Here is a 51,180-nt window from a genome sequence, read left to right on the forward strand (position 1 = left end):
GTCGGTGCCGGGGTGGGGTGTCGTCCTGGACTGTGTGATTTAGGCGCCCTGGGTTGGGTTGCTCTGTCGGGCGGTGGTCACGCGCCACACATCCCACTTCTACGTCCCGGCCAACACCCCACCCCGCCCCCGCCCCCGACCAACAGTCCGACCCCGGTGAGTGAATCCAGACTTGCCGGCCGGTCCGGCCATTCCAGCCTCGCCGGCGTTCGAGGCGCGGGGTACGGGGCGGAGCCCCGAAAGCACGGCGGAGCCGGGGGCGCTTCGCGCGACGGTGGCGCGGGCCTCCGTCCATCTCAGCCCCGCCGGCGTTTGAGGCGCCGGGCCCGGTGGTGGGGTCGTGGCGGCCGCGTTGCGAGGGCGTGAAATCCGGCCATGGTTTTCGGCCGGGGCCCGGGGTGGGTCGGGGGGTTCCCGGTGGGGGGAACCGGCAGGTCAGGGCCGCTGGGCGGGGTTTCCGCGGCGGGTGGGGGCGGGGGTTCCGGTGGGGGTTGACCCCGGCCGGGGGCGCTGACAGGCTCCGAGCCATGTCCGCGATCGAGCACCTCGCCCCGCGGCTCCACACCCCCGGCCGCTGTACCGCGCCGGGCGAGTGTCAGGGCCGCTTCCCGGCCCCGCGCCGCGCCTGAGCGCCGCTCCGGGGTCCTGTGACCCCTCGGTCCGCTGAGGCCGCTTCCGCCCCGCCCCGTCCCGTGTGCGTGCCGTTGCCGCGCATCACGACCCGTTCGCGTAACGGCATTTCTTCCCCTGCGGAAATAGATCTCTGACCCGGGAGTTCCCATGACCACTGTCACCGCTGTCTCCGTCGACAAGATCGGCGGCCGCATCGGCGCCGAGATCGGCGGCGTCCGCCTCGGCGGCGACCTGCCCGCCGAGACCGTCGCCGAGATCCGTGCCGCCCTCCTCGCCCACAAGGTCGTCTTCTTCCGCGGCCAAGACCACCTCGACGAGGCCGGACACGAGGCGTTCGCCCAGCTGCTCGGCGCGCCGGTCGCCCACCCGACCGTGCCCTCCGCCGACGGCCGGTACGCCCTCGGCATCGACTCCGACCACGGCGCCCGCGCCAACCAGTGGCACACCGACGTCACCTTCGTCCCCGCCTACCCCGCCTTCTCCATCCTCCGCGCCGTCACCATCCCCCCGTACGGCGGCAACACGCTGTGGGCCAACACCGCCACCGCTTATGCGGGCCTCCCGGAGCCGCTGCGGGTCCTGGCCGACGGCCTGCGCGCCGTGCACTCCAACGAGTACGACTACGCGGCCCTTCGGCCCGACGCGCTCCCCGAGGCCCTGGCCCAGTACCGCGAGGTGTTCACCTCCACCACGTTCCTCACCGAGCACCCGGTGGTCCGCGTCCACCCCGAGACCGGCGAACGGACCCTGCTGCTCGGCAACTTCGTGCAGCGGATCACCGGCCTCACCGGCCGGGACTCCCGCGTCCTCCAGGACCTGTTCCAGGCGCACATCGAGAGCCCCGAGAACACCGTCCGTTGGCAGTGGCGCGCCGGCGACGTCGCGATCTGGGACAACCGCGCCACCCAGCACTACGGCGTGGACGACTCCGACGACCACGAGCGCACCCTGCGCCGCGTCACCGTCGATGGCGACGTGCCCGTCGGCCCCGACGGACGCCCGTCCCGCCTGATCAGCCCGGAGGCCGTGCCCGACCCGGAGTTCGGCATCGCCTCCGGCGCCTCCTCCGCCTCCGCCTGAGCCGACCCCGCCGCACAAGGAGAGCCACCGTGCCCAAGCTGCTCGCCATCACCGGCAGCCCCTCTGTCCACTCCCGTACCGCCGTGGTCGTCGACCAGGTGCTGCGCCGCCTGTCCCACTCCGGGTACGAGACCGCGCATCTCGCCGTGCGGGAACTGCCCGCCGCCGACCTGCTCTCCGCCCGCCGGGGTGAGCCCGAGATCCGCCGCGCGGTGGAGGCCGTGGCCGAGGCGGACGGCCTGATCATCGCCACGCCGATCTACAAGGCCTCGTACACCGGCCTGCTCAAGGCCTTCCTCGACCTGCTCCCGCAGGACGGCCTGGCCGGCAAGACGGTCCTGCCGATCGCCACCGGCGGCAGCCTCGCCCACGTCCTGACCATCGACTACGCCCTGCGCCCGGTCCTCTCCGCGCTCGGCGCCCGGCACGTCACCGCCGGCCGCTTCGTCCTGGACTCCGCCGTCGAGCGCGGAGACGGCCCGGACCGGCTCCGGCCCGAGGCGGAGCTGGACTTGTACCAGGCCGTCGACGAGTTCGCCGACGCGCTGCGCATCGCCCCCGCGGGCGCCCTCACCACCGCTCACTGACCCCGTACGCACCGACAAGGATCCGTCATGCCCGCAGCCTTCGCCCCGTCCTCCACCTCCCGACGCCAGTTCCTCACCCTGCTCGGCATCTCGGCGGCCGCGGTGAGCTGCGGCACGGCCACCGCCACCGGCGGCTCCGGCAAGCAGGTCACGTCCCTCAAGTACCAGGGCTCGGTGGGCGCGGTCACGCTCCCCGAACTGGCCGCCGATCTCGGATACCTGGGGAACCTCACCCTGGACTGGGTCGGCAACACCATCAGCGGCCCCCAGGACATCCAGTCCGCGGCCACCGGCCAGACCCACTTCGGCGGCGCCTTCAACGGCGCGATCGTCAAACTCGCCGCGAGCAAGGCGCAGATCCAGGCCGTCATCTCCTACTACGGCTCCGACAAGGACACCTACCTCGGCTACTGCGTCCTGGAGGACAGCCCGATCCGGTCGGCCCGCGACCTGATCGGCAAGAAGGTCGGCATGAACACCCTGGGCGCCCACGCCCAGGCCCTGCTCCACATCTACCTGGAGCGCAACGGCCTCTCCAAGGCCGACGCAGGCAAGGTCGAGTCCCTCGTCGTCCCGCCCGTCAACACCGAACAGGCCCTGCGCCAGAAGCAGATCGAGGTCGGCGTCCTCAGCGGGGTGCTGCGCGACAAGGCCCTCGCGGCCGGCGGGATACGCCCGCTGTTCAAGGACTTCGAGCTGCTGGGGGCGTTCAGCGCCGGCAGTTACGTGATGACCCGGCGCTTCATCAAGGAGAACCCCGACACCGTCAAGACGTTCACCACCGGCGTCGGCAAGGCCATCGAGTGGTCGCGCACCACCCCGCGCGAGCAGGTCATCGCGCGGCTGACCGACATCGTGAAGAAGCGCGGCCGCAACGAGGACACCTCGACCCTGCGCTACTGGCGCTCGTACGGGGTCGCCGAACCGGGCGGCCGGATCGCCGACAAGGAGTTCCAGCTCTGGATCGACTGGCTCGGCGAGCGCGGCGAGATCAAGAAAGGGCAGCTCAAGGCCGCCGACCTCTACACCAACGAGTTCAACGGGAACGGGAAGGGCTGACCGACTGCCATGGCGAAGATCGTGTTCGACTCCGTGACGAAGACCTTCCCGACGAAGGACAGGAAGAACAGGAGGAACAAGCAGGAGTTCACCGCCCTCGACGGCATCGACCTGGAGATCGAGGCGGGCGAGTTCGTGGTCGTCGTCGGCCCCAGCGGTTGCGGCAAGTCCACCCTGCTCGACCTCCTCGGCGGCCTGACCCGCCCCACCTCCGGCCGGATCCTGCTCGACGGCGAACCCGTCACCGGCCCCGGGCTCGACCGGGGCATCGTCTTCCAGCAGTACGCGCTGCTGCCCTGGCGCACCGCACTGGGCAACATCGAGTTCGGCCTGGAGGCGACCGGCGTCCCGCGCCGCCAACGGACCGCGAGAGCAAGGGAGTTCTTGGACCTCGTCGGGCTCACCGGCTTCGAGGACCGGCACCCCCACGAACTGTCCGGGGGCATGCGCCAGCGCGTCGCCATCGCCCGCTCGCTCGCCTACGACCCCGACGTGCTGCTGATGGACGAGCCGTTCGCGGCCCTGGACGCGCAGACCCGCGAATCCCTCCAGGACGAACTGCGGCGCATCTGGCAGCGCACCGGCAAGACGATCGTGTTCATCACCCACGGCATCGAAGAGGCCGTGTACCTGGGGCAGAAGGTCGCCGTGATCACCTCGCGCCCCGGCCGCGTCAAGGAGGTCGTCCGGGTCGACCTCGGCGACCGTGCCACCGGCGCCACGGGCGAGGACCTGCGCTCCAGCCCGGAGTTCGCCCGTCATCGCCACGAGATCTGGACCCTGCTCCACGACGAGGTGGCCCGCGCTCAGCAACTGGAGAAGGAGGAGGCCGCCGTATGACCACCGGAACCGACATCACCGCCGCAGCCCTGGCCGGCCTGGCACCCCCGCCGGAGACCGAGGACCCGGCCCGGCCCGCGGGAGCGCCGACCACCGGGGCGCCCGCGCAGCCTGCGCCGCCCGCCGACGCGCCGGCCCCCGGGACCGCCGGGACGCCCGCCGCCGATACGGAGCCGGTCGCGGCGAAGGTCCCCGTACGGAGTCCGGGGCGCGGCCTGTTCGCCGCCGTCGGGCGCGGGCTGGGGGCGGCCGTGCTGCGCTCGGCCGCCATCCTCGCCCTGCTCGCCCTGTGGGAGACGGCGCCCCGGCTCGGCCTGGTCGACGCCACGTTCCTGCCGCCGGTCAGCGAGGTCGCCACGGCCTGGTGGGAGCTGCTGGGGGACGGGCAGCTCGCCGAACACACCGGGGCCAGCCTGGTCCGCTCCTTCGGCGGCTTCGGCATCGCGGCCGTGGTCGCGGTACCGCTCGGCCTGCTCATCGGCTGGTACCGGCCGGTCGCGGCGCTGCTCGGGCCGCTGCTGGAGGTCTTCCGCAACACGGCGGCGCTGGCGCTGCTGCCGGTGTTCGTGCTGCTGCTGGGCATCGGGGAGACCTCGAAGGTGTCCATCGTGGTCTACGCGTGCGTCTGGCCGATCCTGCTCAACACGATCAGCGCGGTCGGCAACGCCGATCCGACCCTGGTGAAGCTGGCCCGCTCGATGGACCTGTCCACGCCGAGACTCTTCCAGAAGGTGATCCTGCCGTCGTCGGTGCCGGCGATCTTCACCGGGATCCGGCTGGCGGGAGCGGTGTCGATCCTCGTGCTCGTGGCCGCCGAGATGATCGGCGCCAAGGCGGGACTGGGCTACCTGATCAACGCCTCGCAGTTCAACTTCGCGATCCCCCAGATGTACGCGGGCATCGTCACCATCTCCGCGATCGGGCTGGCGTTCAACCAGCTGCTCGTCACGATCGAACGCCGCCTCAGCCTCTGGCGCGTACCCGCCTGACACCGGCGCCCCGCGGAGCCGCCCGGGGCCGCCGCCCCGCGCGGCCCGCACGCCCTTCCCACCCGGCGGTGCCCCGCGCGCGCCGACCCGAACCGAGGAACCGACATGACCGCTCCCCGCACCCTGCACCTCAACGCCTTCCTCATGAACGCCGGGCACCACGACGCCGCCTGGCGCCACCCGGACAGCAGCCCCGAACGGGTCACCGACCTGCGCTACTTCCAGGAGCTGGCGCGCACCGCCGAACGCGGACGGCTCGACTCGATCTTCTTCGCCGACGGCCTGGCCCTGTGGGGCAAGGCCCGCTACAACGCCCTCGGCGGCTTCGAGCCACTGACCCTGCTCTCGGCCATCGCCGCCGTCACCGAGCACATCGGGCTCATCGCGACCGTCTCCACGACCTTCAACGAGCCGTTCCACACGGCCCGCAAGTTCGCGTCGCTCGACCACATCAGCAACGGTCGCGCCGGCTGGAACATCGTCACCTCCGGCACTGTCGACGAGGCCCGCAACTTCAACCAGGACGAGCACCTGGCCCACAACCTGCGCTACGAGCGGGCCCGCGAGTTCCTGGACGTCGCCGGCAAGCTCTGGGACAGCTGGGAGGACGACGCGATCGTCCTCGACAAGGAGCGCGGCGTCTACGCGGACACCGACAAGCTGCACCCGGCCGCCCACCGGGGCGAGTACTTCGGTGTCGCCGGCCCGCTCAACGTGCCCCGCTCACCGCAGGGACACCCGCTCCTCGTGCAGGCGGGTTCCTCCGAGGACGGCAAGGAGTTCGCCGCGCAGTACGCCGAGGCGGTCTTCACCGCGCAGCAGACCCTCGCCGACGGCCAGACCTTCTACAAGGACCTCAAGTCCCGACTGGCCCGTTACGGCCGCGCCGAGAGCGACCTGCTCGTCCTGCCCGGCATCGCCCCCGTCATCGGCTCCACCGAAGCCGAGGCCAAGGCGCTGGAACAGCAGCTCACCGACCTTCAGGTCCCCGAGTACGGGCTGGCCCAGCTCTCCGGGATGCTCGGCGTCGACCTCTCCGACCACCCCCTCGACGGCCCGCTGCCCGAGCTGCCCGAGGAGCGGGACATCAACGGCAACAAGAGCCGGTTCACGCTCGTCGCCGAACTCGCCCGGCGGGACGGGCTGACGGTGCGCCAGTTGATCGCCCGGCTCGGCGCGGGACGCGGCCACCGGGTCTACGCCGGCACGCCCGAGCAGATCGCCGACCAGCTCCAGGAGTGGTTCACGCAGGGCGCCGCGGACGGCTTCAACATCATGGCGCCGGTGCTGCCGACGGGCCTGACCGCGTTCGTGGACCACGTCGTGCCGATCCTCCAGAAGCGCGGTCTCTTCCGTACCGAGTACACCGGCACCACCCTCCGCGAGAACTACGGCCTCGCCCGCCCGGCCAACCGTCACCTCGCGCCGACGGCCTGAGCAGGCACGCCGCCCGGGTCCGACGGCCCGGGCGGCGTGAGCGGCCGGCGTCAGACGGTCAGGACGATCTTGCCCCGGGTCTTGCCGGAGGCGCTCAGTTCCGAGGCTCGGGCGGCCTCGGCCGGCGGCAGGGCGTGGGCCACGTCGACGGCCGGCGGCTCAGGCGGGCAGGGTGTTGCGGTGGGAGCGCCGCCGGGCCCCGCTGAGCAGGGCCTGGATCTGCGCCCCCGACTGTTCGACGTCGTCCAAGGGGGAGGGGAAGGGCAGCCGCGCGTCACGGTGACCGTTCGCCTCCTCCAGCCGCAGGGTGATGCCGTACCGGTCCAGGGCCAGCGGCAGCGCGCGCACCACGGCGGCCGCGGGCGCCGGGCGGACCAGCCGCAGCAGCAGGGTGACCAGTTCGGGGTGGTCGTCGAGCAGGTGGGTGAGCATGCCGGCCTCGTACGGGGCGAGCGGGTCGGGCCAGGCCTGGTCCAGCTCCTCCAGCCCGATGTACGAGGTCCCCTCGGCCGTCTCCAGGATCGCCTGGCCGTACTCCACGCAGGTGCTCTCGGCGCTGTTCTCGGTGTACGGGGTGAGCAGGTGCCCGATGACGGTGACCCGGGCGCGCACCCGGTCCCGTACCGGGGTCGGGGCGATGTCGGTGAACTCCAGCCGGATGACCGGCCGGTCCTCGCCGAGGGCGGCGGCCCCCTGGCCGGCGGCGGGCGCGGCGGGGTGCAGGTGCAGCCGACCGAGCAGGTCTTCGCCCTCCATCTGGTGGACCTCGCTGCGCAGTCCGTCCGTCACCACGGTCATGGAGTGGGCGGCGGCCAGGATCGACCGGACCCGCTCGGCGTCGGTGGGCGCGGCGGCGGGCGTGGCAGGGGCACCGGGCATGCGCATGCGGATCTCTCCATCGTCCGAAAGTTAGGTATGCCTAACCTAACCCATCCCTCTCCCGAGGAGTACCTCACGCCCCGGTCGACCCGGAGGCTCGGCGATTTGTTCGGGTGAAGATTCGGGTCCCGCGACGGCGCGACCCGACGCCCGCCGTGTCGGTGTTGGGCTGAACGGGTGAAACGCGAGAGGATGGCCCGATGCACATGAAGCGCACGGCCGAGGCGGCCCGGTGAGCAGGTACGACGTCACGGACGAACAGTGGGAGGGACTCGCGCAGGTGGTCCCCCTGCGCAGTCGCAACGAGTGGCCCTCCCGCGTGGACCACCGCACGATTCCCACGGCTCCCGGGGCGTCGGCGGCGGAACAGCGGCGCTTCGTCGTGATCCGGGTCCAGATCTTCGCGGACGCGCGGGAGGTGGCGGAGTATCTGATCGCGCAGATCCCGGTGCTGTTGGACCTCACGGGCGCGGACACCGAGGTGGCCAAGCGGATCCTCGACTTCAGCAGCGGCGTCGTCTTCGGACTCGGCAGCGGAATGCACCGGGTCGACCGGAACGTCTTCCTGCTCGCGCCGGTCGGCACCGAGGTCGAGGGCATCGCCGCGGCGGCCGTCCCCCGATCGTAGGAAGGTCCGCGCGACGGAACGGTTCGCCGGGACCGAGGGGTTCCCGGCGGCCGTACCGTCCCGCGCATGGAAGCCACTGCGGGCACGAGGTTGGCCGAAGCCCCTGCCGTCGACGCCTTCGTCACCGACGCCCCCGTCGCCGGGGCCCTCGCCCGGGACAGCCCCGGGGTTCCCGCCCCCGCGCGGCCTGTCGCGCACCAGCGGCCCGCCGTCACCGAGTTGCGGCTGTCCGCCTTCGGCCCGCACCGCGCGGCCGTCTTCCCGCTCGGCCCCGTCACCCTGTTCGCCGGACCCAGCGGCAGCGGCAAGTCCCAGGCACTGGACGCCTATGAGGCGCTGGCCGCCCTCGCCTCCGGGGCGACCCTGGAATCCGTGTTCCCGGACCCTTCCGCCCGGGTGCCCGAACGGGCCGTGCCCGACGCGCAACGCCGACGCGGATTCCGCATCGGCTGCACCGTCGACGGACCCGCCGGACCGGTCCGGCTCGACCTCGCCGTCCAGGCCGAACCCACGCTCCGCGTCGTCGGCGAACGGCTCGCGCAGGACGGACAGATCCTGCTCGGCACCGCCCTGCGCGACCCCGGCCGACACACCGTGCAGGCGAGTTGGCTGACCGGCGGCTCCGTCGGCATGACCCGCGCCCCATTGCCGGACGACCGCCTCGGAACCGCCCTGCTGCCGCTGCGCGTCGCCGGATCCACCGCCGGGCAGCGGCGCGTCCTGGCCGCCGCCGAACAGGTGGTGGTCGCGCTGCGCTCGGTGTTCCCCTGCGACCCGCGCCCGGAGCGGATGCGGGCCGCCGTCCCGCCCGGCGCCGGGCGGCTCGCCGGCGACTGCGCGAACCTGGCCGACGTCCTGCGCCGCACCCGTCACGAATGCGGCACCCGCCACGCCCTCCTGACCGAGGCGGCGCGCACCGGCTGCGCGGGTCCGGTGGCCGGGCTGACCGTACGGGACCTGCCGGACGGCTCCGTCGCCGCGCTGCTGGACCGGGGTCCCGATCGGCCCGGTACCGGCCTCGACCGCCTCGGCTCGGGCGAACTGCGCTTCCTCGCCCTGGCGCTCGTCCTGCTGACCGGACCCGGGGTACTGGCCATGGACCCGGCCGCCGAACTCTTGTCCGCGCGGCAGGCCCTGACCGTGCTCGCCGACGACCTCGACCGCGGCATGGACCGGCGGCAGGGCGCCGAACTGCTGCGGCTCGCCCAGCTCTGCTGCGCGCGCGGCCAGGTCAGGCTGGTGGCCTCCGTCGGGGAGGGGTGCGCGGGAACCGCGCGCGGACTCCCCGGCGTCTCGGTGGTAGACCTGGTCCCATGAGTGACACGCAACCCCGGGACGAGCGCCTGTACCTGCTCCAGCGACGGCTCGCCGAGTTCGCGGCGGCCCGGGACTGGGCCCCCTACCACACGCCCAAGAACCTGGCCGTGGCCTTGAGCGTGGAGGCGTCCGAACTGGTCGAGATCTTCCAGTGGTTGACGCCGGAGCAGTCGGCGAGGGTCATGGAGAAGCCGGAAAGCGCGCACCGTGTGGCCGATGAGGTGGCCGACGTGCTCGCGTATCTGCTGCAATTCTGTGAGGTCCTCGGGGTGGATGTGCTGGACGCGCTCGCGGCGAAGATCGAGAGGAACGAGCTCCGTTTCCCGGCACCGGGCGGTTCGAGCCACAATCGTCACTCTTCGGAGTGATGGCGTCGTCCACAACCATGTTTGTGTCCATAGATTTCCGAATACCCCTGGCTTTACTGGCTCGTTGCCTTCACTCTGGGTAGTGGAGAACGGTGGGATGTCGTGCGGACGGGGGACGGCATATGGATGCGGTACGGCTCATCGCGGCCGGCCGGCACGCGCTGGCACAGAGTGGGGCTGCGTGGGACATCGTGGGCGAGGCCTGGCAGGCCCAGGCGCTCGCCCAGGGGATAGGGAGCTGGCTGGCGGTCACCGGGCCGCCGGAGCTCAGAGCGGAGTCACGGGGACTGGGAGAAGCGGGTGGCAGAGGCTGCGGAGTGCTCGACCGCGCGGCACTGCGGGGCGAGGGCAGCACGCCCGAGCTGCCGCCGAGAGCGGCGCAACTGGCCGGGGTGGCGGATGTCCGGCAGGCGCTCCTGGGGCTCCAGGCGCTGCTCGGCGAAGTCGGCATAGCACTGGTCGGGGTGGCCTGCGGCACGGACGACGAGGGCCTGTACTGGCAGTGCATCGAGTCCATCGACGCGGCCGACGAGTCGAGCGACCGGGTGCGGGCGATACTGCGCAAGATGTCCGTCCGGGAGCGGGGCTCCGCCTCGGGCGTGTCCTGAGCGACGACCCTCCGACGGCGGTGAGCCGGCGGGGTGCCGGGCGGGGTGCCGGCGGTGCTCCCCGGGCGGATGGCCGGTCGGCGGGGCTGGTCGGTGCGCCGGTGTGAGCGGTGTGGGGCGCCGTCGTGCGTCGGGACCCGCTCGGGCGCTATGACCGGTACGAGGCGCCGGCGCGCGGGCCGGGCGGTCCGGGTGGTCCGGCTCCGTCCGGGCCAACGATCCCCGTACGGGCCGGTCACTGGCGGGGTCGGGGTGGACCGTCCGGTTGACGGAGATTCACCCGGGCGGCGCGGGAGGGGCAGGATAGGAGCATGGACCTCCGCATTTTCACCGAGCCCCAGCAGGGCGCGAGCTACGACACCCTGCTGACCGTCGCCAAGGCCACCGAGGACCTCGGCTTCGACGCGTTCTTCCGTTCCGACCACTATCTGCGGATGGGGTCGGCCGACGGTCTGCCCGGTCCCACCGACGCCTGGATCACCCTCGCCGGCCTGGCCCGGGAGACCCGGCGGATCCGGCTGGGCACCCTCATGACGGCCGGGACCTTCCGGCTGCCCGGGGTCCTCGCCATCCAGGTGGCCCAGGTCGACCAGATGTCCGGCGGCCGGGTCGAACTCGGCCTGGGGGCGGGCTGGTTCGAGGACGAGCACAAGGCGTACGGAATCCCCTTCCCGGCCGAGCGGATGGCCCGGCTGGAGGAACAGCTGGCCATCGTCACCGGCCTGTGGGCCACCAAGCCCGGCGCCACCTTCGACTACCGGGGGACCCACTACCAGGTGGAGAACTCCCCGGCACTGCCCAAGCCGGCCCAGGCCAAGGTGCCCGTCCTCATCGGCGGCCACGGGGCAAAGCGCACGCCGCGTCTCGCGGCCCGGTACGCGGACGAGTTCAACATGCCGTTCGCGTCGATCGCCGACAGCGAGCGGCAGTTCGGTCGGGTCCGGGACGCCGCCGAGCAGGCGGGCCGCGCCCCCGGGGAACTCGTCTACTCCAACGCCCTCGTGGTCTGCGTGGGCAAGGACGACGCCGAGGTGGCCCGCCGGGCCGCGGCGATCGGCCGCGAGGTGGACGAGCTGAAGGCCAACGGGCTGGCCGGTTCCCCGGCCGAGGTCGTCGAGAAGATCGGCACGTACGGGGCCATCGGCGCCTCCCGGATCTACCTCCAGCTGCTGGACCTCGACGACCTGGACCACCTGGAGCTGATCTCCGCCCAGGTGCTGTCCCAGCTCGGCTGAGGGGGAGGAACCGATGCCCCGCGCCCGCGGCCCGCTCGCCGAAGCCCTGGCCCGCGCCACCGTGCTCCTGGACGGCGGGCTGAGCAACCAGCTCGCCGCCCAGGGCTGCGACCTGTCCGGCGGCCTCTGGACGGGCCGGGTGCTCGCCGAGCGGCCGGACCTGATCGAGGCCGCCCACACGGCCTACGCGCGGGCCGGCGCCGAGGTGCTGATCACCGCGAGCTACCAGGTCGGGTACGAGGCCTTCGCCGCCCGGGGGTACGGGCGGGACCGGACCACGGAGCTGCTGGGGCGCAGCGTGCGGCTGGCCGCGGCCGCCGCCGAAGCCGCCGAGCAGGACGTCTGGGTGGCCGCGAGCGTCGGCCCGTACGGTGCGGTGCTCGCGGACGGCTCCGAGTACCGGGGCCGCTACGGCCTGGGGGTGCGCGAACTGGTCGACTTCCACCGGCCGCGCATCGAGGCGCTGTTGGCGGCGGAACCGGACGTGCTCGCCCTGGAGACCGTCCCGGACGCCGTCGAGGCCGAGGCGCTGCTCACGGTCGTGGCGGAGACGGGCGCCCCCGCCTGGCTGAGCTACACGCCGGCCGACGGCCGGACCCGGGCCGGGCAGCCGCTCGCCGAGGCCTTCGCCCTGGCCGCCGGGACACCCGGGATCATCGCCGTCGGGGTCAACTGCTGCGACCCGCGGGACGTCCTTCCGTCCCTGCGGGCCGCGGCGGAGGCCACCGGGAAACCCCTCGTGGCCTACCCGAACGACGGCTCCGTGTGGCAGGCCGACACCGACACCTGGCAGGCGCCGGCCACGCCGTCCCCCTGGCCCGTGGAGGACTGGCGCGCCGCCGGCGCCCGACTCGTCGGAGGCTGCTGCCGCATCGGCCCGGCCGGGATCGCGACCCTGGCCGGGCGCCTGCGGGAGGGGTAGGACGCAACAGACCCGGAGGGCCCCCGCCCGGAGGGCTACTCGCAGGCGATGCCGTCGCCGTCGCGGTCGAGGTGACGGCCGTAGCCGGGGTCGCCCCGCCGGATGGGGTCGGCGCCGGCGGCCCGCACGGCGGTGCAGTTGCGGTAGTAGACGTCTTCACCGCCGGTCGAGGAGCCGCCATCGGTCGAGGAGCCGCCGCCGGTCGAGGAGCCGCCGCCGGTCGAGGAGCCGCCGGTCGTGGTCGACGATCCGCCACCCGTCGAGGAGGAGCCGCCGCCGGTCGAGGAGCCCGAACTCGACGCGGAGCCCGTGTCGTTCGAGTCGTCGGCGGGCTGAGTGGGGGTTGGCTTGGGCTTCGGCTTCGGGTGGAGCACGGCGCCGACCGACGCCGGGCAGGCGGTTCCCGGGGCGACGAGGTGGACGTCGGTACCGGGCGTGTTCGCGGCGAGTCGCGTGCCCGCCCCCAGGCCCTGGAAGCAGACGAGCCAGGTGGTGTGGTCCGCCGGGAGGGGGACGTCCGCGTAGGCGCTCCGGGCGGTCAACTCGCCCTTGATCAGGGCCTCGACTGCCTTCTCCGCCGTGGCGAACGGCTTGCCGACGACCGCCGGCATCACGGGCTCCGCGCTCGGGGTGGGCGTGGGGCTCGGGCTCGCCGAGGGGGTGGCGGCGGGGGAGGTCGTGGCGACGGCGGCGGCCTTCGGCTTCGCGTCGTCGACGGGCTCCTTCGGCGGGTCCGACAGCAGGATGATCAGGAACCACACACCGGACAGGACGGTGGCGACGATCTTCTGTGTTCGGTTCCAGCGGCTCGTCCAGGCGAGGACGATGCCCGCCGGGGGCAGCAGGACCAGGGCGCCGATGATCAGCGCGGGGTGCTGCCACCACCGTCTGACGGGGTGGGCGGGCGCGTAGGCGTGGGGTGGCGGGTACACGGGTCTCCCGGGATGCACGAGGTGGAATGGCGTTCAAAGAAGTGACAATGCCAAAACCTGCCGCCCGGTGGAGGGGGAATGCGGCGGAAGGCGGACGGAGCAGGGAGAGGGGGGCTTCCCCTGACCGGAATTCCGTTGTCCGGGAAGCCGCGATCCGCACATACTCGAGCGCATGTTCCTGACGATCTCCACGACCGGCACCGCCGCACGTCCCGCCACCGACCTGGGCTTTCTGCTGCACAAGCATCCCGGGAAGGCGCAGGCGTTCTCGACCTCCCACGGCACCGCGCACGTCTTCTACCCCGTGGCGTCGGACGAGGAGTGCACGGCGGCGCTGCTGCTGGAAGTGGACCCCGTCGCGCTCGTGCGCCGCGGGCAGGGCAAGGGCCGGGGCGGAGCACCGGACGCGGCCCTCGCGCAGTACGTCAACGACCGTCCGTACGCGGCGTCTTCGCTGCTGGCCGTCGCACTCAGCGGGGTTTTCCGCAGCGCCCTCAAGGGACAGTGCTTCGTCCGCCCGGAGCTGCCGGAGCAGACCCGACCGCTGCGGATCGAGATCCCGGCGCTGCCCGCCCGCGGCGGGGAGGAGCTGGTGCGCCGGCTGTTCGGCCCGCTGGGGTGGGAGTCCGTCGGCGTGACGCGCGTACCGCTCGACGAACGGTTCCCCGAGTGGGGCGACTCCCGGTACGTACGACTCGTGCTGGAAGGCGAGTTGCGGCTGTCCGACGCGTTGCGTCAGCTGTACGTCCTGCTGCCCGTGCTCGACGACGCCAAGCACTACTGGGTGGCGCCGGACGAGGTGGACAAGCTGCTGCGCGCCGGTGACGGCTGGCTCGCCGGCCACCCCGAGAACGGACTCATCACCGCCCGCTACCTCGCCCGCCACAAGCGGCTCACCCAGGACGCCCTCGAACGCCTGGAGCTGGTCCGCCTCGCCGAGGTGGACGGCAGCGAGGTCGAGGAGATCGACAACGCCGTGGACGAGACGAAGGACACCGAGGAGCGTCCGGTGCCGCTCGCGGTGCGACGCCGCGAGGCGATCCTCGGCGCGCTGCGCGTCGCCGGCGCGGCCCGCGTCCTCGACCTGGGCTGCGGCCAGGGGCAGTTGCTGCAGGCCCTGCTCAAGGACGTGTCCTTCACGGAGGTCGTCGGCGTGGACGTGTCCATGCGGGCGCTCGGCACCGCCGTCAAGCGGCTGCGACCGGAGCGGATGGGGGAGCGGCAGGGTTCCCGCCTCACCCTCCTCCAGGGTTCCCTGGCGTACACCGACAAGCGGTTGGCGGGCTACGACGCGGCCGTCCTCAGCGAGGTCATCGAGCACGTGGACCTGCCCCGGCTGTCCGCGCTGGAGTACACGGTCTTCGGGGCGGCCCGCCCGCGCACGGTCCTGGTGACCACTCCGAACGTCGAGTACAACGTCCGCTGGGAGTCCCTGCCCGCCGGGCACGTCCGGCACGGCGACCACCGCTTCGAATGGACCCGGGAGGAGTTCCGCGCCTGGGCGGACCGGGTCGCCGCACGACACGGCTACTCCGTCACCCACGCGCCCGTCGGGGACGAGGACCCGGAGGTCGGGCCGCCGACCCAGATGGCCGTCTTCAGCCGCGCGGACGCCGCCGCGGCCGACGCGCCGCACACCCACACCCACACCCACACCCACACCGGCACCCCGAAGGAGGGCGAGGCAGCATGACCACCGAGGACGGCACCACCACCGCCGGCGAAGACGACACCACCGAAGACCACGACACCACCGACCGGGGGCGCGTGCTCCCCGTCACCGACCTGTCCCTCGTCGTGCTCATCGGCGCCACCGGATCGGGCAAGTCCACCTTCGCCCGCAGGCACTTCAAGTCGACCGAGGTGATCTCCTCCGACTTCTGCCGGGGCCTGGTCGCCGACGACGAGAACGACCAGAGCGCGAGCAAGGACGCCTTCGACGTCCTGCACCACATCGCCGGCAAGCGGCTCGCCGCCGGCCGTCTCACCGTCGTCGACGCGACCAGCGTGCAGCAGGAGTCCCGCCGACAGCTGGTCAGACTGGCCCGCGAGCACGACGTGCTGCCCATCGCCATCGTCCTCGACCTGCCCGAGGAGGTCTGCGCGGCACGCAACGCCACCCGGCCCGACCGGGCCGGGATGCCGCGCCAGGTCATCCAGCGGCACCGGCGCGAACTGCGCCGTTCGCTGCGCGGACTGGAGCGCGAGGGGTTCCGCAAGGTCCACGTCCTGCGCACCGTCGAGGAGGTCGAGACGGCCGAGGTGGTGCTGGAGAAGCGCTTCAACGACCTCACCCACCTCAGCGGCCCCTTCGACATCATCGGCGATGTCCACGGCTGCGCCTCGGAGCTGGAGACCCTGCTCGCCACGCTCGGCTACGAGGACGGGGTCCACCCCGAGGGCCGCACCGCCGTCTTCGTCGGCGACCTCGTCGACCGGGGCCCGGACAGCCCCGGCGTCCTGCGCCGCGTGATGGGCATGGTCGGCTCGGGCAACGCCCTGTGCGTGCCGGGGAACCACGAGAACAAGCTGGGCCGCCACCTCAGGGGATCCGACGTCCGGCGGACCCACGGCCTGGCCGAGACCATCGAACAGCTCGCCCGCGAGCCGGAGGAGTTCGTCCGGGAGGTACGGACGTTCATCGACGGTCTCGTCAGCCACTACGTGCTCGACGGCGGCAGGCTGGTGGTCTGCCACGCCGGGCTGCCGGAGAAGTACCACGGCCGCACCTCCGGCCGGGTCCGTTCGCACGCCCTGTACGGCGAGACCACCGGCGAGACCGACGAGTTCGGCCTGCCCGTGCGCTACCCGTGGGCGGAGGACTACCGGGGCAAGGCCGTCGTGGTCTACGGCCACACCCCGGTCCCCAACACGTCCTGGATCAACAACACCATCTGTCTCGACACCGGCGCGGTCTTCGGCGGGAAGATGACCGCCCTGCGCTGGCCCGAGCGCGAACTGGTCGACGTACCGGCCGAGAAGGTCTGGTACGAGCCGGTCAAGCCGCTCGTCGCCGAGACCCCGGGCGGACACGACGGACGTCCGCTCGACCTGAACGACGTCATCGGCCGCCGGATCGTCGAGACCCGGCACCTGGGCAACGTCAACGTCCGCGAGGAGAACGCGGCGGCGGCCCTGGAGGTCATGAGCCGCTTCGCGGTGGACCCGCGGCTGCTCCCGTACCTACCGCCCACGATGGCGCCCACGGCCACCTCGCGGCAGGAGGGCTACCTGGAACACCCCGCCGAGGCCTTCGCGCAGTACCGCGAGGACGGCATCGAGCGGGTGGTGTGCGAGGAGAAACACATGGGCTCCCGCGCCACCGTCCTGGTGTGCCGGGACGCCGAAACCGCCCGCGAGCGGTTCGGGGTGGACGGCCCCACGGGCTCCGTCCACACCCGCACCGGGCGCCCCTTCTTCCACGACCCGGAGGTCACCGAGGAGGTGCTCACCCGGATCCGCCGGGCGCTCACCGACGCCGGGACGTGGGAGGAGCTGGACACCGACTGGCTGCTCCTCGACGGGGAACTGCTGCCCTGGTCGCTGAAGTCCACCGGCCTGCTGCGCAACCAGTACGCCGCCGTGGGCGCCGCCTCCAGCGCCGTGTTCCCCGACGCCCTCGCCGCCCTGGAGGCGGCCGGGGCCCGGGGCGTGGACACCGCCGCGTTGACCGCCCGCCAGCGCGAACGGGCCGGCGACGCGGCCCTGTTCACCGACGCCTACCGGCGCTACTGCTGGAGCACCGACGGGCTGGACGGCGTACGGTTCGCGCCGTTCCAGATCCTGGCGGCCGCCGGGCGCTCGCTGGCCGCGGTGCCGCACGACGAGCAGCTGGCCCTCCTGGACCGGCTCGTCGCCGCCGACGAGGCGGCCGGCACCGGGCTGTTGCGCCGCACGGGCCGGATCGTGGTCGACACCGGCGACCAGGCCTCCGTGCGGGCGGGCACCGACTGGTGGCTGGAACTCACCGCCGCCGGCGGCGAGGGGATGGTCGTCAAACCGCTCGTGGCGTACGCCAGGGACGGCAAGGGGCGCCTGGTCCAGCCGGGGGTGAAGGTGCGCGGGCGCGAGTACCTGCGGATCATCTACGGTCCGGAGTACACGCGGCCGGACAACCTGGAGCGGCTGCGCGGGCGGTTCCTCGGCCACAAGCGCTCGCTCGCCCTGCGCGAGTACGCCCTGGGACTGGAGGCGTTGGACCGGCTGGCGGCCGGTGAGCCGTTGTGGCGGGTGCACGAGGCGGTGTTCTCCGTCCTCGCGTTGGAGTCGGAGCCGGTCGACCCGCGGCTGTGACCCCGCGCGGGCCGAGCCACCCGCACGGCGCGTAAAGCAAGGGCCCCCGTACGGCCTCGAATTAGGTCGTATGGGGGAACTTTCGCGGAGAACTCCGGGAAAACCACCGGCGGGATCGTTCATCCAGGGCAGCGGAACGTCCGCGACCCCGAAAGGACGGAACCCCTCCTATGAAGATGACCGCGCGCGGAAGCATTGCGGCGCTCATGACCTGTATGGCGGCGGCCGGCGCGGCCACCCCGGCCCTGGCCGACGCGGTACCCGTCGCCGTCCCGCTTGAGGCCGTCGAGACCACGCTGGGCGTGGACACCCCGCGTGTGGCCACCGGTGTTCCGGTGCCGGTCGTCGGCGCCCCCGAGGCCCCGCGCCACCACACGGGAGACCTGCTTCCGACCCCACTGCTCCCGGTGGTCCCGATCGGCACCGACCTCGGTCACACCCTCGTCACCTCCCCGGTGCCGAACCTGGCGGGCAGTCCCGAGACCGACGGCGAGGGTTCGGTGGAGGCCCCCTCGACGACCCTGCTCGCCAAGAGCCCCGGCGCGGTGATCGGCGCCCCGCTGGGCATGCCGGACGGGAGCAACTACGGGATCCCGCGCCTCACCACCCCGAAGCTGGGCCTGACCGCCCCCGAGCTCACCGGTGCCCCGGCGGCGCTTCTCGGCCTGCGCTGAGGGCTTCTCGGCCTGCGCCGAGGCCGCTGAGCCGACGCCAGGTCAAAAAGCGGCCCGGTCTGGGAATGTGTACGGCATGGGATTCCATGTCGACTCCGAGACCGGGCGGCTTCGCCGCGTCATCCTCCACCGGCCCGACCTGGAGCTGAAGAGGCTCACACCAAGCAACAAGGACGCCCTGCTCTTCGACGACGTCCTGTGGGTGCGGCGCGCCCGCCAGGAACACGACGGCTTCGCGGACGTGTTGCGCGACCGGGGCGTCGCGGTCCACCTCTTCGGCGACCTGCTCCGGGAGGCCCTCGACATCCCGGAGGCGAGACACCTCGTCCTCGACCGGGTCTTCGACGAGAAGGAGTACGGGCCGCTGGCCACCGACCACCTGCGGTCGGTCTTCGACGGGCTCTCCGCGCACGCGCTCGCCGAGGCGCTGGTCGGCGGGATGACCAAGCGGGAGTTCCTGGACGCGCACGCCGAGCCGGTGTCGGTCCGCTTCCACGCGATGGAGCTGGACGACTTCCTGCTGGGACCGCTGCCCAACCACCTGTTCACCCGCGACACCTCCGCCTGGATCTACGACGGGGTGTCCATCAACGCCATGCGCTGGCCGGCCCGGCAGCGCGAGACCGTCCACTTCGAGGCGATCTACAAGCACCACCCGCTCTTCACCTCCTCCGGCGCGTTCCACTACTGGTCGCAGGGGCAGGCCGACTATCCGTCGACGATCGAGGGCGGCGACGTCCTGGTCATCGGCAACGGCGCCGTGCTGATCGGGATGAGCGAGCGCACCACCCCGCAGGCCGTGGAGATGCTGGCGCGCGGACTGTTCGCCGCCGGGTCGGCGACCACCATCGTGGCGCTGGACATGCCCAAGCGGCGGGCCTTCATGCACCTGGACACGGTGATGACGATGGTGGCCGCAGATACGTTCACTCAGTACGCGGGACTGGGCATGCTGCGCTCCTACACGATCGAGCCGGGATCCGAGGCGAGCGAACTCAAGGTGACCGACCACCCGCCGGAGCACATGCACCGGGCCATCGCGGCGGCGCTCGGACTGGACTCGATCAAGGTGCTGACCGCCACCCAGGACGTGCACTCGGCGGAGCGGGAGCAGTGGGACGACGGCTGCAACGTGCTGGCGGTGGAGCCGGGGGTCGTGGTCGCGTACGAGCGCAACGTCACCACCAACACCCATCTGCGTCGGGAGGGCATCGAGGTGATCGAGATCCCGGGCAGTGAACTCGGGCGGGGCCGGGGCGGCCCGCGCTGCATGAGCTGTCCGGTGGAGCGGGACCCGGTCTGACGTCGGCCGGAGGGCGCCGGCGGGCGGTGACCGAACCGGGAACGGGGGCTGTATATCAATGCGGAGGATCGTATAGACTTCCAGCATCCCCTGTCAGTGTCACCCTGGAGCGTCCCCATGGCCACCGATCTCGTCGGCCGCAGTTTCCTCAAGGAGCTCGACTTCACCGCCGCCGAGTTCCGCGGCCTGATCGAGCTCGCCGCCGCCCTCAAGGCCGCCAAGCGGGCCGGGACCGAGCAGCGCCTGCTCCAGGGGCGCAACATCGCGCTGATCTTCGAGAAGACCTCCACCCGCACCCGCTGCGCCTTCGAGGTCGCCGCCGCCGACCAGGGCGCCCACACCACCTACCTGGACCCCACCGGATCCCAGATGGGGCACAAGGAGTCCGTCAAGGACACCGCCCGGGTGCTGGGTCGGATGTTCGACGGCATCGAGTACCGGGGCGACAGCCAGGAGATCGTCGAGGAGCTCGCCGCGTACTCCGGCGTGCCCGTCTTCAACGGTCTCACCGACGACTGGCACCCCACCCAGATGCTGGCCGACGTGCTCACCATGACCGAGCACTGCGCCAAGCCGCCGGAGCGGATCACCTTCGCCTACCTCGGCGACGCCCGCTTCAACATGGGCAACTCCTACCTGGTGACCGGCGCGCTGCTGGGCATGGACGTGCGGATCGTCGCGCCCCGCGCCTACTGGCCCGCCGAGTCCGTGGTGGCCGCGGCCCGCGACCTCGCGGAGCGCAGCGGGGCCCGGATCACCCTCACCGAGGAGATCGCCGAGGGCGTGGCGCAGGCCGATTTCGTCGTGACCGACATCTGGGTGTCCATGGGCGAGCCCAAGGAGGTCTGGGACGAGCGGATCGCGGCCCTGTCCCCGTACGCCGTGACCATGGACGTGCTGCGCGCCACCGGCAACCCGGACGTGCGGTTCCTGCACTGCCTGCCGGCCTTCCACGACCTCGGGACGGCGGTGGCGCGGGAGATCCACGAGCGGCACGGGCTGGAGTACCTGGAGGTGACGGACGAGGTGTTCGAGTCCGAGCACTCGCTGGTCTTCGACGAGGCCGAGAATCGGCTGCACACCATCAAGGCCGTGCTGGTCGCGACGCTGGCCGACCCCGGAGCGGTTCTCTCCGCATAGTCATGCGGGTCGCGGGTCGCGGGTCGCCGGTCTCGGGGCCCGAGGCGCGCGGCTCCGGTCGGGTACCTCCAAGGCGGCCGCGCCGCCTCGTCACGCGTGCCGGCGCGCGGGCAGCGTGAACCACACCGCCTTGCCGTGCTCGGTGGGCCGGTGGCCGCAGGCGGAACTCAGCGTCCGGATCAAGAGCAGGCCCCGGCCGTGCTCCTGCCAGGGGTCGGGGTGCGCGTCGTCCCGGCGGGTCGCGAGATCGCCCGGCGGCCGGGGGTCGCCGTCGTGCACCTCGACCTGGCAGCCGTTCGCCAGCAGCTCCACGACCAGTTCGATGGGGGCCCGGCCCGCGGTGTGCTCGACGGCGTTGGCGACCAGTTCGGCGGTCAGCAGTTCCGCGGTGTCGCTGTCGGCGGCCGGTTCGATGTCGGCCAGGGCGGTACGGACCAGGGCGCGCGCGATGGGCACGGCGGCGGCCGTGTGCGGCAGGGCGATCCGCCAGGCGGATGGGTCGGGCAAGGCGGGGCCGTCCTTATCCAGGGGGAGGCGGGCCGGGGGTGGGTAACTCCCGGTTTCAACGATACGAACCCGAAGTGTGGCCCTGTAGGGCACCCCGCCCGAAACGTGGGGGACCAGCGCCCCGGGCGGCGGGGACCTTCGGCGCGGGGGGTGTCGACACACGCGCGTCGGGTGTCGCGTTTCTGTGACGGGAGTCACGGACCGGTGATACCGTCGGTCGGGTGAGCCCCTTCCTCGGTTCCACCTCAGCGACCGAACGGTGGCGCCACCTCCGGGTGACCCGGCAGGACGGCGTGGCCACCGTCACCCTCGACCGACCGGACAAGCTGAACGCGCTCACCTTCGGCGCCTACGCCGACCTGCGCGATCTGCTCGCCGAACTGTCCCGTGAGCGCTCCGTGCGCGCCCTCGTGCTGGGCGGCGAGGGGCGCGGCTTCTGCTCCGGCGGAGACGTGGACGAGATCATCGGCGCCACCCTCGCCATGGACACCGCCCAGCTCCTCGACTTCAACCGGATGACCGGCCAGGTGGTCCGGGCCCTGCGCGAATGTCCGTTCCCGGTGATCGCCGCCGTCCACGGGGTGGCCGCCGGGGCGGGGGCCGTCCTCGCGCTCGCCTCCGACTTCCGCATCGCCGACCCCACCGCCCGCTTCGCCTTCCTCTTCACCCGCGTCGGCCTCTCCGGCGGCGACATGGGCGCCGCCTACCTGCTGCCCCGGGTCGTGGGCCTCGGGCACGCCACCCGGCTGCTGATGCTCGGAGAGCCCGTACGGGCCCCCGAGGCCGAGCGGATCGGCCTGCTCAGCGAGATGACCGAGGAGGGCAAGGCCCACACCCGGGCCGCCGAACTCGCCGCCCACCTCGCGGCCGGACCGGCCCTGGCCTACGCCCAGACCAAGGCGCTGCTGACCGCCGAACTCGACATGCCGCTGGCCGCCTCGGTCGAGCTGGACGCCAACACCCAGGCACTCCTGATGAACGGCGAGGACTACGCGGAGTTCCACGCCGCCTTCACCGGCAGGCGCCCCCCGCAGTGGAAGGGCAGGTAGCCCCATGGCCGTCGAGAAGACCCTGCGGGTCGCCGTCGTGGGCGGGGGACCGGGCGGGCTGTACGCGGCGGCGCTGCTGGCCCGACAGGGCCACGCCGTGGAGCTGTGGGAGCGCAATGCCCCCGACGACACCTTCGGCTTCGGCGTGGTGCTCTCCGACGAGACCCTGGGCGGCATCGAACGGGCCGACGCGGTCGTCCACGCCGCCCTCAGCGCGGAGTTCGTCCGCTGGGACGACGTGGACGTCGTCCACCGCGGGCGCCTGCTGACCTCCGGCGGCCACGGCTTCGCCGCCCTCGGACGGCGCCGGCTGCTGGAGATCCTGCACGAGCGCTGCGCCGGCCTCGGGGTCCGGCTCCGCTTCCGGGCCGAGGCACCGGACGCCCGGCAACTCGCAGCCTCCCACGACCTGGTGATCGCGGCCGACGGGGTGCACAGCGCCACCCGGGAGAGCGGCGCCGGGCACTACGGTCCCAGCGTCACCCCCGGCCGCTGCCGGTACGTCTGGCTGGCCGCCGACTTCGCCTTCGAGTCCTTCCGCTTCGAGATCGCGGAGACCGAACACGGGGTCATGCAACTGCACGCCTACCCCTACGCCGCCGACGCCTCCACCGTGATCGTCGAGATGCGGGAGGAGGTGTGGCGGGCAGCCGGCCTCGACCTCGCCGACGAGGACGAGTCGGTGGCCCGCTGCGCCAAGATCTTCAGCGAGGCGCTGCGCGGCCGGCCCCTGCGCGGGAACCGCTCGACCTGGACCCGCTTCCACACCGTCGTCAGCGCGCGCTGGTCCCAGGGCAACGTGGCCCTCCTCGGCGACGCGGCGCACACCGCGCACTTCTCCATCGGATCCGGCACCAAACTCGCGGTCGAGGACGCGCTGGCCCTCGCGGAGGCCGTGGCGGCCGAACCGGACGTACCGGCCGCGCTGGCCGCGTACGAGGCGGCCCGGCGGCCCGCGGTGGCCAGCACCCAACGGGCGGCGGCCGCCAGCATGCGCTGGTTCGAGGAGATCGCCGGTTACGTCGACCAGCCCGCCCGGCAGTTCGCCTTCAACCTGCTCACCCGCAGCCGGCGGGTGACCCACGACAACCTGCGGCTGCGCGACGAGCGGTTCACCGGCGCCGTGGAACGGGACTTCGGCTGCCCGGACGCGCACACCCCGCCGATGTTCACCCCGTTCACCCTGCGCGGACTCACCCTGCGCAACCGGGTCGTGGTCTCACCGATGGACATGTACTCGGCGCCCGACGGGACCGGCGTGCCCGGCGACTTCCACCTGGTGCACCTCGGCTCCCGCGCCCTGGGCGGCGCCGGGCTGGTCATGACCGAGATGGTGTGCGTGAACGCCGAGGGCCGCATCACCCCCGGATGCACCGGCCTGTACACCGCCGAACAGGCCGCCGGCTGGCGGCGGATCGCGGACTTCGTCCACACCGGCGCGCCCGGCGTCGCCCTCGGCGTCCAACTCGGCCACTCCGGCCGCAAGGGATCGACGCGCCTGATGTGGGAGGGCATGGACGACCCCCTCCCCGAGGGCAACTGGCCCCTGGTCGCGGCCTCCGCCCTGCCCTACCGGCCGGGGATCTCCGCTGTACCGCGCGCCCTGGACGCCGAGGACCTGTCGGCGATCCGCTCGGACTTCGCGGCGGCCGCCGTCCGGGCCGCCGACTGCGGCTTCGACCTGCTGGAACTGCACTGCGCGCACGGCTACCTGCTCTCCGGGTTCCTCTCCCCGCTCACCAACCACCGCACCGACGCGTACGGCGGGCCGCTGGAGAACCGGCTCCGCTTCCCGCTGGAGGTGTTCGACGCGGTCCGCGCGGTCTGGCCCGACGACCGCCCCATGACGGTCCGGCTCTCCGCCACCGACTGGGCCCCCGGAGGCACCACGCCCGAGGACGCCGAACGGATCGCCGCCGCCTTCGTCGCCCGCGGGGCGGACGCCATCGACGTCTCGACCGGCCAGGTCGTGGCGGACGAGGCCCCGGAGTACGGGCGCTCCTACCAGACCCCGTACGCCGACCGGATCCGCAACGCCCTCGGGGTCCCCGTCATCGCCGTCGGCGCGATCTCCTCCTGGGACGACGTCAACTCGCTGCTCCTCGCGGGCCGCGCCGACCTCTGCGCGGTCGGCCGCCCCCACCTGTACGACCCGCACTGGACCCTGCACGCGGCCGCCGACCAGGCGTACCAGGGCCCGGCCGCGCCCTGGCCGGCCCCGTACCGCGCCGGCAGCCGCACACCCCCGACGGGTCGCGGCTGACCCGAGGCCCGCGGCCCCCCGCCCGCCGTCAGGGGGCGGGCGGGGTCGCGGGCGCCCGGTTCAGCGGGCGAGGGCCACGGCCCGGTCCTCGACCGGGACGTACCCGATCCGGAGGTAGACCCCGTTGCTCGTGGGGTTGGCGAGGTCGGTGAACAGCAGGACCTCCGAGGCGCCGGACGCGTACGCCGCCCCGCTCGCGGCGTACGTCACCGCGGCGGCGTACCCCCGTCCGCGCGCGCCCGGCGGGGTGTACACCGGCCCCACCCGCACGGTCCCGCTCGCCGGGCGGGTGAAGCCCGCCAGGGAGACCGGGTCCCCGGCGTCCTCCCACAGCAGGAGACCCTCGTGGGTGAGCCGGTCGCGCACCCAGGCCTCGGAGACGGACCCGGGCGGATCCACCTCCACGTGGAACGCCTCCAGCCAGGCCGACAGCAGCGGGATGTCCGCCGCGACGGCGGCCCGGACCCGCCCCGAAGGTCGCGGCGAGGGCGCCACGAGGGCGTCGAGCCGGTACAGGCGCTGATGCTCGGTCACGACGGGGCGCCCCCACGCCGCCGTCAGCGCCGCCACGTCCCGCCGGCGGCCGTTGAAGCCCCTGATGCCCCGCAGCGCCGGCTCCGTCCCCAGGGCCGAGGCGAGGTCCCGCACCGCCTCCGGGGGCAGCGCGCCCGTCAGCAGGGGCCGCGGCGGCGTGCACAGCAGGGCCCCGGCGACGGTCCCGTCGGGGCCGGTCCACCAGCCGTAGAACGGGTCCTCCTCGCCGAAGGCGTGGGGGCCGCGCCGTTCCAGGGCCTCGGACACGGTCAGCAGCAGGGTGTTGGCTACGGGCCGCGCGGCCACGGCGGGGCGCGCGGCGGCCAGGAACGCCGTCAGGTCGGAGCCGAAGGTCCACGTCATGGCCCATGGTGGCGCGGCCCGACGTCGCCCCGCAGCCGGTTTTCCGCCGGGGAGGGCCCGCGACCTACGCTTCCACGAAGCCCGCGCCGACGTCCCGCAGCCGGGCGTGCAGCTCGGCGAAGACCGCCGCCGCCCGGTCCCCGGGCCAGTCCGCCGGGAGCAGCTCCCGGGGCAGCCCCGGGTCGGCGTACGGGAGCCGCCGCCAGGTGTCCAGCGCGAGCAGATAGCCCCGGTAGGCCTGCTCGGGGGTCGGGGCGGGACCCGACTGGAGGGACCGCAGGACCGGCTCGTGCAGGTCCAGGAACTCCTCGTGCTGCTTGGCGAGGGCGGCCAGGTCCCACCACCGGGCCACGGCCTCGGAGGTTGGGGCGAAACCCAGGTGCGCGCCGCGGAACAGTTCCACGTACGTCGTCAGGTGCAGCCGCTCCAGCGTCCGCCCGGTCTCCCCGTGCAGGTGCGCGGGCGCGATCCACACGCCCGGCGCGACCGAGCCGAAGCCCAGCCGGGCCAGTCGCGAACGCAGCAGGTGACGGTTGTGCCGCTCCTGCTCCGGTACGGAGAACACCGCGACCAGCCACTCCTGCGACAGGCGCGGGGAGCCGTAGATGCGCCGGTCGCCGTCCTCCAGGAGCAGGCGGGCCTCCGAGGACAGCTCGTAGCCGGCCGACCCGTCGGCGGCGCGCGCGGGCAGCAGGAAGCCGCGCCGCTTCAGCCGGGACACCGACGAGCGGACGGACGGCGCGTCCACGCCGGCCGCGCCCAACAGGCGGATCAGCGCGGACACCGGGACGGCGCCCTCGAAGGCCCGCCCGTAGGCGCCGTAGAACGTGACGATCAGGGATCGCGGAGTGTGCTGCTCGACCACGGGTTCACTCTAGATCGCGCAGCCGGAACCGCTGAAGTTTTCCGGTCGCGGTCCGCGGGAGGGCGGGCAGGAAGACGAACGAGCGCGGGCACTTGTGCGGGGCCAGTTCCTCGCGCATGAAGGCCCGCAGCGCGTCCTCGGTGAGGACCGCGCCGTCCCGGGGGACGGTGTACGCCACGACGATCTGACCGCGCCGGTCGTCCGGTCGGCCGACCACGGCCGCCTCCGCCACGTCGGGGTGGCGCAGCAGGGCCTCCTCGACCTCCGGTCCGGCGATGTTGTAGCCCGAGGAGATGATCATGTCGTCGGCGCGGGCGACGTACCGGAAGTACCCCTCCGCGTCGCGTACGTAAGTGTCGCCGGTCAGGTTCCAGCCGTCCCGTACGTAGTCCCGCTGCCGGGGGTCCGCCAGGTACCGGCAGCCCACCGGGCCGCGGACGGCCAGCAGCCCCGGCACGTCGTCCGGCACCGGCCGGCCGGCCGCGTCCACCACCCGGGCCTGCCAGCCGGGCACCACCCGGCCGGTCGCACCGGGCCGGATGTCCTCGTCGGCGGCCGAGACGAAGATGTGCAGCAGCTCCGTGGCGCCGATCCCGTTGATGATGCGCAGCCCGGTCCGCTCGTGCCAGGCCCGCCAGGTGGCGGCGGGCAGGTTCTCGCCCGCGGAGACGCAGCGGCGCAGCGCGGAGAGGTCGTACGCGCCGGTGTCGTACGGGCCCAGGGTGTCCAGCATCGACCGGTAGGCGGTGGGCGCGGTGAACAGGACGGTGACCCGGTGCTCGGCCAGCGCGGGCAGCAGGGCGCGCGGGGCCGCCTGCTCCAGCAGCAGCGCGCTGGCCCCGGCACGCAGCGGGAACACCACCAGGCCGCCGAGGCCGAAGGTGAAACCGAGCGGCGGACTGCCCGCGAACACGTCGTCGGGGCGGGGGCGCAGCACATGGCGGGAGAAGGTGTCCGCCACGGCGAGCAGGTCCCGGTGGAAGTGCATACAGCCCTTGGGACGCCCGGTGGTGCCGGAGGTGAAAGCGATCAGGGCCACGTCGTCCGCGGAGGTCTCCACGGGCGGGAAGGGCTCGGGACGTCCCTCGACGAGCCGCAGCAGGTCGTCGGGGGCCTCGCCGCCGTAAGGGGTCACGCGCAGCCCTGGCACCTCGGCCTTCACCAGGTCGTCCAGCGCGTCCACGTGGCACAGCGCGTGGCCCACCCGGGCCATCGCGCAGACCGTGGCCAGTTCCTGGGACCGCTGCCCGGCCAGCACGGTCACGGCCACCGCGCCCGCCCGCATCACCGCCAGCCAGCAGGCGGCGAGCCACGGCCCGGTGGGTCCGCGCAGCAGCACCCGGTTGCCGGGGACCACACCCAGATCGATGGTGAGGACGTGGGCGATCCGCTCGACGCGCTCGCGCAGCTCCCCGTACGACCACACCGCGCCGGCGCCGTCGCGGAAGGCCGGACGGTCGGGCCCGAACCGGGCGATGGTGGCGTCGAGCAGTTCGGCGCCGCAGTTCAGGCGGTCCGGGTAGGCCAGCTCGGGCAACTCGAAGAGCAGGTGCGGCCAGGCGTCCGCGGGTGGCAGATGGTCACGGGCAAAGGTGTCGACGTGAGCGGAAGGCATGAGCTCCAAGGCGGGTTCGCCCCCTTGCGACGGTCCGGCCCCGGTGTGGGGGGCCGGCCCCTGCTGTATGGAACCGAATGTATGGAACCGAACGGGGTGGAGCTGTCCGTGCGTGGGCAACACGAGCGTATCGTGATGGTGACGGCAGTCAACAGGACGCGATAGATGCGGGGACATTCGGATGACCGGATTCGCGCTCGAAGCGGAAGACGAGCAATGGTGCGGGCGGTTGCGCGCACTGTCGACCGAGCGGCTGAGGCCGCTGGCCGAGAAGGGGGAGGCGGGCCGGGTGAACCGCCCGCTGCTCGCGGCACTGGGTGAAGAGGGCCTGCTGGAGCGGGTGTTCACCTCCGGCGCCCTGCACCTGTGCCTGCTGCGGGAATCCCTCGCCTACGGCTGCACGGAGGCGGAGACGGCGCTCGCCCTCCAGGGGTTGGGCGCCCACCCGGTACTGAGCGCCGGCAGCCCGGCCCAGCGGGAGCGCTGGCTGCCCGGCGTGCGGGAGGGCCGGCTCGTGGCGGCGTTCGCGCTGAGCGAGCCGGGGGCCGGCTCGGACGCGGCCGCACTGACCCTGGCCGCCGAGCGGGACGGCGAGGGATGGCTGCTGCGCGGCGAGAAGCGCTGGATCTCCAACGCCCCCGAGGCGGACTTCTACACCGTCTTCGCCCGAACGGGTGAGGGCTCGGGTTCCCGGGGGATCACGGCCTTCCTGGTGCCCGCCGACCGGCCCGGCCTGACGGGCGAGGCCCTGGAGATGCTGTCCCCGCACCCGATCGGCGCGCTGACCTTCGACGGGGTGCCGGTTGGGCCGCAGGACGTGCTGGGGGAGCCGGGGCGCGGCTTCAGGGTCGCGATGGACACCCTCAACCGGTTCCGGCCCAGCGTCGGCGCCTTCGCCGTCGGCATGGCGCGGGCGGCCCTCGACGCGACGCTGGCGCACACGGCGGGCCGGACCGCCTTCGGCGGGGTCCTCGCCGACCTCCAGGCGGTCGCGCACCGGGTGGCGGAGATGGCGACCCGCGTGGAGGCGGCCCGCCTGCTGGTCTACGCGGCCGCCGGCGCCTACGACAGCGGCTCGCCCGAGGTCCCGCGCCGGGCGGCCATGGCGAAGCTGCTGGCCACCGAGACCGCCCAGTACGTGGTGGACCACGCGGTCCAACTGCACGGGGCCGTCGCCCTCCAGCGGGGGCACCTGCTGGAACACCTGTACCGGGAGGTGCGGGCGCCGCGGATCTACGAGGGGGCCAGCGAGGTGCAGCGCACGATCATCGCGAAGGAGCTCTACCGGGAGGTGGCGGGATGAGCCTGGAACGCCACAACCCGCATGAGCTCTCCCCGGCGACCGGCTTCTCGCACGCCGTGGCCATGACGGGCGGCCGGCTCGTCTTCCTGGCGGGCCAGACCGCGCTGGACGGTTCCGGCAAGATCGTGGGAGAGAGCCTGCCGGAACAGTTCGAGCGGGCGCTCTCCAACCTGCTGGCGGCCCTGGCGGCGACCGGCGGTACCCCCGGGGGGTTGGCCCGGGTCACCGTCTACGCGGTGGACGTGGCCTCGTACCGGGAGCATGCCGGTGAACTGGGCCGCATCTGGCGCCGGTTGGCGGGGCGGGACTATCCGGCGATGGCCGTCGTCGGGGTGGTCCGACTCTGGGACGAGGAGGCGCTGGTCGAGCTCGACGGCATCGCCGTCCTGCCGTGATTTTGACAGCGACCCGAAGCCGGGGGAATGTGGATAAGACCGTTTTGGCATGCTTCGCCATCAACACTCGGAGGTGCATGGACATGCGCCGTGGGTTCGTTGCGGCAGCCGTGACAGGGGCGGCCGGGCTCACGCTCGGTCTGATGCCCGTCAGTGGCGCCTTCGCGACAAGTCTTCCGACAGGCCTTCCGCAAACCGACTGGTGTTCCGACTCGCGGTACGGCGAGTGGTCCGCCTGCTGCGACCCCGCACGCGGCAACTACCGGCCTGGCTGGTGCTGGGACAACAGCGGTCGCAACGAAGGCAACTGGCGCGACGCCAGTTGGAACGATCCGAACTGGAACAACTGGAACAACTGGAACAACTGGAACAACGGCCGGTATGACAGCCGGTACGACGACGGTTGGCGCGACGGCGGCTGGAACAACGGCGGCAACGGCGGCTGGAACGACGACTGGCACGACGGCGGCCACGGGTACGACGGCCACCAGGGCAACTGGCACGACGGCGGCTACCGGAGCAACTGGCACCACTAGCCGTCGCCCCGGCGACCGGACCTCCGCTCATTCGGCCGGCAGGCGGCCCATCCACTCCTCGATGTCCGCCACGGACCTCGGCAGGGCGCCCGACATCAGTCGGGCGCCCTGCGCCGTCACGACCAGGTCGTCCTCGATGCGCACGCCGATGCCGCGCAGCTCCGCCGGCAGGGTCTCGTCGTCCGGCTGGAAGTACAGCCCCGGCTCCACGGTGAGTACCTGCCCCTCCTCCAGCGTGCCGTCCAGGTAGGTGTCGGCCCGCGCCTTCGCGCAGTCGTGGACGTCCAGCCCCAACATGTGGCCGCTGCCGCACAGGGTGTAGCGCCGGTGCAGGTCGCCCTCCGCGTTCTTGAGGACGCCCCACTCGGCGAGCCCCTCCGCGATCACCCGCATCGCGGCCCGGTGGAAGTCGCGGAAGCCCGCGCCCGGGCGCAGCGCCGCCATCCCGGCGTCCTGCGCGGCCAGGACCAGTTCGTACACCTGCCGCTGCACCGGCGAGAACCGGCCCGACAGGGGGAGAGTGCGGGTGATGTCCGCCGTGTAGAGGGTGTCCGTCTCGACGCCCGCGTCCAGCAACAGCAGCTCGTCGCGGTTCAACCGGCCGTCGTTGCGGATCCAGTGCAGGACGCAGGCGTGGGCGCCGGACGCGGCGATCGTCTCGTAGCCGGTGCCGTTCCCCTCGGCCCGCGCGCGCAGGCCGAAGACCCCCTCGATCCAGCGCTCCCCGCGCGGATGGGCCAGCGCGCGCGGCAGCGCCCGTACGACGTCCTCGAACCCGGCCGTGGTGTGGTCCACCGCCCGTTGCAGCTGCTCGACTTCCCAGGCGTCCTTGACCAGGCGCAACTCCGAGAGCGCGGCGGCCAGTTCGGGGTCGGAGGAGGCGTCGCGGGCGGGGGGTGAGCCGAGCGTGTCCAGGTGGGCGCAGCGCAGGCCGGTCAGCCGCTCGGTCTCCGCCAGGTCCGGGCGGCGTCCCACCCAGAACTCCCCGTACCGGCGGTCCCGGTAGAACTCCTCGTTGCCGTCGGCCCGCGGCGACCGGGGGCGCAGGTACAGCACGGCCTCGTGCCCGTGCGGACCGGAGGGCTCCAGCACCAGGACGTGACCCACCTGGTCCTCGCCGGTCAGGCCGGTCAGCCAGGCGTACGCGCTGTGCGGCCGGAAACGGTGGTCGCAGTCGTTGGAGCGCACCTTCAACTCGCCCGCCGGGACGATCAGGCGCTCGCCCGGGAAGCGCGCGGAGAGGCGGGCGCGACGGGCCGGGGTGACGGCGGACGCCCGTGCGGGGCCCCGGTCGGGGAGCGGGGTGGCGGTCCAGTCGCCGGCCATGAAGCGGGACAACTCCGGCGAGACGGGCAGGTCGTGGCTGCCGATGTGGAGGCCGGAGGGGGTGTCGGTCACGGGGGCTCCCTGAAGAAGAAGCGAACTGGTGGTCGCACAGGTCTTGTCAGTGCAATTTCACATTACTATGTTACAGCTCACACCGCGGCACGTTAATCCCCGTCAAACGCCGTGTGACGCAGGGCAGTTCACCGCAGGCAGTTCGCGCACCACTTCCCCCACCTCCCCTCCCCACCAGGAGTTCTCGGTGTCCCAGCACAGAGCTGTGCGTACGTCCCTCCTCTCCGCCGCCGTCGCGGTCACGCTCCTCGCCTCCGCCGGGCAGGCCGTGACCCGGGCGGCCGAGAACGGCACGACGGTTCCCGCGACCTTCGCGGCCGGCGCCCCCGCCGCCGACCCGACCGCGCCGAACCCCTTCGACGAGGTCGACCGCCTCGCCGATGCCCGGGAACCCGTGGCGGCCCCCGCCACCACCCCCGGCGGCCTCGCCGGCAAGGGCCGGATCCCCGGCGCCGCGCGCCCCACCACGTCGCCCCTCGACGCGGCCTCCGCCTCGGCCGGCGAGCGGTCGGAGAAGAGCCGCAAGGCGGCCGCCGCCCAGGCCGCGCCCACCACCCGGAACCAGGCCGTCGCCGTCCCCTGCACCCTCGACGGGATCACCGGCCTCTCGCCGGAACGTTTCGCCGACTTCCTCGGCGACCCGGCCGTCCTCGCCGACGGCTGTCTGCGCGGCCTCATCTGGACCTGGGACGCCCGCCTCGCGCCCGTCATGTCCGACGCCCACGTCCAGGCCGTCTCCCGCCGGATATCCGCCGCGGCCGCCGCCCACGACGGCCGCAACTCCTCGCACCTGGAGGAGATGTTCACCTACCTGCACGCCGTCGCCTACCACGACTACTCCCGCGACGAGATCGACGTCACCGACGCCCCGACCGTCGACGCCATGCGCCGCGCCGTCGCGGACTTCGCCGCCGCCGCCCACACCTTCGACGCCACCCCGACCAACGCCCGCACCCTGCGCGAGGCCCTCTACGCCGCGAGCGCCCCGGGCCTGCGGCAGCACCAACTCGGCCTGATCACCAAGGTGCTCGCCACCATGGACCCGGCGCACCCCGCGACCCACCAGGACGCCTCCTGGGGCGGCGCGGCCCTCGCGGCGCTCTCCGTCAACTACCTCGGCGTCTACCCGGGCAACCAGGACGCCGCCTTCCAGGCCGCGGTCTCCGCCGACCCGGCCTACCGCGCCGTGTTCAAGGCCTTCGGCGGCTACGTCCACCTCAAGGGCGGCGGCAACGCGTGGGTGGCCCGCGACGCGCTCGGCGAGTACGGCCGCTTCGGCCAGATCGACGCCCTCAAGAGCCAGGTCGTCGCCGACCTCGGCGCCCTGCTGGAACCGGTCAGGTCGGGCTTCGGCAACGGCAGCGAGCAGTGGGCCAAGATCGTCTCCTGGCTCAACTTCTACGAGGCGTGCAAGCCGTACGGGGTGTGCAAGGAGGACATCGAGAAGCAGCTCTTCCCCTACACGTACTCCTACGACAACGGCGGCATCAAGGTCCGCACCGCCCTCGACCGGGCCACCGTCGACCAGCTCTACTACGCGAGCAAGCAGGTCAAGTCCCAGTACCACCGGGTGCTCGGCACCGAACAGCCGCTCGCCGGCGACCCCAACACCACGCTGAACGTCGTGCTGTACGCCTCCCGCGCCGACTACGAGAACTACCACCCCATCCTCACCGGCTACGGCACCAACAACGGCGGCATCTACATCGAGAACGGCGCCACCTTCTACACCTACCAGCGCCGCGTCCCCCAGGACTCCTCCCTCACGCTGGAGGAACTGTTCCGTCACGAGTACACGCACTACCTCAACGGCCGCTACGCCGTACCCGGCTTCTTCGGCGAGGGCCCCTGGTACGAGGGCGACCGCACGACCGCCATGGACGAGGGAACGGCCGAGTTCTTCGACGGAGCCACCCGGGACAACGGCATCGCCGTGCGCAAGTCCCTGGTCAAGAGCGTCATCGCCGACACGGTCGGCGGCGGCCCCCGGATGACCGTGGAGCAACTGCTCAACGCCACCTACGACGGCGACGGCTTCCGCTTCTACAGCTACGCCGGCACCTTCTTCGAGTTCCTGTGGACCGAGAAGCCCATGCTGCTGCGCGAGATGTACACCCACCTGCGGGGCAACGACGTCGCCGCCTACGACGCCTGGCGCCACCGGACCGGCGCGGACACCTACCTCCAGCGCGACTACAACCGCTTCCTGGACGCGCAGATCGCCAAGGTGGACCAGCTGTACGTGCCGAACACCACCTTCACCGCCAACGACCGGCTGCGCGACTCCGCGCTCGCCTCGGTGAAGTCGACCTTCGCGACGGCCACGTACAACACCCCGGACTGCGTGGAGAACGGCGAGCCCGGCAAGCGCCGGTTCACCTGTACCGGCCGGATCACCGCGAACCTGAAGAACTGGCGCAGTGATGACCAGAACTTCAAGGACATGTCCGAGACGGTGGACTACTTCCTCCTCGACCGGGCGGGCGCGGCCTCCAACAACCTGGCCGACATGAACTGCTCCTTCGGCCCGGTGGAGATCTGGACCAACAAGGTGGCCGGGACCTCCCCCTACAGCTGTGAGGGACCGCTGCGCGACTGACCGACGCCGGTGGCCGGTCCCGTCGTGAACGGGGGGCGGGACCGGCCCCGGAGTGCCTAGGCACCCTATGAAGAATGTGACATATTACTGCCGTGCCCCAGAGACATTCCCTGGACGTCGTCGTCATCGGCGCCGGCGTCGTCGGCGCCGCGTGCGCGTACCACGCCGGCCGCGCCGGACTCTCCGTGGCCGTAGTGGACCGCGGCCCCGTGGCCGGCGGCACCACCGGCGCCGGCGAGGGCAACCTGCTCGTCTCCGACAAGGAGGCCGGGCCCGAACTCGACCTGGCCCTGCTGTCGGCGAGGCTGTGGCGCGAACTCGCCGAGATCCTCCCGCACGCCGTGGAGTACGAGGCCAAGGGCGGGCTGGTCGTCGCACCGGACGACACCACGCTGAAGGCCCTGCGCGCCTTCGCCGAGGGCCAGCGCGGCGCGGGCGTCGACGCCGTCGAGGTGGGCCCGCGGGAACTGCGGGAACTGGAACCCCACCTGGCCCCGGGTCAGGCGGGCGGCTTCCACTATCCGCAGGACGCCCAGGTCCACCCCGCGCAGGCGGCGGCGCGACTGCTCGCCGCCTCCGGCGCCCGGATCCACCTCGGGGAGGAGGTCACCGGGCTGCTCACGGAGGGCGGCCGGGTGTGCGGGGTGCGCACCGGCCGCCGGGAGCTGCGGGCGCCGGCCGTCGTCAACGCCGCCGGCACCTGGGGCGGGATGATCGCCGAACTCGCCGGGACCACCCTGCCGGTGCTGCCGCGCCGCGGTTTCGTCCTGGTGACCGAGCCGCTGCCGAGGGTGGTCCGGCACAAGGTGTACGCCGCCGACTACATCGCGGACGTGGCCAGCGGCTCCGCCGCCCTCCAGTCCTCGGCGGTCGTCGAGGGCACTCCTTCGGGGCCGGTGCTCATCGGGGCGACCCGGGAGCGGGTCGGCTTCGACCGGGGCCTGTCCACGCAGGCGCTGCGCCGGCTCGCCGCACAGGCGGCCGCGCTGTTCCCGGTACTGGCCGACGTACGGGTGCTGCGGACCTACCACGGCTTCCGGCCCTACCTGCCCGACCACCTCCCGGCGATCGGCCCCGACCCCCGGGCCCCCGGGCTGCTGCACGCCTGCGGCCACGAAGGCGCCGGCATCGGCCTGGCGCCGGCCACCGGGCTGCTGATCGCCGCGGCCCTGACCGGGACCGAACCCCCGCTGGACCCACGACCGTTCCGCCCGGACCGGTTCGGCCCCCCGGCCACCGGCGAACCGAAGGAGACCAGGTGACGACCGGCCCCACCGACCCGGACCGCCCGCCGCGGCGCTCCCTGCGCCGGCTGCTCCGCGGCCCCGCCCGGTCACCCCGCGACCTGGTCGGCGGCGCGCCCCGGGCCACGTACGTCCTGCGCTTCGACGGCCGCGAACTGCCCGCGAGCGCGGGCCAGAGCATCGCCGCCGCACTCTGGGGCGCGGGCGTCCTCGCCTGGCGCACCACCCGCGAGAACGGCGCGCCGCGCGGGGTGTTCTGCGGGATCGGGAGCTGCCACGACTGCCTCGTCACCGTCAACGGGCGCCCGAACCAGCGCGCCTGCCTGACCCCGGCCCGCCCCGGGGACACCGTCACCACCCAGGAAGGGACCGGCCGTGCCGAACTCGGCGTCTGACGGCGTGCCGTGCGACCTCGCCGTCGTCGGAGCGGGCCCCGCCGGGCTCGCCGCCGCCGTCACGGCCGCCGACCTCGGGCTGCGCGTCACCCTGCTGGACGCGGGGGAGCGGCCGGGCGGCCAGTACTACCGGTGCCCCGCGCCCGCCCTCGGCGCGGCCCGCCCCGAGGTGCTGCACCACGACTGGGCCGCCTTCGCCTCCCGCGAAGCCGCCCTGCGCGCCCACGCGTCGGCGGGCCGGATCACCCACCTCCCGCTCCACCACGTGTGGACCGTCGTCCCGGCCGGCGCCGAACTGCTGCTGCACGCCGTCGCCGGACCCGAGGAGGAGGCCGTCGCCGTACGGGCCCGCGCCGTGCTCCTCGCCACCGGCGCCTTCGAGCGGAACCTGCCCTTCCCGGGCTGGACGCTGCCCGGGGTGGTCGGGGCCGGCGGTGCGCAGGCCATGCTCAAGGGCGGGCTCGTGCTGCCGGGCCGGCGCATCGTCGTCGCCGGGAGCGGGCCGCTGCTGCTCGCCGTGGCCGGTTCCCTCGCGGCGGCCGGCGCCACCGTGCCGGCGGTGGTGGAGGCCGCCGCGTACACCGCGTACGCCGGACGGCTCCCCGCCCTGCTGCGCAACCCCGGCAAGCTCGGAGAGGCCGCCACGTACGGCGGGGCCCTGCTGCGGCACGGGATCCGGCTGCTCACCCGGCACGCCGTCACCGAGGCCCACGGCAGCGACCGGGTCGAGGCGGTGACCGTGGCCCGACTCGACCGGCAGTGGCGGCCGGTGCCCGGCACCGCCCGCCGCGTCCCCTGCGACGCCCTCGCCGTGGGCCACGGGCTGGTGCCGCAACTGGAACTGGCCACCGGCCTGGGCTGCGCCACCCGACTCGGGGCCGACGGAGCCGTCGCCCTGGAGGTGGACGCGCGTCAGCGGACCTCCGTGCCCGGCGTCTGGTCGGCGGGGGAGACCGGGGGCATCGGCGGCGCCCGACTGGCCCTGGTGGAAGGGGAGATCGCGGCCCACGCGATCGCCGGCCGGGCCGCCCCCGCCGTGCTCGTCCGACGCCGCGCCCGGCTCCGCGCGTTCGCCGAGGCGATGGGCGCGGCCCACCGCCCGGGGGCGGGGTGGCCCGGCCGGCTGCGGGAGGACACCGAGGTGTGCCGCTGCGAGGAGGTCCCCGCGGGCCGGATCCGCGAGGCGGTGCGCGACCTGGGCGCGCGGGACGCCCGTACCGTCAAACTGCTCACCCGGGCGGGGATGGGCTGGTGCCAGGGCCGGATGTGCGGCCCGGCCGTCGCCGCCCTCGCGGGGCGGGACCCGGATCCGGACCGCAGGCCGCTGTCCTGCCCGGTCCCGCTGCGCCGGCTCGCCGAACTGCCCGCCGAGGAAAGCTGATCGACCCCGATCCGGGATCCCGGGACCCTTGTGGGCTTCCTGCGCCCACTAGTAAAATGTCACACACCACTCTAGGGAGCTCTCATGACCCACGCGCACACCCCCGCGCCCGCCCGCACCCGCCCCTGGCACGGAATCATGGTCGCCACCGCACTGCCCCTGCGCGACGACCTGACCGTCGACCACGACGCCTACGCCGAACACGTGGCCTGGCTGATCGCCAACGGCTGCGACGGCGTCGTCCCCAACGGCTCCCTCGGGGAGTACCAGACCCTCACCGACGAGGAGCGGGCCCGGGTCGTCCGCACGGCCGTCGAGGCGGCCGGCGACGGCGAGCGGGTCATGCCCGGCGTCGCCGCCTACGGCAGCGCCGAGGCCCGCCGCTGGGCCGACCAGGCCGCCGAGGCGGGCGCGGGCTCCGTGCTGCTGCTGCCCCCCAACGCCTTCCGCGCCGACGAGCGGGCCGTACGGGACCACTACGCGCAGGTCGCCGGCGCGGGCCTGCCCGTCGTGGCCTACAACAACCCCATCGACACCAAGGTGGACCTGACCCCGGCCCTGCTGGCCCGGCTGCACGCCGACGGCAGCATCGTCGCCGTCAAGGAGTTCTCCGGCGACGTCCGCCGCGCCTACGAGATCGCGGAACTCGCCCCCGGCCTCGACCTGCTCGTCGGAGCCGACGACGTGCTCCTCGAACTCGCCCTCGCCGGGGCCGTCGGCTGGATCGCCGGCTACCCCAACGCCCTGCCGCGCTCCTGCGCCACCCTCTACCGGGCCGCGGTCGCGGGCGACCTCGACACCGCGCTGCCGCTCTACAAGTCCCTGCACAGCCTCCTGCGTTGGGACTCCAAGACGGAGTTCGTCCAGGCCATCAAGCTCTCCATGGACCTGGCCGGGCGCCCCGGCGGCGCCACCCGCCCGCCCCGGTTCCCGCTGACCGGCGAGACCGAGGCGGCGGTCCGGGCCGCCACCGAGAAGGCCCTCGCCGAAGGCCTCAACTAGCCCCCGGGGGGTCCACATGCGTACGCGACACATCTACCACGCGGTCGATTCGCACACCGAGGGCATGCCGACCCGGGTGATCACCGGCGGGGTCGGGGTGATCCCCGGAGCCACGATGGCGCAGAAACGGCTGCACTTCATCGAGCACCTCGACCACGTCCGCACGCTGCTCATGTACGAGCCGCGCGGCCACTCCGCGATGAGCGGCGCGATCCTGCAACCCCCCACCCGACCCGACGCCGACTTCGGCGTGCTCTACATCGAGGTGTCGGGCCTGCTCCCCATGTGCGGACACGGCACCATCGGGGTGGCCACGGTGCTGGTCGAGACCGGCATGGTGCCGGTCGTCGAACCGGTCACCACCGTCCGCCTCGACACCCCGGCCGGACTGGTGAGCGTGGACGTCCTGGTCGAGGACGGCGCCGCGCTCCGCGCCACCTTCACCAACGTCCCCGCCTTCGCCGTCGGCCTCGACCGCAAGGTCGAGGTCCCCGGCTTCGGCACCGTCACCCACGACCTCGCCTACGGGGGCAACTTCTACGCCTTCGTCGAACTCGACGCCCTCGGACTCCCCTTCGACCGCGCCCGCGGCGACGAACTGCTCGCCGCCGGCCTCGCCGTCATGGACGCCGTCAACGCCTCGGACGACCGGCCCGTCCACCCCGAGGACCCCTCCATCGCCGGCGTCAAACACGTCTACCTCGCCGCCCCCGGATCCGACGCCCGCCGCTCCCGGCACGCCATGGCCATCCACCCGGGCTGGTTCGACCGTTCGCCCTGCGGTACGGGCACCAGCGCGCGCATGGCCCAACTGCACGCCCGCGGCCTGCTGGAGCAGGGCGCGGACTTCGTCAACGAGTCCTTCATCGGCACCGAGTTCACGGGCCGACTGATCGGGGAGACCACGGTCGGCGGACTCCCGGCGGTCGTCCCCACCGTCACCGGACGGGCGTGGATCACGGGCACCGCCCAGTACTTCCTCGACCCGTCCGACCCCTTCCCCGGAGGGTTCCTCCTGTGACCACCGCGCCCCGCCCGGTCCACGCCGTCGACTACCACACCGCCGGCGAACCCTTCCGGATCGTCCGCGACGGCCTCCCGCCGATCCCCGGCGACACCGTCGCCGAGCGCTGCGCCACCGCCATCGGGCCCGGCGGCTCCGGGACGGCCCCACGCCGGGGCGCGCTGGACGACGTGCGGCGCCTGCTGGTGCGGGAACCGCGCGGACACGCGGGCATGTACGGCGGGTTCGTCGTGCCTCCGGACGACGACGGCGCCCACTTCGGGGTGCTGTTCTGGCACAAGGACGGCTACTCCACGGCCTGCGGGCACGGCGCGATGGCCCTCGGCGCCTGGGCCGTGGACAGCGGCCTGGTCCCCGCCCCGGACACCGGTGACGCGCACGTCCGCATCGACGTGCCCTCCGGACGCGTCGCCGTCACCGTGCACCGCGAGGCGGGCCGCACCACCGGGATCACCTTCCGCAACGTCCCGGCCCGGATCGGCGCCCGCAAGGTACCGGTGGCCACCACCCTGGGCCCGGTCGAGGTGGACCTCGCGCACGCCGGTGCCTGCTACGCCTCCGTCCGGGCGCGCGACCTCGGGCTGGACGTCTCCCGCGCCGCGCTGCCCGAACTGGTCCGCGCCGGACGGGAGATCAGGGCCGCCCTCGCCACCCACCCCGGGACCTGGCACCCCGACGGACCACTGCTCTCCGGGGTGTACGGGGTGATCCTCCACGAGGAGCTGCCGGACACCCCCCGAGGGCCGCACCAGCGCAACGTCACCGTCTTCGCCGACGGGCAGGTCGACCGCTCGCCCTGCGGCTCCGGGACCTCGGCCCGGCTCGCACTGCTGGCCGAGGACGGTCGGCTGGGCCCGGGGGAGGAACTGCTGCACGAATCGGTCCTGGGAACGCTGTTCACCGGCCGGCTCGTGCCCGGGACCGCCCCCGTCACCGAGGTCACCGGCACCGCCCACCGCACCGGCGAACACACCTTCACCATCGACCCGCACGACGACCTGGGCACCGGGTTCCTGCTGTGATCCCCCAGTGGTCCGCCGCGCGGATGACCGCACTGCTCACACCCGCCGCGGCGGCGGACGCCCTGGCCGACGCGCTGCGGGCCGGGCTCGACCCCGAGACCTGCCCGCACCGCACCGCCCTGCCCGTGCCCGGCGGGGAACTGCTGCTGATGCCGGCCGCGTTCGGGGGGTACGCCGGCGTGAAGATCGCCGGGGTGGCGCCCGGGAACCCCGCGCGGGGCCTGCCCCGGATCACCGGCTCGTACCTGCTCCTCGACGGGCCCACACTGCGCCCGCTCGCCCTCTTCGACGGGGCCGCCCTGACCGCACTGCGCACCCCGGCGGTGTCGGCGCTCGCGCTGCGGTACCTCGCCCCGGGGGACCGGCCGGCGCGCATGGTCCTCTTCGGGTGGGGTCCGCAGGCGTACGGACACCTCGAAGCCGTCCTCGCCGAGCGCGAAGTGGCGGACGTCGTGGTGGTGGCCCGGGATCCGGCCGGCGCCGCGAGACTGGCCGCGCACGCCCGCGCCCTCGGGGCCGCGGCCCGGACGGGCACGGCGTCGGCGGTGGCGGAGGCCGACCTGATCGTCTGCTGCACCACGGCCCGCGCGCCCCTCTTCGACGGCCGGCTCGTCGCCCCGGGCGCCACCGTCGTCGCCGTGGGCTCCCACGAGCCGGACGCCCGGGAGACCGACAGCGCCCTCGTGCGGCGCGCGGTCGTGTACGTGGAGGCGCGGGCGGCGGCCCTGCGCGAGGCGGGTGACCTGCTGATCCCGGAGGCGGAAGGCCTCCTCGGGCCCGGGCACGTCGCGGGCACCCTGGCCGACCTGGTCGCGGGACGCGTCCCGCCGCCGGGGCGGGCGGATTCCCCGCGACTCTTCAAGAGCGTGGGCATGGCCTGGGAGGATCTTGCCGTGGCGGCCGCCCTGTTCCGGGCCGCCGGGGGGAGCGGCGCAACGTGACATTGTACGCTGGCCTCTGCTCGCCGCTGGTGTAGTGGTCTCGGAGGAAACGCAATGGGTGACCTGAAGCAGCACAGTCTCATCAAGGCCCAGGAACGACTCCGGGACCAGGTCGGCCATGCCCTGCGAGCCGCACTGATCGCGGGCGAACTGCGCCCCGGCAGCGTGTACTCCGCCCCCGGCCTCGCCGCCGAGCTGGGCGTCTCGGCCACCCCGGTGCGCGAGGCCATGCTCGACCTGGCCCGCGAGGGACTGGTGGAACCCGTCCGCAACAAGGGCTTCCGCATCACCGAGGTCAGCGAACGCGACCTGGACCAGTACACCGAACTGCGCACCATGATCGAGGTGCCGACCATCGGCCGGATCACGGAGATCGCCACCGCCGAGCAACTGGAGGCGCTGCGCCCCGTCGCGTTGGAGATCGTCACCAGCGCCCGGGAGCACAACCTCATCGGCTACCTGGAAGCGGACCGCCGCTTCCACCTGGGCCTGCTGGCCCTCGCCGGCAACGACCGGCTCGTCGAGACGGTCGGCGACCTGCGCAAGCGCTCCCGCCTCTACGGCCTGACCGGCCTGGACGAGGCCGGGAAGCTGGTCTCCTCCGCCGAGGAGCACATCGAACTGCTCGACCTCATGATCAGCGGTGACGCCGAGGCCGCCCAGGCGTGCATGGTCCGCCACCTCGGCCACGTGCGTTCCCTCTGGGCGCAGGGCCGCGACGAGCCGGTGGGACGCACGCCGGGCCGGCTCGGCTCCGGCGTCTGACACCGCCCCGCACGCACACGGGGCCGCTCCGTGTCGCCCGGCCCGTGTGGCCCGGCGTCGCGTGGTCCGGCCGCGTCCGGTCGACCCCGCGCGGTCCGGTGCTCCCGGCCCCCGGGATCAGGGGCGGGAGCCGCCGCCGGTGACGCGGCTCCACAGGGAACGGGTGGCGCCGAAGCCGCTCTCGTGCGCCCAGACGTGGGTGCAGCCCGGGCACTGGAGGTGGAGCAGGCTCCCGTTGTTGGAGAGCAGGTAGCGCCAGTGGGCGGAACACGTCCGCCGCTCCCCGCACGGCACGCAGTCGCGGTCGTCCGCGCAGCTCGGGCAGGGCACCCAGGCGCGGCGCCCGGGATCCGCCTGCGGGTCAAGCGGCAGCACGGCCGCCCCCGCGCGGGGAGAGCACGCCGGCCGCGACGAGCCGGTCGTGCACGCGCTGCTGCTCCTCGTCGAGGCCGGAGTACAGCAGGTCGTACGCCGCTTCTTCGCCGCGGAGCACCTCGACGGGATCCCAGTCGTCGCCGAGGGCGTCCAGGACGTGCGCCCGGCGGAGCACCTCGTGCGCGGTGAGGTCGACGTCGAACCCGACGAGCGCCGGGTCGGTCGGGCCGGTGGAGGGGGTGGGGTCATGTGGGGGCATACGGTCGAACTTAGGTAACCCTTCCTTCTCGCGGCAAGAGGGGGTGGGGCATGTCACAGCGGGTCGGCGGCCCCCTCGGCGGTCTGTCGTCGACGCCTTTTGAACACGGCTGGGTAACGGCGTGACGGAACCCTTGTCAGTGCAATTTCACATTACTATGTTACCGGTCACATCGTAGAGCGCCCCTCACTGGAGTGACCCATGACCCAGCGCACCCAACTCGCCCTCGCCACCGCTCTGGTGGCGGCACTCGCCGTCGGCGCCTCGGGTTGCTCCGACGCCGGCGGCAAGGGATCCGCCGGCGGCCCCGCCGCCAACCCCGCCGCCGCCAACGAGGGCAAGACGCTCGGCGGCACCCCGACCAAGGGCGGCACCCTGACCGTCCTGTCCAACCAGGACTTCTCCCACCTCGACCCGGCCCGCAACTGGACGATGCCGACCATGGACTTCGGCACCCGCCTGCTCTACCGCACGCTCGTCACCTTCAAGGCCGAACCCGGCAAGGCCGGCAGCGAGTTGGTCCCCGACCTCGCGACCGACCTCGGCACCCCGTCCGACGGCGGCAGAACCTGGACCTTCACCCTCAAGGAAGGCGTCAAGTACGAGGACGGAACCCCCGTCCGGGCCCAGGACGTCAAGTACAACGTCGAGCGCTCCTTCGCCCCCGACCTGACCGGCGGACCCGACTACGCCGCCCAGTACCTGGCCGGCGGCGAGAGCTACAAAGGCCCGCTCCAGGGGCAGCACCTCGACTCGATCAAGACGCCCGACGACCGCACGATCGTCTTCCGACTCAAGCGCCCGGTCGCCGACTTCTCCGCCACCGCCACCCTGCCGACCTTCGCGCCGGTCCCGCAGTCCAAGGAGGCGGGCACCCGCTACGACGCCCGCCCCTTCTCCTCCGGCCCCTACAAGATCGAGTCGTACGACCGGGACAAGAAGCTGGTCCTGGTCCGCAACGAGCACTGGGACGCCCGCACCGACACCGTCCGCAAGGCCTACCCCGACCGCTTCGTCGTCGTCATGGGCCTCAAGGGCGGCCAGATCGACGACCGCATCATCGCCGGGGAGGGGGCGGACGCCTCCGCCGTCCAGTACTCCGACATGCGGCCCGAGAGCGCGCCCAAGGTCCTGCCCAAGGCGGACGTCAAGGCCCGACTGCTCGCCGAGTCCCAGGGCTGTACGGAGATGCTCCACCTCAACAACTCCCGCGCCCCCTTCGACGACCCCCGGGTCCGCGAGGCCATGCAGTACGCGGTCGACAAGGAAGCGGTGGTCACGGCCGGAGGCGGCCCCGCCCTCAACGAGGTGGCCACCGCGTACCTGCCCCCGGCCCTCTCCGGCGGCCGGCAGGCCGACACCCTCAAGATCCCGCCCGCCGGCGACCCGGCCAAGGCCAAGGAACTCCTCAAGGCCGCGGGCAAGGAGAAGCTGAAGGTGTCCTTCGCCGTCTCCACCGGCGACAAGGGCAAGGCCGAGGCCATCCAACAGGGCCTGTCCCGGGCGGGCGTCGAGGTCGTCATCGACACGATCGACCCGGGCGCGTACTACGACGTCATCGGCGACCTCTCCACCACGCCCGACATGACCCTCGCGGGCTGGTGCCCCGACTACCCCTCCGGTTCCACCTGGATCCCCTTCGTCTTCGACGGGCGCACCGTCAAGGAGAAGGGCAACCAGGGCAACTACAGCCAGTTCCGCGACGAGGCGACGACGAAGCGGATCGACGAGATCAACGCCATGGCCGACGCCGGGCAGGCCGAACGGGCCTGGATCGCACTCGACGCGGAGATCATGAAGAAGTCCCCCTCCGTCCCGGTCCTGCTGGAACGCAAGCCCCTGCTCATCGGCACCAACATCGCGGGCGCCTTCGGCCACCCGGTGTGGACCGGCACCGTCGACTACGCCGCGATCGGCCTCAAGGACCCGTCGAAGAGTCGGGGTTGAGGCCCGACGGACACCCGGAAGCCCGTCGAGCCATGACCGACAACCGAGCCACCGCATCCCAACCCGCCGCCTCCCGGCCCACCGACCCCGGCCCCGCCGCGTCCCGACCCGCCGCGGCCGCGGCAACCGCGGCGCAGGCCAGGACCGTTCCCCCGGGCAGCAGCCCCTGGCAGCTCGCCCGCCGCGAACTCCGTCGTCGTCCCACCGTCCGCGTCAGCCTCTGCGTCGTCCTCCTCTTCGTCCTGATGGCCCTCGGCGCCCCCTGGCTGGGCGCGCTCGGCGGCTGGTCCCCGAACGAGTTCGACAAGTCCGCCATCGACCCCTACCTCGCGGGCCAGCCCCTCGGCTCCTTCGGCGGGATCGGCTCCGCACACTGGCTGGGCGTCGAACCCGTCACCGGCCGCGACCTGTTCGCCCGCGTCGTGGCCGGCGCCCAGGTCTCCCTCCTGATCGCCTTCGCCGCCACCGCCATCGTGGTGGCCGTCGGCACGGCCGCCGGGATCGCCGCCGGCTACTTCGGCGGCCGCGTCGACGCGGTGCTCTCCCGCCTGATGGACCTCACCATGTCCTTCCCGTCCCTGATCTTCATGATCGCGATGCTCTCGGTGGCCAAGGACGTCAACCGGATCGTGCTCATGACCGCCGTCATCGGCCTCTTCGGCTGGCCCGGCGTCGCCCGCGTGGTCCGGGGCCAGACCCTCTCCCTCAAGCACCGCGAGTACGTGGACGCCGCCCGCGTCGCCGGCGCCGGCTCCTGGCGCATCCTGACCCGCGACGTCCTCCCGGGCGTCGCCGGGCCGGTCATCGCCTACACCACCCTGCTGATCCCCGGAATGATCAGCACCGAGGCCGCCCTGAGCTACCTCGGCGTCGGGGTTCGCCCGCCCACCCCGTCCTGGGGCCAGATGATCGCCGAGTCCGTGGCCTACTACGAGACCGACCCCGTGTACTTCGTCATCCCGAGCGTCTTCCTCTTCCTCGCGGTCCTCGCCTTCACCCTGCTCGGCGACGCCCTGCGCGACATCCTCGACCCGAGGGGCGGACGGACGTGATTCTCTACCTGGCCCGCCGGCTGCTCGCCCTCGCGGGCGTGCTCCTCGCCATCGCCGCCGTCACCTTCGTCATCTTTCAGGTCCTGCCCTCCGACCCGGCCGCCGCGGCCTGCGGCAAGACCTGCGGCCCCGAACGACTCGCCGACGTGCGCGAGTACCTCGGCCTCGACCAGCCCGTCTGGAGTCGCTTCGTCCACTTCCTCACCGGCATCTTCACCGGCCGCACCCTCGGCACCGGCCAGTACGCCGTCCGCTGCGACTTCCCCTGCCTGGGCTACTCGTACGAGAACTCCCTGCCCGTCTGGGACCTGCTGATGGACCGGCTCCCCGTCTCCGCCTCCCTCGCCGTCGGCGCGGCCGTCCTGTGGCTGGTCCTCGGTCTCGGCGCCGGGGTCACCGCCGCCCTGCGCAAGGACACCGCCACCGACAGGACGCTCATGGTCGGCGCCGTCGCCGCCGCCTCGCTGCCCGTCTACTTCACCTCGGTGATGCTGATCTTCGGGGTCATCCGCGTCGCCGGACTGCTGCCCTACCCGACCTACCGGGCCCTCGCCGACGACCCGCTCGGCTGGGCCTCCAACCTGCTCCTGCCCTGGACCGCGCTCGCCCTGCTCTACGCCGCCATGTACGCCCGCCAGAGCCGGGGCTCGATGATCGAGGCGATGGCCGAACCGTACATCCGCACCGCCCGCGCCAAGGGGATGCCCGAACGCACCGTCGTGGTCAAACACGGGCTGCGCTCCGGGATGACCCCCATCCTCACCATCTTCGGCATGGACCTCGGCGGACTCCTCGCCGGCGCCGTCATCACCGAGTCCATCTTCGGACTCCCCGGCGTCGGGCGGCTGTTCTACGGGGCACTCGTCAGCTCCGACCAGCCCGTGGTCCTCGGCGTCACCCTGCTCGCCGCCTTCTTCATCGTCCTCGCCAATCTGGCCGTGGACCTCCTGTACGCCGTCGTCGACCCGAGGGTGAGGTACTGATGGACGCCCCCGCACCGCCACCACTGCTCGAAGTCCGCGACCTGCGCGTCACGTTCACCACCCCGCGCGGGGTCGTACGGGCCGTCGACTCGCTCGGCTTCACCGTCGAGGCCGGCCGCACCCTCGGCATCGTCGGGGAGTCAGGCTCGGGCAAGTCCGTCACCTCGCTCGCCGTCATGGGCCTGCACCGCGGCGCCGAGGTCGGCGGCTCCGTCGCCCTCGACGGGGAGGAACTCACCGGGATGTCCGAGAAGCGGCTCTCGCGGATCCGCGGCCGCCGGATGGCCATGATCTTCCAGGATCCGCTGAGCAGCCTGCACCCGTACTACACCGTCGGTGAGCAGATCGCCGAGCACGTCCGCGTGCACCTGCGGTCCGGGCGGGCCGCCGCCCGCAAACGGGCGGTCGACATGCTCGGCGAGGTCGGCATCCCCGAACCGGCCCGACGGGCGGGGGAGTACCCGCACCAGTTCTCCGGGGGCATGCGCCAGCGCGCCATGATCGCGATGGCCCTGGCCTGCGAACCGGACCTGCTGATCGCCGACGAGCCGACGACCGCGCTCGACGTCACGGTGCAGGCCCAGATCCTGGAGCTGATCGCCCGGCTCCAGCAGGACCGGGGCCTCGGCGTCGTGATGATCACCCACGACCTGGGGGTGGTGGCCCGCGTCGCCCACGAGGTGCTCGTCATGTACGGCGGCCGGGTCGCCGAACGGGCAGGAGTGGACGCGCTGTTCGCCGACCCCGCCCACCCCTACACGCGCGGGCTGCTGGACTCGCTGCCCCGGCTCGACGACCCGGACGACGCTCCGCTGCGGGCCATCGCCGGCTCCCCGCCCTCGCCGGGGACCCCGACGCCGGGCTGTGCCTTCGCCCCGCGCTGCCCGATGGCCACCGCGCTGTGCACGGACGAACGACCGGAACTCGTGCCCCACGCCCTCGGGCGGACGGTCGCCTGCCACCACGCCGGGACCCGGTACACGAAGGAGGTGGCCTGATGGCCACGCCCACCACCGCGCCCACCCCGGCGGACACCGCCGCGGACACCCTGTTGTCCGTACGCGACCTGACCATGACCTTCCCCGGCAGGCGGTCGGTGACCGGGCGCCGGGGGGCGCCCGTGCGCGCCGTCGACGGGGTCTCCTTCGACCTGGCGGCGGGCGAGACCCTCGGGCTGGTCGGGGAGTCGGGCTGCGGGAAGTCCACCACCGGCCGGATGCTCGTACGGCTGCTGGAGCCCACCTCCGGCAGTGTCACCTTCGACGGCCGGGACATCAGCCGGCTCTCCCAGGGCGCGCTGCGTCCCCTGCGGCGCAACCTCCAGATGGTGTTCCAGGATCCGCACTCCTCCCTCAATCCCCGCCAGACGGTGGCCCGGATCATCTCCGACCCGCTGCTCGTGCAGGGCTGGTCGGCGGCCGACGCCCGGCGCAGGGCGGTCGAGCTGATGGAACTCGTCGGCCTCGTCCCCGAACACGTCGACCGCTACCCGCACGAGTTCTCCGGCGGGCAGGCCCAACGCGTCGGAATCGCCCGCTCGTTGGCCACCGGCCCCCGGTTGGTCATCGCGGACGAGCCCGTCTCCGCCCTGGACGTCTCCGTACAGGCGCAGATCGTCAACCTGTTGGAGCGGCTGCGCGCGGAGCTGGGCCTGGCGTACGTGTTCATCGCGCACGACCTCTCCGTCGTCAAGCGGATCAGCGACCGGGTCGCCGTCATGTACCTGGGCCGGATCGTCGAGATCGGCGACAAGCGCGCCCTGTACGAGAACCCCCAACACCCCTACACCCGGGCCCTGCTGTCCGCAGTGCCGCTGCCGGACCCGGCCGCCGAGCGGCGGCGCGAGCGGATCGTGCTGCTCGGCGACCCGCCGAGCCCGGCCGCCCCGCCGCCCGGCTGCGCCTTCCACCCGAGGTGTCCGAAGGCGCGGGAGATCTGCCGGGCGGAGAGGCCCGTGCTCCGGTCCGCCGCCTCGCGCGAGGTGGCCTGTCACTTCCCGGGTGACTGACGGGGATCCCAGGGAAGGGAGAACGAAGGGCCCCGGAGCCGACACGATCGGCTCCGGGGCCCTTCGCCCCTGTCGTCCACGCTTCGCCTGCCTGGCCCGAGGACCGTCACGGCCGCGCCGGCGCCGGCCCGGTCGTCACGGTGTCAACTCGGCCCGGAAGAAAGCCAGTTCCTGGGCCATCACCTTCTCCCTGACGCCTCCGGGAGTCATGTGGGTGACTCCCGGCAGCGCGAGCAGCCGGTGCGGGCGACCCGCGTCCGTCAGGGCCCGGGACAGGCGCAGCGTGTGGGACGGGTGGACGTTGTCGTCGGCCAGGCCGGTGATCAGCAGCAGCGGACGCCTGAGCCCGGGCGCGTCCGCGATCAGCGAGTCGCGCTCGTACGCCTCGGGGTGCTCTTGGGGCAGCCCCAGGTAGCGCTCGGTGTACGCCGTGTCGTAGTGCCGGAAGTCGGTGGGGGCGGCCCCGGCGGCGGCCGCGTGGAAGACGTCCGGGCGGCGCAGCACCGCGAGGGCGGAGAGGTAACCGCCGAAGGACCAGCCGCGGATCCCGACCCGGGTCAGGTCGAGGTCGCGGTGGCGTGCGCCGAGGGCCCGCAGCGCCGCGACCTGGTCGTCCAGGACGACCCGCGAGAACCCGCCGTGCACGGCGTGGGTGTGGGCGGGCGAGACGTACGCGGTGCCCCTGTTGTCGATGGTCACCACCGCGAAGCCCTGGTCGGCCCACCACTGCCGGTGCTGCCAGCGCCGCGGCTCCGCGCTGACGTCCTGCATGCAGGGGCCGCCGTAGCCGTCCACGAGCACGGGCAGTCGGGTGCCGGGCACATGGCCGCGCGGCAGGACCAGCGCGGTGGGGATGCCGTGCTCGGTGACCCGTTCCAGCCGCGGGACCACCCGGTGGGGCAGCGGCGCGGACAGGTCGCCCGGGGTGAACTCCCGCCCGTCCGCGGTGCGCAGGGTCCGCCGGATCCCGTCGGCGTCGGCGGTGGTGAGCAGCAGGGCGCCGGCGGACGCCTGGACCGAGTGCACCCCGGGTCCGTCCGCGACGGCGGTCACCTCGCCCGTCGCCGGATCGAGCAGCAACACCCGCTGTTCGGCGGGGTCCTGTCCGCCGGCCTCGATCAGCAGCCGGTCCCGGTGGACCCCAGCCACCCGGCGGACCTGGAGCGTGTCGCCGGTGAGGAGCCTGCCGTCGACGGCCAGCGCGCGGGCGCCCCCGCCGGGGGTGTCGGCGGCGGTCAGCATCCGCCCGTCGGGCAGCCGGTCGGGCGTGCCGGGCAGCATCGGGTCCACCCACCGGGGGTGCGTGGTGCGGGACAGCTCGCGGGTACGGCCGGTCACCGGGTCCGCGCCGAGCAGCAGGACCTCGCGCTGGAGCCGGTCCTGGACGGTCAGCAGGATCTCCTCGGGCGACGCCCAGTCGGCGTCCGAGACGTACGGGTACGCGGCGGCGTCCCAGTCGAGCCGGACGCGCCCGCCGTCCGGCCGGAGGACCCACAGCGCGACGTCCGCGTTGGGGCCGCCGGCCTCGGGGTACGCGAAGTCCTCGGGCGGCAGTTCCGGGTGCTGCGGGTCCGTGAACCAGCGCCTCGGGAGCGCGGACTCGTCGACCCGGGCGGCGAGCAGGGCGACCCCGTCGGGCGACCACCAGTGCCCCCGGGACCGGCCGAGTTCCTCGGCGGCGGCGAACTCGGCCACCCCCCAGCGGGCACCGTCGTCGGGGCTGACCCGGCCGCCGGGGGTGACGTACAGGGCGTCCCCGGTGACGTACGCGGTCCGGGAGGCGTCCGCTGCGGGGCGCGGGTCCCAGGCGGGACCGGCCGCGGGGAGTTCCCGAGGGACGCCGGGCTCCCCGGCGTCCCCGTACCCGACCTCGTACAGCCGCCCGTACAGGGCGAAGACCGCGCGCAGGCCGTCCCCGGAGAGCGCGAAGGAGCCGATGCCGGCGGCGACGAGCCGGGTGCGTTCGCGCAGCCGACGCTCGGCGAGGGGGAGCCCGCCCGATCCCGCGGAACCCTCGGGGGACAGGACGCGCGGGTCGGCCAGGAGGGTCTCGGCGCCGGTGGTCGTGTCGAGGACCCACAGGCCGTCGACGGGGTCGGTGGGACCCGTCGAGCGGAGGAACCACAGGAGCCGTCCGTCGTCCCCGAAGGAGAACGCGCGGGGGGCACCGCGGGTGTACCGGGCGGTGGCCGCGGAGAGTTCGAGGAACGGATCGAGGGCGGGGAGAGGATCATCCATGGCCGTAGTGTGACATGTGAAATATCACCACCACTAGGCCGTTCGAGTGGTGACCCCCGGCACCCGGGCTTAGTGGTCTGCGTCGTAAATCCTTCGGGGGTTGACGTCGGGCTTGGCGTGCGCTTGCCCGTGTCAGGTGTCGAGACCGGTGAGGTGGAGGTGGCAGGCGGTGTCGAGTGCGTCCTCGGGGGTG

General features: G+C 73.3%; 46 protein-coding genes. 36 read left to right on the plus strand and 10 right to left on the minus strand.

The features are described 5' to 3' along the window. Window positions 1–780 precede the first annotated feature (780 nt). From OTB19_RS27080 to OTB19_RS27105, 6 genes are all read left to right on the plus strand, one after another. Complete coding sequence (locus OTB19_RS27080; RefSeq protein WP_267801116.1) at window positions 781–1,713, plus strand: TauD/TfdA dioxygenase family protein; 933 nt, start codon at window positions 781–783, stop codon at window positions 1,711–1,713. A 29-nt stretch (window positions 1,714–1,742) separates the two neighbouring features. Further along, entirely contained in the window at window positions 1,743–2,300 is a 558-nt protein-coding gene (ssuE, locus tag OTB19_RS27085) for an NADPH-dependent FMN reductase (protein ID WP_267801117.1), read from the plus strand. A 27-nt stretch (window positions 2,301–2,327) separates the two neighbouring features. Then, on the plus strand, window positions 2,328–3,359 hold the full coding sequence (locus OTB19_RS27090; RefSeq protein WP_267801118.1) for an ABC transporter substrate-binding protein: 1,032 nt from the start codon (window positions 2,328–2,330) through the stop codon (window positions 3,357–3,359). Between the two features lie 9 nt (window positions 3,360–3,368). Continuing rightward, window positions 3,369–4,199 (plus strand): ABC transporter ATP-binding protein, encoded by an 831-nt coding sequence (locus OTB19_RS27095; protein WP_267801119.1) that lies wholly within the window; start codon window positions 3,369–3,371, stop codon window positions 4,197–4,199. Continuing rightward, complete coding sequence (locus tag OTB19_RS27100) at window positions 4,196–5,188, plus strand: ABC transporter permease (RefSeq protein ID WP_267801120.1); 993 nt, start codon at window positions 4,196–4,198, stop codon at window positions 5,186–5,188. Before OTB19_RS27095 ends, OTB19_RS27100 begins: the two co-directional genes overlap by 4 nt. A gap of 105 nt (window positions 5,189–5,293) precedes the next feature. Continuing rightward, window positions 5,294–6,625 carry an LLM class flavin-dependent oxidoreductase gene (locus OTB19_RS27105; RefSeq protein WP_267801121.1) on the plus strand — a complete coding sequence of 444 codons (1,332 nt, stop codon included), beginning with the start codon at window positions 5,294–5,296 and terminating at the stop codon, window positions 6,623–6,625. A 159-nt stretch (window positions 6,626–6,784) separates the two neighbouring features. Here OTB19_RS27105 and OTB19_RS27110 read toward each other — a convergent pair whose 3' ends face one another. Next, on the minus strand, window positions 6,785–7,510 hold the full coding sequence (locus OTB19_RS27110; RefSeq protein WP_267801122.1) for a DUF2470 domain-containing protein: 726 nt from the start codon (window positions 7,508–7,510) through the stop codon (window positions 6,785–6,787). 226 nt (window positions 7,511–7,736) lie between these two features. Between OTB19_RS27110 and OTB19_RS27115 the strand changes: the two genes are divergently transcribed. From OTB19_RS27115 to mmuM, 6 genes are all read left to right on the plus strand, one after another. Further along, window positions 7,737–8,132, plus strand: coding sequence for a cell division protein SepF (locus OTB19_RS27115; RefSeq protein WP_053684615.1), 396 nt, complete (start codon window positions 7,737–7,739; stop codon window positions 8,130–8,132). Between the two features lie 66 nt (window positions 8,133–8,198). Next, a complete protein-coding gene (locus tag OTB19_RS27120; protein WP_267801123.1) occupies window positions 8,199–9,449 on the plus strand; it encodes an AAA family ATPase in 1,251 nt (416 codons plus the stop codon). Beyond that, a complete protein-coding gene (locus tag OTB19_RS27125) occupies window positions 9,446–9,817 on the plus strand; it encodes a nucleotide pyrophosphohydrolase (protein WP_267801124.1) in 372 nt (123 codons plus the stop codon). The genes OTB19_RS27120 and OTB19_RS27125 overlap by 4 nt, the downstream gene beginning before the upstream one ends. Before the next feature lie 122 nt (window positions 9,818–9,939). Then, window positions 9,940–10,425 carry a DUF6099 family protein gene (locus OTB19_RS27130; RefSeq protein ID WP_267801125.1) on the plus strand — a complete coding sequence of 162 codons (486 nt, stop codon included), beginning with the start codon at window positions 9,940–9,942 and terminating at the stop codon, window positions 10,423–10,425. Window positions 10,426–10,736: 311 nt separating this feature from the next. Next, window positions 10,737–11,660, plus strand: coding sequence for an LLM class F420-dependent oxidoreductase (locus OTB19_RS27135; protein ID WP_267801126.1), 924 nt, complete (start codon window positions 10,737–10,739; stop codon window positions 11,658–11,660). A gap of 13 nt (window positions 11,661–11,673) precedes the next feature. After that, window positions 11,674–12,582 (plus strand): homocysteine S-methyltransferase, encoded by a 909-nt coding sequence (gene mmuM, locus OTB19_RS27140; protein ID WP_267801127.1) that lies wholly within the window; start codon window positions 11,674–11,676, stop codon window positions 12,580–12,582. Between the two features lie 35 nt (window positions 12,583–12,617). On the opposite strand, the gene OTB19_RS27145 is transcribed toward mmuM, so the two are convergent. Next, window positions 12,618–13,514 carry an excalibur calcium-binding domain-containing protein gene (locus OTB19_RS27145; protein ID WP_267801128.1) on the minus strand — a complete coding sequence of 299 codons (897 nt, stop codon included), beginning with the start codon at window positions 13,512–13,514 and terminating at the stop codon, window positions 12,618–12,620. A gap of 172 nt (window positions 13,515–13,686) precedes the next feature. On the opposite strand from OTB19_RS27145, the gene OTB19_RS27150 reads away from it, so the two are divergent. The 5 genes from OTB19_RS27150 to argF all read left to right on the plus strand — a co-directional run bounded on the left by OTB19_RS27150 (window position 13,687) and on the right by argF (window position 20,924). Then, on the plus strand, window positions 13,687–15,207 hold the full coding sequence (locus OTB19_RS27150) for a 3' terminal RNA ribose 2'-O-methyltransferase Hen1 (RefSeq protein WP_267801129.1): 1,521 nt from the start codon (window positions 13,687–13,689) through the stop codon (window positions 15,205–15,207). Then, window positions 15,204–17,807, plus strand: a complete 2,604-nt coding sequence (locus OTB19_RS27155) for a polynucleotide kinase-phosphatase (RefSeq protein ID WP_267801130.1) — start codon at window positions 15,204–15,206, stop codon at window positions 17,805–17,807. The genes OTB19_RS27150 and OTB19_RS27155 overlap by 4 nt, the downstream gene beginning before the upstream one ends. A 170-nt stretch (window positions 17,808–17,977) precedes the next feature. Next, the gene (locus OTB19_RS27160) at window positions 17,978–18,481 is read left to right on the plus strand and encodes a hypothetical protein (protein ID WP_267801131.1); all 504 of its coding nucleotides are present in this window, start codon (window positions 17,978–17,980) and stop codon (window positions 18,479–18,481) included. A gap of 76 nt (window positions 18,482–18,557) precedes the next feature. Further along, a complete protein-coding gene (locus tag OTB19_RS27165; RefSeq protein ID WP_267801132.1) occupies window positions 18,558–19,784 on the plus strand; it encodes an arginine deiminase in 1,227 nt (408 codons plus the stop codon). Window positions 19,785–19,901: 117 nt separating this feature from the next. Then, window positions 19,902–20,924: an ornithine carbamoyltransferase gene (gene argF / locus OTB19_RS27170; RefSeq protein WP_267801133.1), complete on the plus strand. Its 1,023-nt coding sequence runs from the start codon at window positions 19,902–19,904 to the stop codon at window positions 20,922–20,924. A 90-nt stretch (window positions 20,925–21,014) separates the two neighbouring features. Here argF and OTB19_RS27175 read toward each other — a convergent pair whose 3' ends face one another. Continuing rightward, window positions 21,015–21,431 (minus strand): ATP-binding protein, encoded by a 417-nt coding sequence (locus OTB19_RS27175; protein WP_267801134.1) that lies wholly within the window; start codon window positions 21,429–21,431, stop codon window positions 21,015–21,017. A 221-nt stretch (window positions 21,432–21,652) separates the two neighbouring features. Here OTB19_RS27175 and OTB19_RS27180 point away from each other — a divergent pair, with 221 nt between their 5' ends. Both OTB19_RS27180 and OTB19_RS27185 read left to right on the plus strand, forming a co-directional pair. Beyond that, window positions 21,653–22,480: an enoyl-CoA hydratase family protein gene (locus OTB19_RS27180; RefSeq protein ID WP_267801135.1), complete on the plus strand. Its 828-nt coding sequence runs from the start codon at window positions 21,653–21,655 to the stop codon at window positions 22,478–22,480. A gap of 4 nt (window positions 22,481–22,484) precedes the next feature. After that, window positions 22,485–24,743 (plus strand): bifunctional salicylyl-CoA 5-hydroxylase/oxidoreductase, encoded by a 2,259-nt coding sequence (locus OTB19_RS27185; protein WP_267801136.1) that lies wholly within the window; start codon window positions 22,485–22,487, stop codon window positions 24,741–24,743. A gap of 60 nt (window positions 24,744–24,803) precedes the next feature. Here OTB19_RS27185 and OTB19_RS27190 read toward each other — a convergent pair whose 3' ends face one another. From OTB19_RS27190 to OTB19_RS27200, 3 genes are all read right to left on the minus strand, one after another. Further along, entirely contained in the window at window positions 24,804–25,640 is an 837-nt protein-coding gene (locus OTB19_RS27190) for a GNAT family N-acetyltransferase (protein ID WP_267801137.1), read from the minus strand. 64 nt (window positions 25,641–25,704) lie between these two features. Next, window positions 25,705–26,505, minus strand: a complete 801-nt coding sequence (locus OTB19_RS27195; RefSeq protein ID WP_267801138.1) for a PaaX family transcriptional regulator C-terminal domain-containing protein — start codon at window positions 26,503–26,505, stop codon at window positions 25,705–25,707. A gap of 4 nt (window positions 26,506–26,509) precedes the next feature. Next, window positions 26,510–28,120 (minus strand): AMP-binding protein, encoded by a 1,611-nt coding sequence (locus tag OTB19_RS27200; RefSeq protein WP_267801139.1) that lies wholly within the window; start codon window positions 28,118–28,120, stop codon window positions 26,510–26,512. A gap of 181 nt (window positions 28,121–28,301) precedes the next feature. Here OTB19_RS27200 and OTB19_RS27205 point away from each other — a divergent pair, with 181 nt between their 5' ends. From OTB19_RS27205 to OTB19_RS27215, 3 genes are all read left to right on the plus strand, one after another. Continuing rightward, window positions 28,302–29,423, plus strand: a complete 1,122-nt coding sequence (locus OTB19_RS27205) for an acyl-CoA dehydrogenase family protein (RefSeq protein ID WP_267801140.1) — start codon at window positions 28,302–28,304, stop codon at window positions 29,421–29,423. Beyond that, window positions 29,420–29,818: a RidA family protein gene (locus OTB19_RS27210; RefSeq protein WP_267801141.1), complete on the plus strand. Its 399-nt coding sequence runs from the start codon at window positions 29,420–29,422 to the stop codon at window positions 29,816–29,818. Before OTB19_RS27205 ends, OTB19_RS27210 begins: the two co-directional genes overlap by 4 nt. A 143-nt stretch (window positions 29,819–29,961) precedes the next feature. Beyond that, window positions 29,962–30,354: a hypothetical protein gene (locus OTB19_RS27215; protein ID WP_267801142.1), complete on the plus strand. Its 393-nt coding sequence runs from the start codon at window positions 29,962–29,964 to the stop codon at window positions 30,352–30,354. Window positions 30,355–30,381: 27 nt separating this feature from the next. Here the strand turns inward: OTB19_RS27215 and OTB19_RS27220 are convergent, their stop codons facing one another. Then, window positions 30,382–31,752, minus strand: a complete 1,371-nt coding sequence (locus tag OTB19_RS27220) for an aminopeptidase P family protein (RefSeq protein ID WP_267801143.1) — start codon at window positions 31,750–31,752, stop codon at window positions 30,382–30,384. A gap of 187 nt (window positions 31,753–31,939) precedes the next feature. On the opposite strand from OTB19_RS27220, the gene OTB19_RS27225 reads away from it, so the two are divergent. The 9 genes from OTB19_RS27225 to OTB19_RS27265 all read left to right on the plus strand — a co-directional run bounded on the left by OTB19_RS27225 (window position 31,940) and on the right by OTB19_RS27265 (window position 42,125). After that, window positions 31,940–34,351 carry a collagenase gene (locus OTB19_RS27225; RefSeq protein ID WP_267801144.1) on the plus strand — a complete coding sequence of 804 codons (2,412 nt, stop codon included), beginning with the start codon at window positions 31,940–31,942 and terminating at the stop codon, window positions 34,349–34,351. Between the two features lie 92 nt (window positions 34,352–34,443). After that, window positions 34,444–35,613 (plus strand): NAD(P)/FAD-dependent oxidoreductase, encoded by a 1,170-nt coding sequence (locus OTB19_RS27230; RefSeq protein WP_267801145.1) that lies wholly within the window; start codon window positions 34,444–34,446, stop codon window positions 35,611–35,613. 41 nt (window positions 35,614–35,654) lie between these two features. Further along, window positions 35,655–35,990, plus strand: coding sequence for a (2Fe-2S)-binding protein (locus tag OTB19_RS27235; RefSeq protein ID WP_420716917.1), 336 nt, complete (start codon window positions 35,655–35,657; stop codon window positions 35,988–35,990). Continuing rightward, complete coding sequence (locus OTB19_RS27240) at window positions 35,971–37,371, plus strand: NAD(P)/FAD-dependent oxidoreductase (protein ID WP_267801146.1); 1,401 nt, start codon at window positions 35,971–35,973, stop codon at window positions 37,369–37,371. The genes OTB19_RS27235 and OTB19_RS27240 overlap by 20 nt, the downstream gene beginning before the upstream one ends. Before the next feature lie 84 nt (window positions 37,372–37,455). Continuing rightward, a complete protein-coding gene (locus OTB19_RS27245; RefSeq protein WP_267801147.1) occupies window positions 37,456–38,373 on the plus strand; it encodes a dihydrodipicolinate synthase family protein in 918 nt (305 codons plus the stop codon). Window positions 38,374–38,389: 16 nt separating this feature from the next. Then, window positions 38,390–39,394: a proline racemase family protein gene (locus OTB19_RS27250; protein WP_267801148.1), complete on the plus strand. Its 1,005-nt coding sequence runs from the start codon at window positions 38,390–38,392 to the stop codon at window positions 39,392–39,394. Beyond that, the gene (locus OTB19_RS27255) at window positions 39,391–40,419 is read left to right on the plus strand and encodes a proline racemase family protein (RefSeq protein WP_267801149.1); all 1,029 of its coding nucleotides are present in this window, start codon (window positions 39,391–39,393) and stop codon (window positions 40,417–40,419) included. Before OTB19_RS27250 ends, OTB19_RS27255 begins: the two co-directional genes overlap by 4 nt. Window positions 40,420–40,442: 23 nt before the next feature. Then, window positions 40,443–41,360, plus strand: coding sequence for an ornithine cyclodeaminase family protein (locus OTB19_RS27260; protein WP_267801150.1), 918 nt, complete (start codon window positions 40,443–40,445; stop codon window positions 41,358–41,360). Window positions 41,361–41,414: 54 nt separating this feature from the next. Continuing rightward, a complete protein-coding gene (locus OTB19_RS27265) occupies window positions 41,415–42,125 on the plus strand; it encodes a GntR family transcriptional regulator (protein ID WP_267801151.1) in 711 nt (236 codons plus the stop codon). A 117-nt stretch (window positions 42,126–42,242) separates the two neighbouring features. Here OTB19_RS27265 and OTB19_RS27270 read toward each other — a convergent pair whose 3' ends face one another. Continuing rightward, the gene (locus OTB19_RS27270) at window positions 42,243–42,500 is read right to left on the minus strand and encodes a hypothetical protein (RefSeq protein ID WP_267801152.1); all 258 of its coding nucleotides are present in this window, start codon (window positions 42,498–42,500) and stop codon (window positions 42,243–42,245) included. Next, window positions 42,487–42,759, minus strand: coding sequence for a DUF6400 family protein (locus OTB19_RS27275; RefSeq protein WP_267801153.1), 273 nt, complete (start codon window positions 42,757–42,759; stop codon window positions 42,487–42,489). Before OTB19_RS27275 ends, OTB19_RS27270 begins: the two co-directional genes overlap by 14 nt. Before the next feature lie 201 nt (window positions 42,760–42,960). Between OTB19_RS27275 and OTB19_RS27280 the strand changes: the two genes are divergently transcribed. The 5 genes from OTB19_RS27280 to OTB19_RS27300 are packed head-to-tail and all read left to right on the plus strand — an operon-like array spanning window position 42,961 to window position 48,749. Beyond that, window positions 42,961–44,706 carry an ABC transporter substrate-binding protein gene (locus OTB19_RS27280; protein ID WP_267801154.1) on the plus strand — a complete coding sequence of 582 codons (1,746 nt, stop codon included), beginning with the start codon at window positions 42,961–42,963 and terminating at the stop codon, window positions 44,704–44,706. Window positions 44,707–44,738: 32 nt separating this feature from the next. Next, complete coding sequence (locus tag OTB19_RS27285; protein ID WP_267801155.1) at window positions 44,739–45,758, plus strand: ABC transporter permease; 1,020 nt, start codon at window positions 44,739–44,741, stop codon at window positions 45,756–45,758. After that, window positions 45,755–46,741 carry an ABC transporter permease gene (locus OTB19_RS27290; protein WP_267801156.1) on the plus strand — a complete coding sequence of 329 codons (987 nt, stop codon included), beginning with the start codon at window positions 45,755–45,757 and terminating at the stop codon, window positions 46,739–46,741. The genes OTB19_RS27285 and OTB19_RS27290 overlap by 4 nt, the downstream gene beginning before the upstream one ends. Beyond that, window positions 46,741–47,739: an ABC transporter ATP-binding protein gene (locus tag OTB19_RS27295; RefSeq protein ID WP_267801157.1), complete on the plus strand. Its 999-nt coding sequence runs from the start codon at window positions 46,741–46,743 to the stop codon at window positions 47,737–47,739. The genes OTB19_RS27290 and OTB19_RS27295 overlap by 1 nt, the downstream gene beginning before the upstream one ends. Continuing rightward, window positions 47,739–48,749, plus strand: a complete 1,011-nt coding sequence (locus OTB19_RS27300) for an oligopeptide/dipeptide ABC transporter ATP-binding protein (RefSeq protein ID WP_324289514.1) — start codon at window positions 47,739–47,741, stop codon at window positions 48,747–48,749. Before OTB19_RS27295 ends, OTB19_RS27300 begins: the two co-directional genes overlap by 1 nt. A 135-nt stretch (window positions 48,750–48,884) precedes the next feature. Here OTB19_RS27300 and OTB19_RS27305 read toward each other — a convergent pair whose 3' ends face one another. Beyond that, the gene (locus OTB19_RS27305) at window positions 48,885–50,987 is read right to left on the minus strand and encodes a S9 family peptidase (RefSeq protein ID WP_267801158.1); all 2,103 of its coding nucleotides are present in this window, start codon (window positions 50,985–50,987) and stop codon (window positions 48,885–48,887) included. Between the last annotated feature and the right edge of the window lie 193 nt (window positions 50,988–51,180).

The sequence above is a fragment of the Streptomyces sp. H27-H5 genome (assembly GCF_026627505.1).
Taxonomy (GTDB): domain Bacteria; phylum Actinomycetota; class Actinomycetes; order Streptomycetales; family Streptomycetaceae; genus Streptomyces.

Bases quoted from the DNA above. Each gene is read 5' to 3' on its own strand.
- OTB19_RS27080 (WP_267801116.1), top strand. From the start codon at position 781: ATGACCACTGTCACCGCTGTCTCCGTCGACAAGATCGGCGGCCGCATC.
- OTB19_RS27090 (WP_267801118.1), top strand. From the start codon at position 2,328: ATGCCCGCAGCCTTCGCCCCGTCCTCCACCTCCCGACGCCAGTTCCTC.
- OTB19_RS27095 (WP_267801119.1), top strand. From the start codon at position 3,369: ATGGCGAAGATCGTGTTCGACTCCGTGACGAAGACCTTCCCGACGAAG.
- OTB19_RS27100 (WP_267801120.1), top strand. From the start codon at position 4,196: ATGACCACCGGAACCGACATCACCGCCGCAGCCCTGGCCGGCCTGGCA.
- OTB19_RS27105 (WP_267801121.1), top strand. From the start codon at position 5,294: ATGACCGCTCCCCGCACCCTGCACCTCAACGCCTTCCTCATGAACGCC.
- OTB19_RS27110 (WP_267801122.1), bottom strand. From the start codon at position 7,510: ATGCGCATGCCCGGTGCCCCTGCCACGCCCGCCGCCGCGCCCACCGAC.
- OTB19_RS27120 (WP_267801123.1), top strand. From the start codon at position 8,199: ATGGAAGCCACTGCGGGCACGAGGTTGGCCGAAGCCCCTGCCGTCGAC.
- OTB19_RS27125 (WP_267801124.1), top strand. From the start codon at position 9,446: ATGAGTGACACGCAACCCCGGGACGAGCGCCTGTACCTGCTCCAGCGA.
- OTB19_RS27130 (WP_267801125.1), top strand. From the start codon at position 9,940: ATGGATGCGGTACGGCTCATCGCGGCCGGCCGGCACGCGCTGGCACAG.
- OTB19_RS27135 (WP_267801126.1), top strand. From the start codon at position 10,737: ATGGACCTCCGCATTTTCACCGAGCCCCAGCAGGGCGCGAGCTACGAC.
- mmuM (WP_267801127.1), top strand. From the start codon at position 11,674: ATGCCCCGCGCCCGCGGCCCGCTCGCCGAAGCCCTGGCCCGCGCCACC.
- OTB19_RS27150 (WP_267801129.1), top strand. From the start codon at position 13,687: ATGTTCCTGACGATCTCCACGACCGGCACCGCCGCACGTCCCGCCACC.
- OTB19_RS27155 (WP_267801130.1), top strand. From the start codon at position 15,204: ATGACCACCGAGGACGGCACCACCACCGCCGGCGAAGACGACACCACC.
- OTB19_RS27160 (WP_267801131.1), top strand. From the start codon at position 17,978: ATGAAGATGACCGCGCGCGGAAGCATTGCGGCGCTCATGACCTGTATG.
- OTB19_RS27165 (WP_267801132.1), top strand. From the start codon at position 18,558: ATGGGATTCCATGTCGACTCCGAGACCGGGCGGCTTCGCCGCGTCATC.
- argF (WP_267801133.1), top strand. From the start codon at position 19,902: ATGGCCACCGATCTCGTCGGCCGCAGTTTCCTCAAGGAGCTCGACTTC.
- OTB19_RS27185 (WP_267801136.1), top strand. From the start codon at position 22,485: ATGGCCGTCGAGAAGACCCTGCGGGTCGCCGTCGTGGGCGGGGGACCG.
- OTB19_RS27190 (WP_267801137.1), bottom strand. From the start codon at position 25,640: ATGACGTGGACCTTCGGCTCCGACCTGACGGCGTTCCTGGCCGCCGCG.
- OTB19_RS27200 (WP_267801139.1), bottom strand. From the start codon at position 28,120: ATGCCTTCCGCTCACGTCGACACCTTTGCCCGTGACCATCTGCCACCC.
- OTB19_RS27205 (WP_267801140.1), top strand. From the start codon at position 28,302: ATGACCGGATTCGCGCTCGAAGCGGAAGACGAGCAATGGTGCGGGCGG.
- OTB19_RS27210 (WP_267801141.1), top strand. From the start codon at position 29,420: ATGAGCCTGGAACGCCACAACCCGCATGAGCTCTCCCCGGCGACCGGC.
- OTB19_RS27215 (WP_267801142.1), top strand. From the start codon at position 29,962: ATGCCCGTCAGTGGCGCCTTCGCGACAAGTCTTCCGACAGGCCTTCCG.
- OTB19_RS27245 (WP_267801147.1), top strand. From the start codon at position 37,456: ATGACCCACGCGCACACCCCCGCGCCCGCCCGCACCCGCCCCTGGCAC.
- OTB19_RS27250 (WP_267801148.1), top strand. From the start codon at position 38,390: ATGCGTACGCGACACATCTACCACGCGGTCGATTCGCACACCGAGGGC.
- OTB19_RS27260 (WP_267801150.1), top strand. From the start codon at position 40,443: ATGACCGCACTGCTCACACCCGCCGCGGCGGCGGACGCCCTGGCCGAC.
- OTB19_RS27265 (WP_267801151.1), top strand. From the start codon at position 41,415: ATGGGTGACCTGAAGCAGCACAGTCTCATCAAGGCCCAGGAACGACTC.
- OTB19_RS27275 (WP_267801153.1), bottom strand. From the start codon at position 42,759: ATGCCCCCACATGACCCCACCCCCTCCACCGGCCCGACCGACCCGGCG.
- OTB19_RS27280 (WP_267801154.1), top strand. From the start codon at position 42,961: ATGACCCAGCGCACCCAACTCGCCCTCGCCACCGCTCTGGTGGCGGCA.
- OTB19_RS27285 (WP_267801155.1), top strand. From the start codon at position 44,739: ATGACCGACAACCGAGCCACCGCATCCCAACCCGCCGCCTCCCGGCCC.
- OTB19_RS27295 (WP_267801157.1), top strand. From the start codon at position 46,741: ATGGACGCCCCCGCACCGCCACCACTGCTCGAAGTCCGCGACCTGCGC.
- OTB19_RS27300 (WP_324289514.1), top strand. From the start codon at position 47,739: ATGGCCACGCCCACCACCGCGCCCACCCCGGCGGACACCGCCGCGGAC.
- OTB19_RS27305 (WP_267801158.1), bottom strand. From the start codon at position 50,987: ATGGATGATCCTCTCCCCGCCCTCGATCCGTTCCTCGAACTCTCCGCG.